Source organism: Pseudomonas sp. EA_65y_Pfl1_P113 (assembly GCF_963970525.1).
GTDB lineage: Bacteria > Pseudomonadota > Gammaproteobacteria > Pseudomonadales > Pseudomonadaceae > Aquipseudomonas > Aquipseudomonas tritici.
Map to the genome: position 1 here is coordinate 169475 of NZ_CAXAQM010000001.1, position 57671 is coordinate 227145.

Genomic DNA, 57671 nt, shown 5'->3' on the forward strand with positions numbered 1-57671 from the left:
TGAACTGGGGCCGGCCCTGGTGACACGTTACCTGGGCTGGAAGAAAGCGGGTGCGCTCTGAAAAGAGCACGCGCACACGGCAGCCCCCCCCAAAAAAACCGGCTAGAAAATGCACTGTGTCTAGGCCGAAGCCTGCAAGGGATCAAAACTGAAGTAGTGCAGCAACACGTTGATCAGCTGCCCATATTCCTCGGGAGCGTGGCGCACGCTGAAACCTGAATCGTACTGCTGCGGGTTGATATCCTCGTGGCTCCACAGGCAGGTTGCCGTCAGATCGATTGGATGGAAGGTGCCGTCAGCACTGGGAATCTTCAAGCGCAGCTCGAAGTCCACGTCGACCATCATGGGCAATTGGCTGATTAACATCAGCCCATCTTCCGAGACATTGCCCAAGAAGCCGATGGGCTTATCGGTGAGACGGTTAAACACTTGCAGAAAGTAAGGTAGCTGATGCCGCTCAATCCGTCGGTCGGTAAACATGGTGAGATCGCCATCCAATGGCCATAACTGCGGCCGTGCCAGTGATTCGGTACGAGAAAACCGCTCGCTCTCCCTGGATCTCGGTGCGACAACAGGCAATAGTTGCCGATGGACGGCCGCCGAGTCCGGGCCCTTGATTCGTTCGAATGGAAACTTGTACAAACGAACATTCAAAGAATAGCTCAAGACTTGCAGCAGGCCAGTTATGAAATGACGAATATCATCAAAGGGAGGCTGGACGCGGCTGAGCGACGCGGGCTCCGGGGTAATGCCCAAGTTGTTGCAAGGTGTCGAGCCTCGCGCGAGCACGGTAGGCGTACTCACTCGACGGGTACTGATTAATGATGAATTGATAAGTCTGTGCCGCGTCGACAAACAGCTTTTGCCGTTCCAGGCATTGGCCGCGCAACATCGAGACCTCCGGCTGTACATAACGCCGGGTACGACTTTCACGGTCGACCTGGGACAATTCCAGGGTGACACGCTCACAATCACCGACCTTGTAGGCGCGGTAGGCATTGTTCAAATGGTGGTCCATCGACCAACGGGTGCAGCCGACAACACTGACGGCCAGGGCAGCAATGAGCAAAATTCGCATGAGGGTTCTCCTGTCTTGTGCAGTGTATCGACCCATCGTCGAAAATCTTCAAGGATGTTCGTATTCAGCCGCAACGAAAACAAGTCAATCGTCGATAAGTAGTGCAAACGAACAATGACTACAACGAAAGAGCATAGTAGCCTTCCTCAGCGCTTGAACTCAGGAGTCTGTGCATGTCCGTCCGTCGCACCAAAATCGTCGCCACCCTTGGCCCGGCCAGCAACTCGCCGGAAGTCCTCGAACAGCTGATTCTGGCTGGCTTGGACGTTGCCCGTCTGAACTTTTCCCACGGCACCCCAGACGAGCACAAGGCTCGCGCCAAGCTGGTGCGTGACCTGGCCGCCAAGCACGGCCGCTTCGTGGCACTGCTGGGTGACCTGCAAGGCCCGAAAATCCGTATCGCCAAATTCGCCAACAAGCGGATCGAGCTGAAGATCGGTGACAACTTCACATTCTCCACCAGCCATCCGCTGACCGAAGGCAACCAGCAAGTCGTGGGTATCGACTACCCGGACCTGGTCAAGGACTGCGGCGTCGGTGACGAACTGCTGCTGGACGACGGTCGTGTGGTGATGCGCGTCGAAACCGCGACCCCGACTGAGCTGCATTGCGTCGTGTTGATCGGTGGTCCGCTGTCTGACCACAAAGGCATCAACCGTCGCGGTGGTGGCCTGACGGCGCCGGCCCTGACGGAAAAAGACAAGGCCGACATCAAGCTCGCCGCCGAAATGGAAGTGGACTACCTCGCGGTGTCCTTCCCGCGCGACGCCGCCGACATGGAATACGCCCGTAAACTGCGCGACGAAGCCGGCGGTACTGCCTGGCTGGTGGCGAAGATCGAACGCGCCGAAGCCGTGGCCAACGACGAAACCCTCGACGGCCTGATCAAGGCTTCCGACGCGGTGATGGTTGCGCGTGGCGACCTGGGCGTGGAAATCGGTGACGCTGAGCTGATCGGTATCCAGAAGAAGATCATCCTGCACGCGCGCCGCCACAACAAAGCGGTGATCGTAGCGACCCAGATGATGGAGTCGATGATCCAGAACCCGATGCCGACCCGCGCCGAAGTGTCCGACGTAGCCAACGCCGTGCTCGACTACACCGATGCGGTGATGCTCTCAGCTGAAAGTGCCGCTGGCCCGTATCCGCTGGAAGCGGTGCAAGCCATGGCGCGTATCTGCCTGGGCGCCGAAAAGCACCCGACCAGCAAGACCTCCAGCCACCGCATTGGCAAAGAGTTCGAAAGCTGCGACCAGAGTATCGCCCTGGCGGCCATGTACACCGCCAACCACTTCCCGGGAGTGAAGGCGATCATCGCCTTGACCGAAAGTGGCTATACGCCGCTGATCATGTCGCGCATCCGTTCCTCGGTACCGATCTATGCGTTCTCCCCGCACCGCGAAACCCAGGCCCGCGCGGCCATGTTCCGTGGCGTGTACACCGTCCCGTTCGACCCGGCTTCGTTGCCACCGCATGAAGTCAGCCAGGCGGCCATCGACGAGCTGATCAAGCGCGGCGTCGTGGAGAAAGGCGACTGGGTCATCCTGACCAAGGGCGACAGCTACCACACCATCGGTGGCACCAACGGCATGAAGATTCTGCACGTTGGCGACCCAATGGTCTGAGTGACGCGCTGAAAAACAAAAGCCCCGCCATGTGAATGGCGGGGCTTTTGTTTTTCAGATTGGTTTTTGTATTGGCTTCAATGGCCTAGCAATACAACATCAGCGCCGAGAAATGAAAACCGACAACGCAGCAATCGCCTCCGGCGACCTCAACCGCTGGGTAAACAACGCGCCCTCCTCCTCAATCACCTGCCGCAATTGCTCGCGATCCACACTCTTCATGAGTTGCTTGGTCACCTGCACCGCTCCCGGCGCCAATGTCTCAAAGCGCTCGGCCATTTCCCGCGCCCTGGCCAACGCCGCCTCGCCGCTACCCAACGCCTCGGTGGCAATCCCCCACGCCGCCGCCTGTTCGCCGCTGAAGCCCTCGCCCAGCAGCAATAACTCAGCCGCCTTGGCGTGACCCAACAACCTCGGCAGGATCAGGCTCGAACCAAACTCCGGACACAGCCCCAGGTTGACGAACGGCATGCGCAATCGTGCATCACGGCTGACATACACAAGGTCGCAATGCAGCAGCAGGGTTGTACCGATACCCACCGCTGCACCTGCTACCGCGGCGAGCACCGGCTTGCGGCAGTTGAGCAGGCTCTTCATGAAATGAAACGGTGGGCTGTCGAGGTCGCTGGGCGGCTGTTCGAGAAAGTCGCCGATGTCGTTGCCCGCAGTGAAACACTCACTGCTGCCCTGGATAAGCACGCAGCGGATATCCACATCCGCATCGGCCTGCTCGAGCGCCTCGGCCAATTGGGTATACATGGCCCGAGTCAGCGCATTTTTCTTCTCGGGACGATTGAGCTGCAGGATCATCAGCCCGCGTTCGCGGTGCTGCAGGAGGGCGTCAGTCATGGCAGATCTCGCGGCGGTGGAGTTCAACGCTCAACCACGGGGCAGGAACACATCGGCCAGCAGTTGATTACGCGGCAGTCCCGCCAGGAACAGGCGCTTGGAAAAGGCCTCGACGCTGACGGGGTGACCGCAGAGTAGAGCCAGCGTTTGCCGCGAAACAAGCCGCAGTTGCGCCAATGCCTGTGCCGACCCGGCCGCCGTCCACAGCTCCACCGTGAGGTTGGGATGCTGCGCAGCCAACGCCGCCAAGGGTTCGGCGAGATAATGGCCTTGAGCATCATGGGCCAGGTGAATCACGCGAATAGCGCCCTGGTGATCCTGGCGCAGCGCCTCGCGCAACACGCCCCACAACGGCCCTAACCCTGTGCCGGAGGCCAGCAGCCACAGCGGTCGGGATTGCCAGTCGGGGTCGTATTGCAGCGCACCGCCACGCAGTTCGCCCAGGCGCAGGTGATCGCCAACCTGCAACTGCCGGGCAAGATCGCTGAATTCGCCGGGGTGGCGGCAGTCAAGGTGAAACTCCAGAAAGGGATCTTCCTGTGGCAGGCTCGCCAGGGAATACGGACGTGCCACCTGCCCCACCCACAACACCAGATGCTGCCCGGCCCGGTAACGCAGGCCACGCTCCGACTGCAGGCGCAGGCGCAGCACGCTCGGATTCAGCCAATCAGCACCCACTACCTGCGCCGGCAAACCCTCACGCGTCGGGTCAAACGCCTCGACCCGCACATCCCCGCTGACCTGGCACTGACAGGCCAACCGCCAGCCATCCTGGCGTCGCGCCGGGCTCAAGGCCTCGGGCTGCTTGTCCTCGACATCACCTTGGCAACGCACCAGGCAGGCATGGCAACTCCCAGCGCGGCAACTGTAAGGCACAGCCACACCTGCCTGGTTCAGGGCATCCAGCAGGTTGCTGCCGGTGGATACCGACCAATGGCGTTCGCCGACGTACAGTTCAGGCATATAAGGACTCCATCATAAGAGGCGCGCACAGGGAATCATGCCTGCGACAGTTTGACCATAGTCGGGTGTATCGGCCACCGTGTCGGGTTATACTGCCGCGCCTTTTTAGCGTCGCGCCTGCACCAGTGGCGTGCCTTGGAAAGGTGGTTTCAGCCGACCGATGCACCCCACTGAAGCCACCTTATTGAATGTTCCCTTATAGAGGAGCGCGACTCATGACCGTGATCAAGCAAGACGACCTGATTCAGAGCGTTGCTGACGCCCTGCAATTCATTTCCTACTACCATCCGGTTGATTTCATCCAGGCCATGCACGAAGCCTACCTGCGCGAAGAATCGCCAGCGGCCCGTGACTCCATCGCCCAGATCCTGATCAACTCGCGCATGTGCGCCACCGGCCATCGCCCGATCTGCCAGGACACCGGTATCGTTACCGTGTTCGTGCGCGTGGGCATGGACGTACGTTGGGATGGCGCCACCATGGGCCTGGACGACATGATCAACGAGGGCGTGCGTCGCGCCTACAACCTGCCGGAAAACGTCCTGCGTGCATCCATCCTGGCCGACCCGGCAGGCGCGCGTAAGAACACCAAGGACAACACCCCGGCGGTCATCCACTACTCCATCGTCCCGGGTAACACCGTGGAAGTGGACGTAGCGGCCAAGGGTGGCGGTTCCGAGAACAAGTCGAAAATGGCCATGCTCAACCCGTCCGACTCGATCGTCGACTGGGTCTTGAAGACCGTTCCGACCATGGGTGCCGGCTGGTGCCCACCGGGCATGCTCGGCATTGGCATCGGCGGTACCGCCGAAAAAGCCGCCGTGATGGCCAAGGAAGTGTTGATGGAATCCATCGACATCCACGAGCTGAAAAAGCGCGGCCCGCAGAACCGTATCGAAGAGATGCGCCTGGAGCTGTTCGAGAAGGTCAACCAACTGGGCATCGGCGCCCAGGGCCTGGGTGGCCTGACCACGGTGCTCGACGTCAAGATCATGGACTACCCGACCCACGCCGCCTCGCTGCCGGTGTGCATGATCCCCAACTGCGCCGCCACCCGTCACGCACACTTTGTGCTCGACGGTTCGGGCCCGGCGGCGCTGGAAGCGCCACCGCTGGACGCCTACCCGGAAATCGTCTGGGAAGCCGGCCCATCGGCCCGTCGCGTCAACCTCGACACCCTGACCCCAGAAGAAGTGCAGAGCTGGAAGCCGGGCGAGACCGTGTTGCTCAACGGTAAGATGCTCACCGGTCGCGATGCGGCGCACAAGCGCATGGTCGAGATGCTGAACAAGGGCGAAACCCTGCCAGTGGACCTCAAGGGTCGCTTCATCTACTACGTTGGCCCGGTTGATCCGGTGCGCGAAGAAGTGGTTGGCCCGGCTGGCCCGACCACCGCGACGCGGATGGACAAGTTCACGCGTCAAATCCTCGAGCAAACCGGCCTGCTGGGCATGATCGGCAAATCCGAGCGCGGCCCGACCGCCATCGAAGCGATCAAGGACCACAAAGCCGTGTACCTGATGGCCGTTGGCGGTGCTGCTTACCTGGTGGCGCAAGCCATCAAGAAGTCGCGCGTTGTCGCCTTCGCCGAACTGGGCATGGAAGCGATCTACGAGTTCGACGTGAAAGACATGCCGGTCACCGTTGCGGTGGACAGCAAGGGCGAATCCGTGCACATCACCGGTCCTGCCATCTGGCAGAAAAAGATCAGTGAAAGCCTGGCGGTAGAAGTGCAGTAAGCGCTTCTTTCGCGGGGACAAAGGCGACTGCGGCTCATGGCCCAGTCGCCTTTTTATTGCCTGCTGATTTCTCTGCCGTGAGCCGGCCCCGCTCGCCACAACATTAACGTCGCGCATGCTATGGTGCACTTCCCTTTCTGCGCCTGCTCATCACCGTATGATCGTGACCCCTCGCCCCCTGCGCCTGACCTTCTATTCCTTGCTGATCATCGCCGGTGCGGTGCTGGCCGCGGCCTTGGCCACGCGCCATGCCGAACACCAGGCTCTGGGGGAGGATGCGGCCCGTGCCAACCAGCAACTCGCGCTGTATGCCAACTCACTGCATACCCTGATCGATCGCTACCGAGCGCTGCCGGCTGTGCTGGCGCTGGATTCGGAGATGATCAATGCCTTGAAAAGGCCGGTGGATGCTCAAACTCAGGACGTACTGAACCGCAAGCTCGAACGCATAAACGGTGCCGCGCAATCGTCCACCCTGGAATTGATGGACCGCACCGGCCTCGCCGTTGCCGCCAGCAACTGGAGCCTGCCGAGCAGCTATGTCGGCCATAACTACGCCTTCCGGCCGTATTTCAGCCAGACCCTGAGCCAGGGCACCGGGCGTTTTTACGCGGTCGGCGTGACCACTGGCATACCGGGTTACTTTCTCTCCAGCGCCGTGGTGGACGAGCACGAACAGTTTCTCGGCGCCATGGTGGTCAAGCTTGAGTTCCCCGAACTTGAGCGCGAGTGGGCCCAGGGCAATGACCTGCTGCTGGTCAGCGACGCGCGTGGCATCGTGTTTATCGCCAATCAACCGGGCTGGCGTTATCGCAACCTGCGGCCGCTGTCGGCCAGCGATCTCGCCGAACTCAAGGCCACCCGCCAATACGACAAAAAACACCTGCAGCCGCTGGACACCCAGACGCTGCAACGCTTTGACGAAAACAGCCATTTGATGCGCGTCAATGGTCCGGACGGTAACGCCAATTACATCTGGGAATCCCTGCCGCTGAAGGCCGAAGGCTGGACCCTGCACCTGCTGCGTAAACCGCAGTTCGCTTTTGAGGACCAGCGCAACGCCGGCCTCGCCGCCGCCGGTTCCTGGCTGGCGCTGGTGTTCCTGGTGCTGTTCCTGACCCAGCGCTGGCGCCTGGCCCGCCTGCGCCAGCGCAGCCGCGAAGAGCTTGAGCAACTGGTGGAAGAACGCACCCAGGCGCTACGCACTGCCCAGGATGGCCTGGTGCAGTCGGCCAAATTGGCGGCACTGGGGCAAATGTCCGCCGCCCTCGCCCATGAAATCAATCAGCCGCTGACCGCCCAGCGCATGCAGTTGGCCACCTTGCGCCTGCTGCTGGATCACGGCCGCGTCGACGACGCCTACAAGGCGCTTACGCCGCTGGACGACATGCTCACGCGCATGGCCGCGCTCACCGGCCACCTCAAGACCTTCGCGCGCAAAAGCCCGAGCGGCCTGCGTGAACGCCTGGACTTGGCCAGCGTGGTCGATCAGTCCTTGCACCTGCTCGACGCACGCTTGCGCGATGAAGCCATCGGCGTCGTGCTGGACCTGACACGCCCCGCCTGGGTCCGTGGCGATGCAATCCGCCTGGAACAGGTACTGATCAACCTGCTGCGCAACGCGCTCGACGCCATGGCCGACAAGCCACGTAAACGCCTGGAAATCCGCCTGCACGCCGATGAACAACTGTGGCAACTCACCGTCAGCGACAGCGGCGGCGGGATTGCCGAAGAACACCTGAACAACGTGTTCGACCCGTTCTTCACCACCAAGCCAGTGGGTGACGGGCTCGGCCTGGGGCTGGCAGTGTCCTACGCTATCGTGCACGAACTGGGCGGCCGCCTGATCGCCGCCAACCGTGGCGACGGCGCGGCTTTCACCCTGACCCTGCCTATCGCGCTGGAGACGCCCGACCTATGTTGAACGCGGTGATTGTGGTCGACGACGAAGCCAGTATCCGTAAGGCGGTCGAGCAGTGGTTGAGCCTGTCTGGGTTTGAGGTGCAGTTGTTCAGCCGCGCCGAGGAATGCCTGGCGAAACTGCCCAAGGACTTTCCCGGGGTGATCCTGAGCGACGTACGTATGCCGGGGCTCAGCGGCCTGGAACTGTTGGCCGAAGTGCAGCGCCGTGATGCGGATTTGCCGGTGATATTGCTGACCGGCCACGGCGATGTGCCGATGGCCGTCGACGCCATGCGCGACGGTGCCTACGACTTCCTGGAAAAACCCTTCAGCCCCGACGCCCTGCTCAACAGCCTGCGCCGCGCCTTGGACAAGCGTGGATTGATCCTGGAAAACCGTCGCCTGCATCAACAGGCCGATCATCGCGCACAGTTGGAGTCGACCCTTTTAGGCGTGTCTAGAGGTTTGCAAACCCTACGCCGCCAGGTGCTGGATTTGGCGAGCCTGCCGGTCAATGTGCTGATCCGTGGCGAGACCGGCAGTGGCAAGGAGCGGGTTGCCCGTTGCCTGCATGACTTCGGCCCCCGGGCGAAAAAACCCTTTGTGGCACTCAACTGCGCGGCGATCCCCGAGCAGTTGTTCGAGGCCGAGCTGTTCGGCCACGAAAGCGGCGCATTCACCGGCGCCCAGGGCAAGCGCATCGGCAAACTGGAATACGCCCACGGCGGCACGCTGTTCCTCGATGAAATCGAAAGCATGCCGCTGGCCCAGCAGGTGAAACTGCTGCGCGTATTGCAGGAACAGAAGCTCGAGCGACTGGGCTCCAACCAAAGTATCCACGTGGATCTGCGCATCATCGCCGCCACCAAGCCGGACCTGCTGGAAGAGGCCCGCGCCGGGCGCTTTCGCGAAGACTTGGCCTACCGATTGAACGTCGCGCAATTGCGCCTGCCGCCCTTGCGTGAGCGCCGTGAAGATATCCCGTTGCTGTTCGACCACTTTGCACAGAGTGCCGCCGAACGCCTGGGCCGCCGCGTTGAACCGCTGAGCGGTGCGCAACTGGGGCGCCTGCTCAGCCATGACTGGCCGGGCAATGTGCGTGAATTGGCCAACGTTGCCGAGCGCCAGGTACTGGGCCTTGGCGAGCCGGAGCCGGAAGGCGTCGAGGCCGGACAATCGTTGGCGGCGCAGCAGGAGGCGTTTGAAGCGCATTGCCTGAAGGCTGCGCTGACGCGGCACAAGGGCGATATCAAGGCCGTGCTGGCCGAGCTGCAACTGCCCCGGCGAACCTTGAATGAGAAGATGCAGCGGCATGGGTTGGTGCGAGAGATGTTTCTCTAGCGACCTTCTGATCGCCATCGCTGGCAGGCCAGCGCCCACAGTTGACGGTGTTCACCATTCAAAATAGGGGAGCTGGCCTGCGACGACGCCGGTGTCCATAAGCGGATTTCCGCTCATCACCTGCAAATTATCAGCGACTTTCCGCTCAAAAAAAACCTGTAACCCTTCTATTCCGGGCCTTCATCTACCTGGCACAGCTCCTGCTATAGCCCAAGCCAGGCAGTGCTCAAGCACGCTCCACAAAAACAATTAGATGAAGGATCCTTCAATGGATAACTCCAACTCCCTGCCTCTGGGCTCGGCGGCTGCGCTGGCAAAAGCACGCACCACTTCCAGCCGGATCAAATCGATTTTCAGCGGATCGGTCGGCAACATGGTCGAGTGGTACGACTGGTACGTCTACGCCGCTTTCTCGCTGTACTTCGCCAAAGCCTTCTTCCCGAAAGGCGACACCACCGCCCAACTGCTCAACACCGCCGCGATCTTCGCCGTCGGCTTCCTGATGCGCCCGATCGGTGGCTGGCTGATGGGCCTGTACGCCGACAAAGTCGGGCGTAAAAAGGCCCTGATGGCCTCGGTCTACTTGATGTGCTTCGGCTCGCTGCTGATTGCCCTGAGCCCGGGTTATGAAATGATTGGTATCGGTGCGCCGATCCTGCTGGTGTTTGCCCGCTTGCTGCAGGGGCTGTCGGTCGGGGGTGAATACGGTACCTCCGCCACTTACCTCAGCGAGATGGCGACCAAGGAACGTCGTGGTTTCTACTCCAGCTTCCAGTACGTAACCCTGATCTCGGGCCAGCTCATCGCCCTGGCGGTACTGATCGTGCTGCAACAAGTGCTGACCACCGAGCAGTTGTACGCGTGGGGCTGGCGTATCCCGTTCGCCATCGGCGCCCTGTGTGCAGTCGTCGCGCTGTACCTGCGTCGCGGCATGGAAGAAACCGAGTCGTTCACCAAGAAGGAAAAAGCCAAGGAAAGCGCGATGCGCACCTTGATGCGCCACCCCAAGGAACTGATGACCGTGGTCGGCCTGACCATGGGCGGCACCCTGGCCTTCTACACCTACACCACCTACATGCAGAAATACCTGGTGAACACCGTCGGCATGAGCATTTCCGACTCCACCACCATCTCGGCGGCGACGCTGTTTCTGTTCATGTGCCTGCAACCGATCGTCGGCGGGCTGTCGGATAAAGTCGGCCGTCGGCCAATCCTGATCGCCTTCGGTATTCTCGGCACCCTGTTCACCGTGCCGATCCTCACCACCCTGCACACCATCCAGAGCTGGTGGGGCGCGTTCTTCCTGATCATGGCAGCACTGATCATCGTCAGCGGTTACACCTCGATCAACGCCGTGGTGAAGGCCGAGCTGTTCCCGACTGAAATCCGCGCACTGGGTGTGGGCCTGCCTTATGCACTGACCGTGTCGATCTTCGGCGGTACCGCTGAATACATCGCACTGTGGTTCAAGAGCATCGGCATGGAAACCGGTTACTACTGGTATGTGACAGCGTGTATTGCAGTGTCGCTGGTGGTCTACTTGACCATGAGAGACACCCGCAAACACTCGCGCATCACCACGGATTAAGGGTCTGACTCGGTAAAGAATGTGTGCGGGCTTGCTCGCGAATGCGGAGTGTCAGTCACCGAATAGAGCGACTGATCCACTGCATTCGCGAGCAAGCCCGCACAATTGGTTATGATGCGTGCCCCAGAACTGAGCTTGGAACCGGCCATGTCCGACGATATCCATTTCTACGAACCCGCCAACGGCCACGGCCTGCCCCATGATCCGTTCAATGCCATCGTTGGTCCACGGCCAATCGGCTGGATCTCGTCGCACGACAGCGCAGGCCGCCTGAACCTGGCGCCCTACAGCTTCTTCAATGCGTTCAACTACATTCCGCCGATCATTGGGTTTTCCAGCGTCGGGCGCAAAGACAGCCTGAACAACATCGAGCAGACCGGCGAGTTTGTGTGGAACCTAGCGACCCGCCCGCTGGCCGAGCAGATGAACCAGAGTTGCGCCGCCGTATCGCCAGAGGTAAACGAATTCGAGTTGTCCGGCTTGACGCCGGTAGCTTCGAAGATCGTTGGCGTACCACGGGTGGGCGAGAGCCCGGTGTCGTTCGAGTGCAAGGTGACGCAAATCATCCAACTGCAACGTGCCGACAAGGCGCTGGTGCCGAGCTGGCTGGTGCTGGGCGAGGTGGTCGCGGTGCATATCGCCAAGTGGCTGCTCAAGGATGGCATCTATGACACCGCCGCCGCCGAGCCGATTTTGCGTGGCGGCGGGCCGGCAGATTACTTCCAGCTAGGGCCGGAGGCGCTGTTCAAGATGTATCGCCCTGGTGCCACAAAACCCTGATTGGACTGCGGTCTAAATGTGAGAGCGGCAGCGCGCTCTAGTTTTCGGCAGTTGCCCAACTCAGCTGACCGTCTTCATCGACATCGACCAATCGCTCCAATTGCACAGTGGCCGCATCATCAGCATCGGAAGCCGTCTTGAACGTCTGTCCATCAAGGATCTTGTGAAACCGAGGTGCGCCCATGCCATCGAGTGCCTTGACGGCAACGGCGGCGCTGTAGCCACCTTCTCCGGGTACGACGGCGGAAACGGCTTCGTGGTGAGCAAATTGTTTACGTGCCATGTTGCAGGTCCTGGCCAATGGAAAGTCGGCCATTCTAAACCCTAACCGGCGAGTTGCAGGTACTCGCCATAAGCATTGGCGGCTGAGGCATCGGTAAAGGTCTGGAAGTCCATGCTGCGAACCACCCTGTCGTTCAACAACTCGGTAAAAATCATCAGGGCCGGAGAATTGAAGTAGGCGCTCATCGCCTGCTCGCTGCTCCAGAAGCCCGAGACCAGCCAGATATCGGGGTCGACCTGGGAACGCTGCAACGAGAATTGCAGGCAACCCTGAGCCTGGCGGCCCGGTTCGATCAAACTGCTCAAGCGTGCACCGAGTTCGGTGCTGCACCCGGTGCGGGCGCGGATAAAGGCCATATGGCTCGCGGGAATGGGGGTGGACATGTTCGACTCTCCCGTTGAGAAGTGATGCTCGGCAAGCACTGTGGGGGCGTGTTGCCACAGGATCAACGATAACGGCGCAGGTGCGGGCGCGGTTAGTCGATTCCTGCTGGCTTATTGCACAATCCTGCGAGAAGCGCAGATAGGACGTTTGGCCCCGGCATTTATTCCAAGGGCAACCGCCTTGTTTCAGGGAGATGACAGTCCCCACGATTGCCTGATTCACGGTGTGTCGCAGGATCAGGCAAGGATTGTGCAGAATCGACGTAACACTGTTTGCACAGCCGCCGCTAAGCTGATCCCATCGAAGTAGCCTGTAGAGGACGCCCCATGCCGTCGCCCGAACCCCGATCCCTCCCCCTCGATGCCGAGATGGAAAAGCAGCGCGCCGAACTGGCGAGCATTGTGCAGCGGCATACCTGGGAAGACGGCTCATACGGTACGGCAATCACCTCGCTGTACCTGAACCGCCACAATGCACCGCGCGACTTCATGCCGGTACTGGTGGAGCCGGCCCTGTGCATTCTGGCCAGCGGCAGCAAGGAAGTACGCCTCGCGGATGAAGTGTTCGCCTACGACCCGCTCAATTACCTGGTGTTCTCGGTAGCGATGCCGGTGGCTGGCCGGATCATGGAGGCCACGCCGCAAGACCCCAACCTGTCGATCAGGATCAACATCGACCCGGCCCAACTCACTGCGCTGATCGCGCAAGCCGGCCCGATGGGTGTGCCGTCGCGCCCGACCTCCCGCGGCATGTACGTCGACCGCATCGACAACCAGTTACTCGACGCGGTGCTGCGCCTGGCGCGGTTGCTGGATACGCCCAAAGACATCGCCATGCTTGCGCCGCTGATCAATCGGGAAATTCTTTATCGCCTGTTACGGGGTCCGCAGGGCTATCGGTTGTATGAAATTGCCGTGGCCAACAGCCAGAGCCACCGAGTGAGCCAGGCGATCAAGTGGTTGAACAGCAACTACGAGCAACCGCTGCGCATCGATGACTTGGCCAGGGAAGTGAACCTGAGCGTCTCGACCTTGCACCACCGCTTCAAGGCAATTACAGCCATGAGCCCGTTGCAATACCAGAAACAGTTGCGCTTGCAGGAAGCGCGGCGGTTGATGATTGCCGAGGGGCTCGAGGCGTCGGCGGCGGGATATCGCGTGGGGTATGAGAGCGCGTCACAGTTCAGCCGCGAATACAGCCGGTTGTTTGGGGCGCCGCCGTTGAGGGATTTGGCTAGATTGCGCCAAAGCATCTGACCGGATGGAGATCAACGTGTGGGATCCGCGTTTATTCAGTCGAGGCCGCGAGGCAGTTGAAGAGTCACGCGCAACCCGCCCTCACGCAGGTTCTGCAAACTGACTTCACCGCCATGGCTGTGGGCAATATTGCGCGCAATCCCTAATCCCAAGCCATAACCCTGCTGGTGCCCGGCCAGACGAAAGTGCGGTTCAAACACTTGCTCCAGCCGCTGCTCCGGAACCCCTGGCCCCTCGTCATCCACGTGCAGGACGAACTCCGAGCCATCATCCTCGATGTGCAAATGCGCGTTCTGCCCGTATTTCAACGCGTTGTCGATCAGGTTGCCGATGCAACGTTTGAGCGCCAGCGGCTTGCCGGGATAAGGGGTGAGTGCGCGGCCATGCTGGGTGACGCGGCCATTGCCGTTCGGCGCCAGGTACGGTTCCACCAGGCAGTCGAGCACGTGGTTCAGGTCCACCGGCTCGATATTTTCGTGAATATCGGTGTCTTTCACGCATTGCAGCGCGCCTTTCACCAGCAACTCTAATTCATCAAGATCGCGGCCGAATTTGGTTTGCAGGTTTTCGTCCTCAAGCAGTTCCACGCGCAGGCGCAGACGGGTAATCGGTGTGCGCAAATCATGGGAAATGGCGCTGAACAACTGGCTGCGCTCGGTCAGGTAGCGGCTGATACGTTCGCGCATCGCGTTGAACGCACGGCCCACTTCCACCACTTCGCTGCCGCCGCCTTCGGCTACCGGCTCTACGTCAGCCCCCAAGGACATATCCCGCGCCGCCCTCGCCAGGCGTTTGAGGGGCCGACTCTGCCAGTGCACCAACAAGCCGATAAACAGCAGCAGGAAACCGCTGGTCAGCACGATAAACCACACTTGCTGGGACGGCAGGCCTTGTTCTTCAAGGCTGGTGTAGGGCTCGGGCAGCAGCGAAGCGATGTACAGCCATTCGCCCGGGGCGAGTTGGATCTGGGTCACCAACACGGGCGGATTCACCGGTTCCAGGGTCAACGCGTAATGCGCCCAGGAGCGCGGCAATTCGTCGAGTTTCAGGCCGGCGTTGAAGATGCGCAGGTCTTCGGTGCTGACGAACTCCACCGAGATGTGCACGTCGGCACCGAGGGTCTGGCGCAGCACTTCATCCACGGCCACCAGCACGGCCTCCTTGCGCGGGGTCTGCGGCAAGACCTCCATGTCCAGCGGTCGGTCGTTGAGGGTGACCACGAAACGGGTGCCGCCCATGCTGCGCAATTGATCCAGGACCAACGGGCGGTACGCCACCGGCAACGAACGGAAGTAGCTCACGCTGGCGGTCATCGAATGCGCCAGGCTGCGGGCACTGGTGACCAGGCCCTCGAGCTGGGTGGCACGCAACTGCGACACCCAGATAACGCTGGACAGCGCCTGGGCAAACAACACTGCCAGCAGCGTCAGTAGCAGCATGCGCCCCAGCAGCGAGCGCGGCACCGGGAAACGGCGGCGGCGCTCGGTCACATGTTCAGTGGGCATTGCCGGCAACCACGCTGGCTGCCAGTTGATAACCGCTGCCGCGCACGGTGCGGATCAGCCTCGGGGGTTTTTCGGTATCGCGCAGGCGTTGGCGCAGGCGGCTGACAGCCATGTCGACGATACGGTCCAGCGGCATCAAGTCGCGACCACGGGTGGCGTTGCCGATGGTGTCACGGTCGAGGATCTGTTGGGGGTGGTCGAGAAACAATTTGAGCAGGGCAAAGTCGGCACCGGAGAGGATCACTTCTTCGCCATCCACATGAAACAGCCGGTGGCTGATCATGTCCAGGCGCCACTCATCAAACACCAGCACATCGCCGCCTACGCTGCGTTCCTGGCCAAACTGGCAACGGCGCAATAGCGCTTTGATCCGCGCCTGCAGCTCACGGGGGCTGAAGGGTTTGCCGATGTAGTCATCGGCTCCCAGCTCCAGGCCGATCACGCGGTCGGCTTCGTCAGAGCTGGCAGTGAGCATGATGATCGGCACCTGCGCCTGGCGCGGGTGCTGGCGGATCCAGCGGCAGAGGCTGAAACCGTCTTCGTCCGGCAACATCACATCAAGGATGACCAGGTCGCACGGCGCCTCGTTCATCGCCTGGCGGAACCCCGCGCCATCCGGCACGCCACGCACCTGGAAACCGGCGCGACTGAGGTAGGTCTGCAGCAACTCGCGGATTTCCTGGTCGTCGTCGACGAGGAGAATGGATTTACTGATTACGCTCACGGGGTCCTCCTTGTTGTTATGGCCAAGCTTAAGTCATTTGTTGCTCTCAAGGGCCCCTTCGACTTGCTCGCAATGAGGCCATCACGGCCTACGCAAACGCCTGCTCCAAAGCCACGCCAGCCCCGGTCAATCCAGAATACGGGGCTGTCACCAACCACACCGGAATGCCCTTGAAGTAGTCGCTCATGCAGCCTTTGTCCGCGAAGCTCTTGGCGAAACCGCTGCTGATAAAGAAGTCGGCAAACCTCGGTATCACGCCGCCCACGATGTACACGCCACCGCGCCCGCCGGTGGTCAGCACGTTGTTGCCGGCTACTCGGCCCAGCCAGATGCTGAACTGGTCTAACACTTCCATCGCCACCGGGTCGCCGGCCAGGCCTGCCGCCGTGATGGCTTCGGGCGTGTCCAGCACCGGAGGGTGCCCGTCCACTGCACAAATCGCTCGATACAGGCGCGGCAAGCCGCCTCCGCTCAAGGCGGTTTCGGCGCTGACGTGGCCGATCTCGTTGTAGATGTGCTGCCACAACTGGGTTTCCCGCGGGCTGCTCAAAGGCAGGTCGACATGGCCGCCCTCGCCCGGCAATGCGGCGAAACGCCCGCCGCCCAAATCCAGCAATGTGCCAACACCCAGGCCGGTGCCAGGACCAATCACCACCGCCGGGCGCAACGGCTCCGGCGTGCCTTCGCAGACCACACGAAACTCGTCGGGCTGCAAGCGCGTCATGCCCAAGGCCATGGCCGAGAAGTCGTTGACCAGTAGCAGCTCATCCACCTGCAAGGCTTTACAGAAAGCGGTCTTGCTCAGGCGCCAGTGATTGTTGGTGAATTTAAATTCATCCCCACTCACCGGCCCGGCCACCGACAGGCACACCGCACCGATGTCACCGATTTCCAGGCCTTCTTCCTTGAGATAAACCTTGATCGCCTCTTCGGGGCTGGAATGATCCGCCGTGGCATGCACGCGGATCGAATGCAACGCCTGGTCCCGCCACAACGCGAAACGCGCGTTGGTTCCACCGATATCACCGACCAGCGCTAGCTTCACTTAAGCGTCTCCAGGGCAGAGGTAAAGGCGCTGGCGCCCTGCTCTGCGGAGCTTGCGGCCAAGCGCATAAATGCAAACAGCTCACGACCGGCCCCCACGTTATTGCCCAGAAGGCCCGTGGCAGGCGTGCGCGCTGCAAATGCTTCGGCGTCCACCTTAAGCTCCAAGGTGCCGGTAACGCCATCCACACGAATGATATCGCCATCGCGCACCCGCGCCAGTGGCCCGCCGCTCTGGGCTTCGGGGTTGACGTGAATCGCGGCGGGAATCTTACCCGACGCGCCGGACATACGCCCGTCTGTCACCAATGCCACCTTGAAACCACGGTCCTGCAGTACACCCAGGAACGGCGTCATCTTGTGCAGCTCGGGCATGCCGTTGGAGCGCGGGCCCTGGAAGCGCATTACCGCGACGAAATCTTTTTCCAACTGACCGGCCTTGAACGCATCGGCCAGGTCCTGCTGATCCTGGAACACCACCGCCGGCGCTTCGACGATCTGGTGCTCTGGGGCTACAGCAGAGACTTTCATCACACCGCGGCCGAGGTTGCCTTCCATCACACGCAAACCACCTTCCGGCGAGAATGCACGGGCCACGGGACGCAGGATGGTTTCGTCGAGGCTTTCGATCGGACCGTCGCGCCAGACCAGCTCGCCATCCACCAGGAACGGTTCCTGGATATAACGGCTCAGGCCCTTGCCAGCCACGGTGTTGACGTCTTCATGGAGCAGGCCGGCTTCAAGCAGTTCACGGATCAGGAACGACATGCCGCCCGCCGCCTGGAAGTGGTTGATGTCCGCCTTGCCGTTCGGATACACGTGAGACAGGGTCGGCACCACCTCGGAGAGGTCGGCCATGTCCTGCCAGGTGAGAATAATGCCCGCCGACATGGCGATAGCCGGCATGTGCAGCGTGTGGTTGGTGGAACCGCCGGTGGCGTTGAGGGCAACGATGGAGTTGACGATGGACTTCTCGTCGACGATCTCGCCGATCGGCGTGAAGCTGCCGTTGGCCTTGGTCAGGCGCGTGACCTGGTGCGCGGCTTCGCGGGTCAGGGCGTCACGCAGCGGCGTGTACGGGTTGACGAACGAGGCGCCCGGCAAGTGCAGGCCCATCACTTCCATCAGCAATTGGTTGGTGTTGGCAGTGCCGTAGAAGGTGCAGGTGCCAGGGCTGTGGTAGGACTTCATCTCCGACTCCAGCAGCTCTTCGCGGGTCGCCTTGCCTTCGGCATAGCGCTGGCGAACATCGGCTTTCTGTTTGTTGGAGATGCCCGACGGCATCGGGCCGCCCGGGACGAAGATCATCGGCAGGTGGCCGTAGCGCAGTGCGCCCATCATCAAGCCGGGGACGATCTTGTCGCAGATGCCGAGCATCAGCGCCGCGTCAAACATGTTGTGGGACAGCGCTACCGCCGTGGACATGGCAATCACTTCACGGCTGAGCAGGCTCAGCTCCATACCGGGCTCGCCTTGGGTCACGCCGTCGCACATGGCGGGGGTGCCACCGGCGAACTGGCCGACCGAACCGACTTCGCGCAGGGCTTTCTTGATCTGTTCCGGGAAGTGTTCGTACGGCTGATGCGCCGAGAGCATGTCGTTATATGCCGAAACAATTGCCACGTTGGCGGCATTCATCATACGCAGGCTATTTTTATCTTCAGTGCCGCAACCGGCCACGCCGTGGGCGAAGTTGGCGCATTGCAGCTTACCGCGCATCGGACCGTCGATGGCTGCACCGCGAATGAGCGCAAGGTAAGCCTCGCGAGTGGCGCGGCTGCGGGCGATAAGCCGTTCGGTGACCTCAAGAACGCGGGGATGCATGTGTAGAACTCCAGGCTAACGGATATGGCGACCCTCGTTCCTGGGTTGATCAAACGCCCGCAGCGCATGGGATGGCAGGTAGGCATTTGGATCATCGGACCAGTTGATTCAGGTCACTCGTTGTAGATTGAACAAAATATTGCCACTAAAAAGGCTTGTTTTCTATTTTTATGCGAATAATCTTGTAATTCTTACAACAAATCGACGACAGGCACTCTCCAATGACTCTTCGTATCGCAATCAATGGTTTTGGCCGTATCGGCCGTAATGTCCTGCGCGCACTGTATACCCAAGGCTACCGCCAGGATTTGCAGATCGTCGCCATCAACGATCTGGGCGACAGTTCGATCAACGCCCACCTGCTCAAATACGACACAGTGCATGGCACTTTCGAAGCAGAGGTCGCACACGATCAGGAAAGCCTGACCGTCAATGGTGACCGGATTGCCGTCAGTGCCATTCGCAACCCGGCCGACCTGCCATGGGCTGCACACAAGATCGACGTGGTGTTCGAATGCACCGGTCTATTCACTGACCGTGACAAGGCTGCCGCCCATATTACCGCTGGCGCGCGCAAGGTGATCATCTCTGCACCGGCCAAGGGCGCGGACGCCACTGTGGTCTACGGCGTGAACCATGACATTTTGCGTCAATCCCACCAGATCATCTCCAACGCCTCGTGCACCACCAACTGCCTGGCGCCTGTGGCCCAAGTACTGCACCGCGAGCTGGGTATCGAAAGCGGCCTGATGACCACGATTCACGCCTACACCAACGACCAGAACCTCACCGACGTCTACCACACCGACCCGTACCGCGCGCGGTCGGCCACTCAGAACATGATCCCGAGCAAGACCGGCGCGGCTGAAGCGGTCGGCCTGGTGCTGCCGGAACTGGCGGGCAAACTGACCGGCATGGCCGTGCGGGTGCCGGTGATCAACGTGTCGCTGGTGGACCTCACCGTACAGCTGAAGAAAGAAGCCACTGCCGAACAGGTCAACGCGCTGCTCAAAGAAGCCAGCCAGCACTCGAAGATCCTCGGCTACAACACCCTGCCGCTGGTTTCCAGTGACTTCAACCACAACCCGCTGTCGTCGATCTTCGATGCCAATCACACCAAGGTCAGTGGCAAGTTGCTGAAAGTGCTGGCGTGGTACGACAACGAGTGGGGCTTCTCCAACCGTATGCTGGATAACTGCCTGGCGCTGTGCAACGCCGAGTAATCCAGTGGGAGCGGGCTTGCTCGCTCCCACAACTTTCCTGTGCCAAACCGCTCAAAGTGCCCCTTGCCATTTAAGTTGATGATAAGCATTATCATTAACTGAATATCGGTCTGGTATCACTGTGAGCCAATCTCGCTTCAACCAAGTCTTTCTCACCCAACGGGTGATTCTGCTTCGCACCTTGCAGCGGATGGTGAATAACCACAGCACCGCCGAGGACCTGTTGCAGGAAACCTACCTGCGCGTCACCCGGGCCCTGAGCGAGCGGCCGATCGATCACCTTGAACCTTTTGTCTATCAGACGGCGCGCAACCTGGCGCTGGATCACCTGCGCGCGCGTCGGATCCAGGCACGCACGTTGCAGGAAGATGTCCCGCTGGACGTTCTGCAAAGCGTCGCCGCCCCTATCAGTACACCCGAGGACGCCACCCAGGCCGAGCAAATGCTTGAGGCCCTGAGCGTCAGCCTGGGCCAGTTGAGCGCCCGTCAGCAGCAGATTTTCATCCTCAGCCGCCTGCATGGTTGCAGCTACCAGCAGATTGCTGATCAGTTGCACGTGTCCTTGAGCACCGTGCAAAAGGAACTGAAATTGATCATGGCCATCTGTGTAGGTGTGGCTGAACGGCTGGATCGGCCTTAAGCTTCACCCGACAGAAGCGTCGGCACAGGCTGTACGAAAGTTGAATAGAACGTGGCGAAGACCCGAGGAACACCGTGACGGACCCGAATAAACTGCGGCCACATGAGCTGGCTCATGAGGTGTTGCAAGACACGGCTATGGACCAAGCCCTCGACTGGCTGATCGCCTTGCAGTGCCCGCAGCCCGGGCAGCAGGCCGAATTTGAAGCCTGGCTGACGCGTGACCCGGCTCACGTCCGCGCCTTCGGTAAGGCCCAGGCAGCCTGGGGTGGCGCGCCGGTACACAGCGCCGCCGTTGCCCTGGCCGTGCCACGCAAGCCCAGCGCCTGGCGCCGGGTCAAACCGCATTGGAAACCGTTGGCCACCGCCGCCGTGCTGTTGATCGGCCTGTTCAGCTTCAGCGACCTGCCGGTACGTCTGCAAGCTGACCACCTCACCGTGGTGGGCGAACGCCAGCGCCTGCAATTGGACGACGGTTCGAAGGTGTTGCTCAACACCAACTCGGCGTTTTCCAGCAGCATCAAGGGCCACCAGCGCATCGCCCGCCTGTATCAGGGCGAGGCGTTTTTCGACGTCGTGCCCAGTCATGGCCTGCCCCTGGAAATCGACGCCGGCCCCGTACGTGCCAGCGTACGCGACACCACTTTCGCCGTGCGCTACCTCAACGGTGAAGCCCAAGTGCAAGTGCAGCGCGGCGATGTCGACCTGAGCAATACCTTCGACGATGCCCGCGTGCGCCTGAGCGCCGGTGAAAGTATCCGCATCGGGCCCAACGGCTTCGGCCAGCCTGCCAAGCTGGACGCCAACAAAGACCTGGCCTGGGTACAAGGCCGGCTGATCTTCGAAAACTGTCCGATGAGCGAAGTGCTCGCCGAACTGCGCCGCTATTACCCCGGCTGGATCGTCAACACCAACGACCGGCTCGCCAGCGTCGCCGTCACCGGCAATTACCGCCTCGACCAGCCCCTGGACGTCGTGCGTTCACTGGCTCACATCACCTCGGCCAAGCTGTCGGAATACCCGGCGCTGGTGATCTTGAACTAAATGAGAATTATTTTTACTCGATAGCTGTCGGTGGTACGTCTCGTCTTAGCCAATGCAACTGATTCCTATTTGTCTCAGTTCGCAACTATAAGATTCGTATCCCGGAGCGCTCTCGATGTCCTCTTGTTTCAACCGCCGGTCCTCCTCGCCCGTCCTGTCCTTGCTGACAGCGGCTATCCTACTGGCCGCTGCGCCAGTGATGACGGCCGCTGCTGCCGAACCTGCGCCGCGCAGCCATGGCAACTACACCTTCAGCATCGAGCAGCAGCCGCTGGTCTCGGCACTCAACGCCTTTACCGCCGTAACCGGTTGGCAAGTCGGCCTGCCAGCGGAACTCGGCCAGGGCGTATCGTCCCCTGGCGCACGCGGCCCGTTGTCGCCGGAAAAAGCCCTGGATCGGCTGTTGGTGGGGACCAACTTGAGCTACCGCAAACTGGGCAACAACAACATCGTCCTGGAAAAGCGCGCAGCGGGGAGCACCCTCAACCTGCAGCAGGTGACTATCAGCGCCACCCGTAACGAGCAGGATGTAAATAGCGTGCCGAGCAGCGTCAGCGTGTATGAACGTGAGGAGCTGGACCGCCAGAACGTGAACACCCTTCGCGAGCTGGTGCGTTACGAGCCCAACGTCTCAGTGGGCGGCGCCGGCGGCCGGGCGAGCAACTCGGGCTACAACATTCGTGGCATTGACGGCGACCGCATCCTCACACAGGTGGATGGCGTGGAAGTGCCGGACAATTTCTTCAACGGCCCTTACGCCAAGACCCGCCGCAATTACGTGGACCCGGAAATCGTCAAGCGCGTGGAAATCCTGCGCGGCCCGGCCTCGGCCCTGTATGGCAGCAGCGCCATTGGTGGCGCCGTCAGCTATTTCACCCTCGACCCGGATGACATCATCAAGCCCGGCCAGGACGTCGGCGCCCGCCTGAAGACCGGCTACAGCTCCGCCGACGAGAGCTGGTTGACCTCCGCCACCGTCGCCGGGCGCGTACAGGACTTCGACGGCTTGCTGCACCTGAGCCAGCGTAATGGTCACGAAATGGAATCCTACGACGGCAACAACGCCACGGGCCTGGCGCGTACCGGTGCCAACCCCGAGGATGCGCGCACCACTAACGTGCTGGCCAAGCTGGGTTGGAATTATGGCGATGACAACCGACTGGACCTGACTTACGAGAAGTTCAAGGACGATCGCGACGTCAACCTCAAGAATGCCGTGGGCGGCCCGTTCACAGGCGGGCGCGGCTTCAACTTCTACCGGGCGCGGTCGGGCAACGACACCATCACCCGTGAACGTTTCGGTATCGAAAACCGCTTCGCCCTCGAATCGCCGATTGCCGATCACATCAAGACCAGCCTCAACTACCAGATCGCCAAGACCGACCAGACCACCGCCGAGATCTACCAGCCATCACGGCGTGTATTGCGCACCCGCGAAACCCTTTATGAAGAAAAACAGTGGGTGTTCGACGCACAGCTGGATAAGACCTTCAGCCTGGGTGAAACCGATCACCAACTCACCTATGGCACCACCCTCAAACAACAGAAAGTCACCGGCTCCCGCGAAGGCGCCGCCACCTGCCTGGCGGTCGGCAGCGGTTGCACGGCCATCGGCGCACCCAGCCCGATGGCCAGCGACAGCGTGAAAAAAGCCAGCGACTTCCCGGACCCGACTACCAACACTTACTCGCTGTTCGCGCAGGACCAGATCACTTGGGACAAGTGGACCTTCCTGCCCGCGGTGCGCTATGACTACACCCAACTCAAGCCCAAGTTAACTGAAGCGTTCCTCAACACCGTCGACCCGACGCGGATCTACGCCCACAGTGACAAGGAAAAAACCTGGCACCGTGTGACGCCCAAATTCGGCCTGACCTACGCGCTGACCGATCACTACACCTGGTTTGGTCAATACGCTGAAGGCTTCCGCACACCGTCTGCCAAAGCCTTGTACGGCCGCTTCGAAAACCTGCAGCAGGGCTACACCGTCGAGCCCAACCCGGACCTCAAGCCGGAAAGCAGCAAGGGCGTGGAAACCGGGATTCGTGGCAACTTCGATTCCGGTTCGTTTGATATCGCCGTGTTCTACAACAAATACCGCGATTTTATCGACGAGGACGCCTCCGTCGCCGGCAGCACCTCACAGCAATTCGAAGCCAACAACATCAAGCACGCCACCATCAAGGGGATCGAAGCCAAAGGGCGCCTGAACCTTGACGCGTTTGGCGCACCGCAAGGCATGTACACCCAGGGTTCGGTGGGCTACACCTATGGCCGCAACGACGATAATGGCGAGGCGCTCAACAGCGTCAACCCGCTCAAGGGCGTATTCGGCCTAGGCTACGACCAGGACAACTACGGTGGCCTGCTGAGCTGGACCCTGGTGAAAAAACAGAATCGCGTCGACAGCACCACCTTCCATGCGCCTGACGGCAGCACCACTGGCCCCTTCAAGACCCCAGGCTTCGGCATTGTCGACCTGACCGCCTTCTATAAGGTCACCCACGACGTGACCCTCAACGGTGGTCTTTACAACCTGACCGACAAGAAGTACTGGAACTGGGATGACGTGCGCAGCTACGACGGCGTCGGCGAGGCCGGTGTGACCTCGCCCGCCAACCTCGACCGCCTGACCCAGCCGGGTCGCAACGTTGCGATCAACGTGGTCTGGGACATCTGACCCGCACCACTCACCTCGTCGAAATTTCATCGCCGGGGTGAGGATTTTTTACTGTGCCGCGTCTTCTTGTTCGTCTAGTTGATAACCGCTCTCTTTAAGAGCAATAAGGCGCTCCCCTTCTCAAGGACTTATTCATGACCGCTTCTCCTACCGCAGAACGTCCAAGCCTGCGCTCCCAGCGCCTGAACCAGATCACGAACGAGCCGCACACCAAGCTCGACGCATTGGTCAAAGCCCACGCGCCGTTCGAGACCCAGGCCAACTTCGCGCGTTTCGTGGTGGCGCAGTATCTGTTCCAGTCGGAATTGGTGGCCCTTTACAACGATGCCGAACTGATCAAGATCGTGCCGGACCTGGCGGAGCGCTGCCGTGCCGACGCCGCCAAGCAGGACCTGGCCGACCTGGACACCGAAGTGCCTGCGCCGGTGGCTGGCGCCGTGAAGAACCCGAGCAAGGCCGAAGCCCTCGGCTGGCTGTTCGTTTCCGAGGGCTCCAAGCTGGGCGCTGCGTTCCTGATCAAGCGCGCCGTGGGCCTGGGCCTGAGCGAAACCTTCGGTGCCCGCCACTTGGGTGAACCGGCCGGCGGTCGTGCCGAAGGCTGGAAGCGCTTCACCCGCACCCTCGACGCCTTGGAGTTCAGCGCCGAAGAGGAAGCCGCAGTGGAAAAAGGCGCGGTCGACGCGTTTGTACGCTTCACCATCTTGCTGGAACAGGCGTACGCTAGCGCCCCTGAACTGGCCTGATTCCTGGATTGAGGGAGCGGGCTTACTCGCGAATACGGTGTATCAGCCACGTATCAGGTGACTGTCACTCTGCTTTCGCGAGCAAGCCCGCTCCCACATTTTGGCCCAGTTCAAATCTGATTTTTTTGCTGCCCTCACTTGCACGAATCCATGACCCGCAAACCCCAATCCACCTCGAAAATCGCGCAGATCCTCTTTGGCCTGCTGGCCTACGTCAGCCTGGGCATCGGATTGGTGGCGATCGTCATCCCGGGTTTGCCCACCACCGAGTTCATCCTGTTGGCCGCCTGGGCCGCCACCAAAAGTTCACCGCGCCTTAGCGCCTGGCTGGAAAACCACCGGCTGTTCGGGCCGATCCTGTCCAACTGGCGCAACGGCAAGATCATCACGCGGCGGGCCAAGGTCAGCGCCACCGTGAGCATGCTGCTCTGCGCGATTCTGATGCTGGCGATACTCGACCACGGCTGGCCGATCTACCTGGCGATTGCCGGCATGAGCCTGGGCAACCTGTGGATCTGGTCACGCCCGGAACGGCTTACCCCCCCCACATAACGCTGCCTGTAGGCATTCACCTACCGCGCATGAATTGATTTATGACGCCGATGTTTCGAACATAGCGCTGAGTGGCGCCCCTGCATTCGAGCCAAATTCAAAGACGCCCTCTGTGGGAGCGGGCTTGCCTGCGATGGCGGTGCATCAGCAACACATCATTGACTGACCCACCGCCATCGCAGGCAAGCCAGCTCCCACATAAAGCAGATTCGCAGCGACTTAACGACCGGGCCAGGCTTGAACAAACGCCGCCACATCCTCTTTCGGCGCAGTACGCGGCGGATTTTGCGGCGTACCCAGATACAGGAAACCAATCACTTCCTCATCCGCCGTCAGCCCCAGGCCTTTAGCAACGTGCGCCGAGTAGGACAATTCGCCAGTGCGCCACACCGCACCAATTCCCTGGGCGTAGGCCGCCAACAGGATCCCATGGGCAGCGCAGGCCGCAGCCAGCAGTTGCTCGGACTTCGGCACCTTGAAATGTTCCTGCAAGTGGGCAATCACCACCACCACCAACGGCGCACGCAGCGGGCCATTCTGGGCTTTGTCGATGGCGGCTTGCGGCGCTTCAGCGTCTTGCAGGCGCGCCGCCTCAGCCAGCAACGTGCCCATTTGCTCGCGGGCGGCGCCTTCCACCGTCAGGAAACGCCAAGGGCGCAACTGCCCGTGGTCGGGCGCCCGCATGGCGGCGGCGAACAGCACGTCGCGCTGCTCCTGGGTCGGGGCCGGTTCCAGCAAGCGCGGCACGGAAACACGGTTGAGCAAAGCGTCGAGAGCCTGCATTGGCCACCTCCAGAGAAAAATGTGCGGTCATTCTAGCGGGAATGAATCGGGATGCCACTAAACGATAATTGCTCTTATTCATTGCGCCCTGCCCTGTTAGACTTTGCGCCCATAATTTGCGCATTCGCTTAGGGCTTTCGATGTTCCGTCCGTTTTTTCGCCTGTCCGCAGTACTGCTGTCCTTGAGCCTGACGGCCTGCGATGACGCACCCAGGTTCACCAAGGCCGAGCCCGGTGAATCACGGGCGGGCGGCGCAGCGACGGTGAACAAGCGCGACCAGAACGCGTTTTCCCTGCCTTCGGCCAACTTGTCAGCCACACGGCGCCTGGATTTCAGCGTGGGCAACAGCTTCTTTCGCAGCCCATGGGTGATCGCGCCGTCCACCACCACGGCGCGTGATGGCCTGGGCCCGTTGTTCAATACGAATGCCTGCCAGAACTGCCATATAAAAGACGGCCGTGGGCACCCACCGTTGCCCGACGCACCGAATGCGGTGTCGATGCTGGTGCGCCTGTCCATTCCAAGTAGCCCTGCGTATGCCAAGCTGATCGAACAGATCGGCGTAGTGCCCGAACCGGTCTACGGCGGGCAACTGCAAGACATGGCCGTGCCCGGCGTTGCGCCCGAAGGCAAGGTGCGGGTCGACTACACGCCGGTCAACGTTACCTTCAAGGACGGCACGGTAGTCGAACTGCGCAAGCCGGCCCTGCAATTCACCCAGCTTGGCTACGGCCCGATGCATCCGGATACACGCTTCTCCGCGCGCATCGCCCCGCCGATGATCGGCCTGGGCCTGCTGGAAGCCATCAGCGACGCCGATATCCTGCGCAACACTGACCCCAAGACCGCCGACAAAGAAGCCATCGTCGGCCGCGCCAATTGGGTCTGGGACGACGCCCAGCAAAAAACCGTGCTGGGGCGTTTCGGCTGGAAAGCCGGGCAACCCAACCTCAATCAACAAAATATTCACGCGTTTTCTGGTGATATGGGCCTCACCACGTCCCTGAGACCGTTCGATGACTGCACCGAGGCTCAAGTCGCCTGCAAGCAGGCGCCCAACGGCAATGGCCCCGACGGCGAGCCTGAAGTCAGCGACAACATTCTGCGCCTGGTGCTGTTTTACACCCGCAACCTGGCGGTGCCAGTGCGCCGCGACGTCAACTCGCCGCAAGTGCTGGCCGGTAAAAACCTGTTCTATCAAGCCGGCTGCCAGGGTTGTCACACACCCGCGTTCACCACGGCTGCCAATGCCGCCGAACCTGAGCTGGCCAGCCAAGTGATCCGCCCTTACAGCGACCTGCTGTTGCACGATATGGGCGACGGATTGACCGACAACCGTAGCGAATTCAAGGCCGGTGGCCGCGACTGGCGCACGCCGCCGTTGTGGGGCATTGGCCTGACGGAGACCGTGAGTGGCCACACCCAGTTCTTGCATGACGGCCGCGCGCGCAACCTGCTCGAAGCCGTGCTGTGGCACGGCGGCGAAGCACAAGCGGCGCAGCAGCATGTGTTGTCTTTCAATGCCGAGCAGCGCGCTGCGTTGCTGGCGTTCCTGAATTCTCTATAAGCTTTGCCCCAATTACAGAAGGGAGCTCGACATGTTCCGTCCCAAGTTGTTGTTCACCAGCCTTGCCGCACTCGCCCTCGGCGCTTGCTCACCGCAAGACCCGCAAGCAGTGACCTCGGCGGCTATCGCCAAGCAAGTGATTTTGCCGACGTACAGCCGTTGGGTTGAAGCAGACCGCCAACTGGCCGTCAGCGCGCTGGCTTACTGCCAAGGCAAGGAAAGCCTGGACACCGCCCGCGCCGACTTCCTGCATGCGCAAAAGGCCTGGGCCGAGTTGCAACCGCTGCTGATCGGCCCGATGGCCGAGGGCAACCGTGCTTGGCAGGTGCAGTTCTGGCCGGACAAGAAGAACCTGGTCGGCCGCCAAGTCGAACAACTGGTCGCCAGCCAGCCACAGATCGACGTCGCGGCCCTGGCCAAGTCCAGCGTGGTCGTGCAAGGCCTGTCGGCCTACGAATACATCCTCTACGACGCCAAGACCGACATCGCCGACGACGCTCAGAAAGCCCGTTACTGCCCGCTGCTGGTGGCTATCGGCGACCGTCAGAAGGCCCTGGCCGAAGAAATCCTGGCCAGCTGGAACAGCACCGACGGCATGCTTGCGCAGATGACCAAGTTTCCTAACCAGCGCTACGCGGACTCCCACGAGGCCATCGCTGACCTGCTGCGCGTCCAGGTGACCGCACTGGACACCCTGAAGAAAAAACTCGGCACGCCGATGGGCCGCCAGACCAAGGGTATCCCGCAGCCATTCCAGGCCGATGCGTGGCGCAGCCAGTCGTCCCTGCAAAGCCTCGAGGCCAGCCTCGCGGCGGCCCAGACTGTGTGGGTCGGCGTCGACAACAAAGGCCTACGCGGCCTGTTGCCTGCCGAGCAGAAGCCGTTGGCCGACAAGATCGATGCCGCCTATGCCGCGTCGCTGAAGCTGTTCGACAGCAACCAGCGTACCTTCAACGAACTGCTGGCCGACGACGCCGGACGCCAGCAGCTCAACGACATTTATGACAGCCTCAACGTTGTCCACCGCCTGCACGAAGGCGAGCTGGCCAAAGCGCTGGGCATCCAACTGGGCTTCAATGCCAACGACGGTGACTGATGATGCTCAGGCGACAGGCTTTGGCGGTTGGCAGCATGCTGCTCAGTGCGCTCACCTTGGGTGGCTGGACGCTGTTCAAAAGCAAAGACAAAAGCCCGCTGCTGCTCTCGGCGCGCGATGATGCGGACGGCAAGCACTACGCTGTGGGCTATCGCCTGGACGGCAAGCAAGTGTTTGCCACCCAGGTCGGCCAGCGCTGTCACGACATCATCAACCACCCGACGCTGCCCATTGCGCTGTTTGTTGCCCGTCGCCCAGGCACTGAGAGTTATCTGATCGACCTGCGCAGTGGTGCGCTGCTGCAAACCATCACCTCCCATGCCAATCGCCACTTCTATGGCCATGCGGTCATTCACAAAAGCGGCGACTGGCTGTACGCCACCGAAAACGACACGTCCGACCCCGGCCGTGGCCTGCTCGGTGTGTACAGGTTCGAAGGCGAGCGGCTGGTGCACAGTGGCGAGATTTCCACCCATGGGATCGGCCCACATCAGGTGTCGTGGATGCCCGACGGCGAAACCCTGGTGGTGGCCAACGGCGGCATTCGCACCGAAGCCGAAAGCCGCGTGGAGATGAACCTCAACGCCATGGAACCGAGTCTCGTGCTGATGCACCGCGACGGTACGCTGATCAGTAAGGAAACCCTCGGCCAGCAGATGAACAGCGTGCGCCATATGGGGATCGCCAGCGATGGCACCATCCTTACCGGGCAGCAGTTCATGGGGCCGTCCCAGGAGCGTTCCGAATTGTTGGCGATCAAGCGACCGGGCCAGCCTTTCGTCGCGTTCCCGGTGGCCGATGAGCAGTTGCAGTCGATGGGGCACTACACCGCCAGCGTCGCGGTGCACAGCGAATTGCGCTTGGTGGCGTTGACCGCCCCACGGGGCAACCGCTTCTTTATCTGGGACATGGACAGTGGCGAACTGCGCCTGGATGGACCATTACCCGACTGTGCCGGTGTCGGTGCCGTCGAGGATGGTTTTGTCGTGACCTCGGGCCAAGGCCGTTGCCGGTTCTACGATTGCCGTCAGAAACAGTTGGCAGCAAAACCGTTGGAATTGCCGGCAGGGCTCTGGGATAACCATCTGCATCTGATCTGACGCGCCCCTCTGAACAGGGCCAGTCCTGGCCCTGTTCCCGGTGATAAACACCGTCTGGAATACCCACTACACTTCTACAAAAAATCGCCTGCCAATGTTTTCCAGGGAATCGGAATATGCTGCGCCGTCGCATGCTGATCATGTTGGGTATTGTCCTGTTAATCGTCCTGCTGCTGGGGGGCTACAAAGCCTTTTCCATCTACCAGCAGATCCAGGTCTTTTCCAAGCCAAAACCGGCGGTCAGCGTGGCGGTCGCGACGGTGGTCGAACAATCCTGGCAACAGCGCCTTCCATCCGTCGGCTCACTCAAAGCCTTACAAGGTGTGAACCTGAGCCTGGAGGTGGCTGGCACGGTCAAGGACGTGCACTTCGAGTCCGGGCAGAAGGTCAAGGCCGGACAACCGCTGGTGCAACTCGACAGCGCAGTGGAAAGGGCCCTGCTGGAAACCGCCCAGGCGGACCTCGGGCTGGCCCAGCTGGATTACGGTCGCGGCAGCCAACTGGTGGGCAGCCAGGCCATCTCCAAAGGCGAGTTCGACCGCCTCTTCGCGCAACGGCAAAAGAACAAGGCCACAGTCAATCAATTCAAGGCTTCGCTGGCGAAAAAACACATTGTCGCGCCCTTCAGCGGCACCATCGGCATTCGCCAGGTGGATGTGGGTGACTACCTGGCCAGTGGCACGGTGATCGCTACCTTGCAAGACATCAGCAGCCTCTACGTCGACTTCTATATCCCCGAACATGCCGTGCCCAAGGTCGCCCTCGGGCAAGCCGTGCAGGTGCAAGTGTCGGCTTACCCGGGCCAGCAATTCTCCGGCAAGGTCAGTGCAATCAACCCCAAGGTCGAGAACAGCACGCGCAACGTGTTGGTGCGCGCCACCTTGGCCAATCCTGACGGCAAGCTGCTGCCCGGCATGTTCACCCGCCTGGACGTGATGCTGCCCAATCCCGCCCTGCAAATCGTGGTACCGGAAGGCGCGATCACCTACACCCTCTACGGCAACTCGGTGTACGCCGTGGCCGAGAAAAAAACCGAGCGTGGTGAGGTCGAAAAAGACACCAATGGCAAGCCGCTGCTGATCGCCGAACGGCGGTTCGTCGAGACCGGTGAGCGGCGCGGCGGCCTGGTGCTGGTGAGCAAAGGCCTGAAAGCCGGTGAGCAGGTGGTCAGCGCCGGCCAGTTAAAACTGGACAACGGCACGCCCATCGCCATCAGCCCGGACAAAAACCTGCCGGCAGGGCACTAAGCCATGAAGTTCACAGACGCCTTTATCCGTCGTCCGGTGCTGGCCATGGTGGTCAGCCTGCTGATTGTGCTGCTGGGTTTGCAGGCCTACAGCAAGCTGCCGCTGCGCCAGTACCCGCGTATGGAAAACGCCCTGATCACGGTGACCACCGCCTACCCCGGTGCGAACGCCGAGACCATCCAGGGCTATATCACCCAACCGCTGCAGCAAAGCCTGGCCAGCGCCGAAGGCATCGACTACATGACCTCGGTGAGTCGCCAGAACTTTTCGGTGATCTCGATCTACGCGCGCATCGGCTCCAACAGCGACCGCCTGTTCACCGAATTGCTGGCCAAGGCCAACGAGGTGAAGAATAAACTGCCGCAAGACGCCGAAGACCCAGTGTTAAGCAAAGAGGCCGCTGACGCCTCGGCACTGATGTACATCAGCTTCTCCAGCCAGCAACTGAGCAACCCGCAGATCACCGATTACCTGTCACGGGTGATCCAGCCCAAGCTCGCCACCCTGCCGGGCATGGCCGAGGCGGAGATTCTGGGCAACCAGGTGTTCGCCATGCGCATCTGGCTCGACCCGGTGAAACTGGCAGGCTTTGGCCTAAGCGCCAGCGACATCACCGACGCCGTGCGCCGCTACAACTTCCTGTCCGCCGCCGGCGAGGTGAAGGGCGAGTTCGTGGTCACCAGCATCAACGCCAACACCGACCTCAAGTCCGCCGACGCCTTTGGTGCGATCACCGTCAAAACCGACGGCGACAGCCGCGTCCTGTTGCGCGACGTGGCCCGGGTGGAAATGGGCGCGGAGAACTACAACGCCATCAGCTCGTTTGGCGGAACGCCGTCGGTGTACATCGGCATCAAGGCCACGCCCAGCGCCAACCCGCTGGATGTGATCAAGGAAGTGCGCAAGATCATGCCGGAGTTGGAATCGCAGCTCCCACCCAACCTCAAGGCGGAAATTGCCTACGACGCCACGCTGTTTATCCAGGCGTCCATCAACGAGGTGGTCAAGACCCTGTTTGAAGCCATATTGATCGTGATCGTCGTGGTATTCCTGTTTCTGGGCGCCCTGCGTTCAGTGGTGATCCCGGTGATCACCATCCCGTTGTCGATGATCGGTGTGCTGTTTTTCATGCAATTGATGGGCTACTCGATCAACCTGCTAACCCTGTTGGCCATGGTGTTGGCCATCGGCCTGGTGGTGGACGATGCCATCGTGGTGGTAGAAAACATTCACCGGCATATCGAGGACGGCAAGACACCGCTGGATGCGGCACTGGAAGGCGCGCGGGAGATTGCCCTGCCGGTGGTGTCGATGACCGTCACCCTGGCGGCGGTGTATGCGCCCATTGGTTTTCTCGAAGGGCTCACCGGCGCACTGTTCAAGGAGTTCGCCCTGACCCTGGCGGGAGCGGTGATCATCTCCGGCATTGTTGCCCTGACCTTGTCGCCGATGATGTGCGCGCTGCTGTTGCGCCATGATGAAAACCCTTCGGGCCTGGCCCATCGCCTCGACCGGATTTTCGACAGCCTCAAGCGCCGCTACCAGAGCATGCTGCATGGCACCCTGAACACACGGCCGGTGGTGATCGTGTTTGCGTTGATCGTACTGTGCCTGATCCCGGTGTTCCTCAAGTTTACCCAGTCGCAACTGGCTCCCGACGAAGACCAGGGCATCATTTTCATGATAGCCAGCGCACCGCAGCCGACCAACCTGGAATACCTCAACACCTACACCGACGAATTCATCAAGATCTTCAAGGCGTTCCCGGAGTACTACTCGTCGTTCCAGATCAACGGCTTCAACGGTGTGCAATCGGGCATCGGTGGCTTCCTGCTCAAACCGTGGAACGAGCGCGACCGCACCCAGATGCAGATACTTCCCGAGGTGCAAAGCCGTCTGGAGCAGATTCCGGGCCTGCAAGTATTCGGCTTCAACCTGCCCTCCCTGCCGGGCACGGGCGAAGGATTGCCGTTTGGGTTTGTGATCAACACGGCCAACGATTATGCCTCGTTGCTCGAAGTGGCCAACCGCGTGAAGAAACGCGCGATGGAATCCGGCAAGTTTGCCTTCGTCGATATCGACTTGGCATTCGACAAACCCGAAGTGGTGGTGGATATCGACCGCGCCAAGGCGGCGCAGATGGGCGTGTCGATGCAAGACCTCGGCGGCACCCTGGCGACGCTATTGGCCGAAGCGGAAATCAACCGATTCACCCTTGATGGACGCAGCTACAAAGTGATCGCGCAAGTAGAACGCGCCTACCGCGACAACCCCGGCTGGCTGAACAACTACTACGTAAAGAATAACCAGGGCGAACTGCTGCCGTTGTCGACCCTGATCACCCTCACCGACCGCGCTCGTCCTCGGCAGTTGAACCAGTTCCAACAACTCAACTCGGCACTGATCTCGGGGTTTCCCATCGTGAGCATGGGCGAGGCCATTGACACCGTGCGCCAGATCGCCGTCGAGGAAGCCCCACCCGGCTATGCGTTCGACTACAGCGGCGCATCGCGGCAATTCATCCAGGAAGGCACGGCGCTGTGGGTCACGTTTGGCCTCGCCTTGGCAATCATCTTCCTGGTGCTGGCGGCGCAATTCGAGAGCTTTCGTGATCCTCTGGTGATCCTGGTGACAGTGCCGTTGTCGATCTGCGGAGCGCTGATTCCGCTATTCCTGGGCTGGTCGAGCATGAACATCTACACCCAGGTCGGCCTGGTGACGCTGATCGGTTTGATCAGCAAACACGGCATCCTGATCGTGGAATTTGCCAACCAACTGCGCAAAGACAAGGGCCTGACACCACGCCAGGCAGTGGAAGAAGCGGCGGCGATTCGCTTGCGACCGGTATTGATGACCACCGCGGCAATGGTATTCGGCATGGTGCCGTTGATTTTCGCGACAGGGGCAGGCGCGGTGAGCCGGTTTGATATCGGAATGGTGATTGCGACAGGAATGTCCATTGGCACTTTGTTTACGCTGTTTGTATTGCCCTGTGTCTATACGTTGCTTGCCAAACAGGATCGAACGATCTAAACGACGGCTAAGCCCTGCAACGCCTAAAGAATGCCGCTAACTCGACTTTTTACAGACTTCGGAACCAAGGTCCTATCGACCGCCACTACAGGCGCACGATCTAACCTCCAGGTAAAAAGAAGAAATGGAACTCAAACCATCAAACTATGCCGTCCCCCTGAACACTTGCGTAAAAAGCCAGACGCCATCAACCAGCCAGACAAGCGGTGTCTTGGCCACTGAAAAAGACAACGCCGCCCCCCCGTCCCACGCCACTGGCAGGCCGTACGGCGATAATCGAAGCGCTGAGGACATTCTCCAGGCCAATCCCTCATTGGATATCTTCGACAAGATCGACTACCCGAAAGGTTACAAAGAACGACTCTACAAGCAGGTGGGTGACTGGACGCCGAACAACCCCGATCCCAAGTGGAGGGCCGAGGCTGCGTACAACGCTGCCCGAGTGTTCAATTACATCGAATCCGGGAAAGACAGCAGAACGGCCAATAGCAGACCCAACAGTGAGGCGACTGATGGCCTTCAGTGCCCTGGTTACCCACCCCTTGAAGCCAGTAATGCGGAACTAATGGAGAACTTCCTGCAAAACGGCTACTCGGCATTGATAGATCCAGAGGCAGAATCACAAAAGGCGGAAAACGCAGCCATAGAAGCCGAAAAAGCCAGGATAAAAGACCAGCAGAACGCCTCGCAAACGGACACCACCAAGAGCGATGAAACCTCAAGGGCTGAAAACAATATTGACTACGCCCCTAACGGCGCCACCGGAAGACCAAAAGGGGACCGTCGCACAGCAGAACAGATCATCAAGGACAATCCCATCTTGAACAACTTGCCCTCGTCTATTACGAAAGAATCGCTGTTCAAGCATCTGGGTGACTGGACCGGCAGCAATCCGGATCCGGAAAAACGTGCAGATGCAGCCTTTAATGCTGCACGTCTGTTCAATTACATCGATGGCCTCGACGTAAAGGAGTCCGCTAGAAAACCGAGCAAGCAAGGTGACGGCGAGATCACGGGTGAACATCAGGGCCCACTCCCACCGCCCTTCGATGAAGTCACGATTGTGAAAGGCTCTGAGGCCGACCTCGTGAAAAAATTCAGCGAGGAAGGTTACGCAGCCTTGGGCAATCACGGCACTCCGCTTGCCTCAGACAATGAAAAACGCCCTCAGAAAATCCCCCCGTCCCCTTCCGGGCGGCCTGAAGGTGATAAGCGCACAGCTGATCAAATCCTCAACGCTAATCCAATCATTGGCAGGCTGGAAGAGTCCTTGGCTGAAATTCAAGGTGGTGCCAGGATTCTCGAGAAACTGAAGGCACTGACAGGCGACTGGAGCGAGAACAACACAAATGCCGAGTCGCGTGCCAACGCAGCGTACAACATCGCTAAAGTTGCAAACTACCTCGACGCAAACCCCACCTTTTATAGGCTTGACGAGGGGTTTGACGACATCGGTCCTGGCCATCTGACGGGCTTCACAAGTGATGGCGCTAACCCAGACACTGAGGCAAGCGCGCTTATCAACTTTAGCAATAGCGGCTACAACGCGTTAGCGGGTTAAACAGGTAGACACCGACCTACTTTGCAAAAAAAGACCTCGCACTGCGAGGTCTTTTAATGTTGGTTTGAATCGTTTCAACTCTGTGGCCTCATCCCTTGAGACATGCCGAACATAAAGAGCAGTAACTCATGATCAGGCTTGACCGCTGTGCTCGCCTTGGCCACGCGCGGCAACAGGCATTGCCCGCCACTCTGCGTTGCGCTGAGCACCTGTGTGCGAGGTTGCTCCCACGCCGCCAGCGCCAAGGCTGCAACGCCCAGCGCCCCGACCAAAAACAAACCTCGTGCTATTTCTAGCTTCATCTGGTTAAACCCTTGATAGCGCTGCCAAACGCCGTCTCGTAAAAGTAGCTGAGTTTTTTCCAATCGGTATCGTTCCACGACGAATGGCGGCGCAATTGCAGCATGTCATGGGAGGCCGCCCGATAAGCGGTCAAGCGCTGGCGGCATTTCTCGAAATCCAGCAGCGCCACTTCGACATTGGCCGAATCACCTTCGCCTGTCACCCGCACAAAAATATGCTTGATGTACAGACAGCCATGCTGCCAACGCCCCTTGTGCATGCGCGCCAGGGTGCCGGCCAATTCCTTGAGCACGCGTTCATGCACCTGCTCGCCGTATTGCTCGCGGCCACCGGCGGCGTACCAGTTTTCAATTTCGTCAAAGCCATCAAGGGCTGCGGTCACCAGCAGTGCCTGCCAACGGTGCTCGGGGTCGCGGCGTGCCTCGCAAAAGACCATTTCCGCAACGCGTACGTCCAACAGGCGCAGGCCTTTGATGGCATCGCGTTCACGCAGCACGGTGGGACGGCCGAAGGGGTGCAGCCAACTGCGGTAAATATGCCCGGTCTGGCGCTTGCAGTAGAGCAAACGTCCATTGGGACTTATCACGCGCTGCACGCCACTTTCACCGCCGCGCCGGCGGTTGGGCTCCTCGACCCACTCACCCTGCTGGCGCCAGAAATAATCGAATCGCTCTTCGGGCGCTACGTGACTGCCTGCTACGCACTCAACTGCCATCCTGTTACCTCTTGCGTAATACGTACACCCGCCACATGGCGTAGAGCGGTATGAAGTCCAGGGATTCCTGAACACGAAAGCCGGCTTCCTCGAATTCCGCTTCGACAGTAGCAGCCGGTAACACAAATCTGTTTTGGTAACCTTCCTGCTCACCGTTTTTGCGACGCTGCCCTTCGAGACGCTTGCGTTTCCAGGCTTTGAAGTTGCCATCGACCCACAGCGAAATGATCACGCTGTCACGGGTAACGCGCCGAAACTCCCGCAATACCGCCGCCCGATGCGCCGGATCACCAATGTGGTGCAACAGGCGCATACAAAAAATGCTATCCACAGCGTTATCCGGCAGATCGATATCAAACGCAGATGTCTGCAAGGGCCGTACCCGTTTCACCACATCGGCGGGTTGAGCAGCTGTCGCCACCGTCAACATCGAGGCAGAGTTGTCAGCGCCGATGATCACACGGTTGGGTTTTTCGGCCAGCAGCGGCCAGAAGCGCCCTGCACCGCAGGGCAAGTCCAGCACCAAACCAGGCTCACCGGCCATCGCCAACGCGCCACGGGCCAATTGCTCGTCGCGTTTATGGGACAGCCGGCGTGCCAGATTGTCCTGATGCTTGAGCAAATAGTCGTGGGCGTGCTCGTCGTCGTACTTTTTCGAAAATTCGAGCTTTATCGGGGTAGACATCTACGGATCTCCAGTTGCTGATGCCTACAACCTTAAGCAGCAGTCTGTGATCAACAGGTCAACCCGTTGTGAAAAACTTGTCCTGCCCGATCTCATACATTTCAAGACTTTACAGACACAAGCAATAGCATGGGGCCATGTTCGCCGAATTACGGGAAACTCTGGCAGGATAGCGGCAGGAGGTGGAGCCAGGCTTAGACCTGACTCAGTTGCACATGAAAACGGCAGCCATTCGGCTCCATGGTGCTGAGCCTCACGCTCCAGCCCTGGTTCTCACAGATACGCTGGACCAGTGACAAACCAAGGCCCAGGCCGTCACCGCGTTTTTCGCTGCCGCGCACGAAAGGCTCGAACATCGCTTCGCGCTTGTCTTCGGGAATCCCCACGCCGGAGTCTTCCACCACAAAGCCACTCGGCTCGAGGGTCAAGCGGATAAAGCCCTGCTCGGTGTAGTGCAAGGCATTGCGCAACAGATTGCCCATCACCGCTTGCAGAAAGGTGGCGTTGTAGCGGGTGTCCAGCGGGTTACCCGGCTGGTAGATCAGCTCCAGGCCCTTGCGCTCAATGGGCTCGCGCCAGATGCCGAGCAGATCATCGGCCACCTGCTCCAGGCTGACCTGCGGTGACATGCTGCCATCGTCATGCTGGGCACGGGCCAGCATGAGAAAGGTCTGCACCAGCTCACGCATTTCTTCGCAAGCACGGGCGATCCGCTCGACCTGGTTACGCCCTCGCTGATCGATGGCCGGGTTTTCCAGCAACAGTTCGCAAGAACTCGCCAATACCATCAAGGGGGTGCGCAATTCGTGGCTCACGTCACTGGTAAACAACTGCTCACGAGACAGCGCCTGGCGCAACCGCCCCAGCGTGGCATCGAAGGCCACGGCCAGCTCACCCACTTCATCCGCCGCGTAATCCGGCGCCAGCGGTGGTGCCAGGCCCAGCAATTGGTCACGGTGACGCACCTGGCGGGCCAGGCGTACGACCGGCGCCATCACTTTGCGGGCGAGCACCCAGCCGAGGAATACCGCCAGTGCCAGGCTGAGTACAAAACCCACCAGCACCACGGCAAACAGCACGCGCTCGCGCTCTTCAAAATCGCTTTGATCTTGCAGCAGCACATAGCGCCGGCCGTCGACCACTTCCACCATGGCGTGGTAAGACAGCGACTCTCGGAACACTTCGTGGAAACCGGGTTCGAGGTGACGCAGATCCTTGGGCAATTCAAAATCGCCGGGGCCACCGCTGAAGTAAAACAGCTGGTCCGGCTCGGGCCGGTGGCGCCAGTCCTCGACGGTGTCCATCAGCAACAGGCGCTGCAGGTCACCGCCCAGGCCCGCCGAGATCAGTTTTTCTTCCACCAGGTGCACGGTGGCGACGATGCCCATGGCGAAGGCGCCCGCCACCAATGCACTCATCAACGCAAAGGCGATGATGATGCGTTGGGCAAGGCTTTGCTTAAACTCCATCACGCCCCTCGGCCAAGCGATAACCGACGCCGTGCACCGTTTGCAGCAATGGCTTGGCGAACGGTTTATCGATCACTTGGCGCAATTGGTGGACGTGGCTGCGCAGACTGTCGCTGTCCGGGCAGTCATCGCCCCACAGGGCTTCTTCGAGAATTTCGCGGCGTAGCACGTGCGGGCTCTTCTGCATCAGCACCGCCAGCAGCTTCAGGCCGACCGGGTTGAGCTTGAGCAGACGACCTTCGCGAGTGACTTCCAGGGTGTCGAGGTCGTAGCTCAGGTCAGCCACCTGCAGTGTGCGGCGACCGCCACCCTGTGCACGGCGCAGCACGGCTTCAATCCGCGCCGCCAATTCCGACAAGGCAAAAGGTTTGAGCAGGTAATCGTCGGCACCAGACTTGAAGCCTTGCAGCCGGTCATCCAGTTGATCGCGGGCGGTGAGCATGATCACCGGCGTGTCACGGCGCGCGTCTTCGCGCAGGCGCTTGCACAGGGTGTAGCCATCGATGCCGGGCAGCATGATATCGAGCACGATCAAATCGTAATGTTCAGTGGCAGCCAGGTGCAGGCCCGACAAACCGTCCTGCGCACAGTCCACGGTATAACCCTTTAACCCCAGGTAATCCGCCAGGTTGGCGAGGATATCGCGGTTGTCTTCAACCAATAAAATTCGCATGGGAGTGTCTCCGTACGCGGTAGCGGCCGTGTTGGCTCGCGCAGCTTAAGGCCAAGTGTGGCACAGGGATAGGCCTTGAGGGCACGCTGATAAAGGTTTTCAACCAACATTCATATTGAACGAGATTTTCACTATGGCTTCACACAATGGAGACAGTGCCAGGGCGAAAATTTGCGGTTAATTCAACGCCTCATCGGTTCGCAGGGCACTATCGCAAGCACGCCAGCGCCCACAGTTGGCTGCATTTCAAATTCAAACAATAAAAAAGCCCCGCCTGCATCACTGCAGGCGGGGCTTTTTCAGTACGGGGGTAAGGCTGGCTTACATCATGCCGCCCATGCCACCCATGCCGCCCATGTCTGGCATACCGCCACCGCCAGCGCCTTCAGCCTTAGGCTTGTCAGCAATGGCAGCTTCGGTGGTCAGGATCAGGCCACCGATGGAGGCTGCAGCTTGCAATGCCGAACGAGTCACCTTGGTAGGGTCCAGGATGCCCATTTCGATCATGTCGCCGTAGACGCCAGTCGCAGCGTTGTAACCGTAGTTACCTTTGCCGTTCTTGACTTCGTTGACCACAACGCTTGGCTCGTCGCCGGAGTTGGCAGCGATCTGGCGCAGTGGTGCTTCAACAGCACGACGCAGTACAGCGATACCGACGTTCTGGTCAGCGTTGTCGCCGGTCAGGTTAGTCAGGGCTTCCAGCGCACGGATCAGCGCAACGCCACCGCCAGGTACCACGCCTTCTTCGACGGCTGCGCGGGTTGCGTGCAGGGCGTCTTCAACGCGGGCTTTCTTCTCTTTCATTTCAACTTCGGAACCCGCGCCAACCTTGATCACGGCAACGCCGCCGGACAGCTTGGCCAGACGTTCTTGCAGTTTTTCACGGTCGTAGTCGGACGAAGTCTCGGCAACCTGGGCGCGGATCTGAGTGATGCGCGATTGGATGTCGCCTTCAACGCCAGCACCGTCAACGATGATGGTGTTTTCTTTGGAGATGGTCACGCGCTTGGCACTGCCCAGGTTTTCCAGGGTGGCGCTTTCCAGGCTCAGGCCGATCTCTTCGGAGATGACGGTACCGCCGGTCAGAACGGCGATGTCCTGCAGCATTGCCTTGCGACGGTCGCCGAAGCCTGGAGCCTTGACGGCTGCGACTTTAACGATGCCACGCATGTTGTTCACTACCAGCGTCGCCAGGGCTTCGCCTTCAACGTCTTCGGAAACGATCAGCAGTGGGCGGCCGGCTTTGGCAACGGCTTCCAGTACTGGCAGCATTTCGCGGATGTTAGAAATCTTTTTGTCGACCAGCAGGATCAGCGGGCTGTCCAGCTCGGCAACCATGGTTTCAGGCTTGTTGACGAAGTACGGGGACAGGTAGCCACGGTCGAACTGCATACCTTCTACAACCGACAGTTCGTTTTCCAGGCCAGAGCCTTCTTCAACGGTGATCACGCCTTCTTTGCCGACTTTTTCCATGGCTTCGGCAATGATGTCGCCGATGGAGCTGTCGGAGTTGGCGGAGATGGTACCTACCTGGGCAATAGCCTTGGTGTCAGCGCATGGCTTGGACAGGTTTTTCAGCTCAGCAACGATGGCGATGGTCGCCTTGTCGATGCCGCGCTTGAGGTCCATCGGGTTCATGCCGGCAGCGACGGCTTTGTAGCCTTCGTTGACAATTGCCTGAGCCAGAACGGTAGCGGTGGTGGTGCCGTCGCCTGCGTCATCGTTGGCACGGGAGGCAACGTCTTTGACCAGCTGCGCGCCCATGTTTTCGAAACGGTCTTCGAGTTCGATTTCTTTTGCTACCGAAACGCCGTCCTTGGTGATGGTCGGAGCGCCGAAGCTCTTCTCGATGATCACGTTACGGCCTTTAGGGCCCAAGGTCGCTTTTACTGCGTCAGCCAGGATGTTGACACCGGTGAGCATTTTTTTGCGGGCGGAATCGCCGAATTTAACTTCTTTAGCAGCCATGATCGATATTCCTTAAATACTTTGGAGTAACGGGAAAATGAGCGGGGAAATCAGTCTTCCAGAACAGCGAGAATCTCGTTCTCAGCCATAACCAGCAGGTCTTCGCCGTCGACTTTCACAGTGTTGCTGCCGGAGTAAGGACCAAATACAACCTTGTCACCGACTTTAACGGCCAGCGCACGCACGTCACCGTTTTCCAGGGTTTTGCCTGGGCCTGCAGCGACGATCACACCGTGGTTGGCTTTTTCAGCAGCCGAACCTGGCAGAACGATACCGCCAGCGGTTTTCTTTTCTTCTTCGCTGCGACGGATTACGACGCGGTCGTGCAGAGGACGAAGCTTGCTCATTGTCGATCTCTCCTAATTGTGTTTTTCATCGGCCGGTATCAGTACCGGCAGGTTGTATTCCGGCAGTGCCGGTCGCGCCTCGCCAAGCAAGACGCAGAAGTCTGTCTGGTGTCACCACCAGAAACCTTGCGGTGACCGTTACATAAGGGCGCATAAGCTTATTACAAGGGGCCGCGACGGAAATTTTTTGTGTATGTCGACGGCTCAAAGCAACACGGCACCCTGAGGTGCCGTGCCAGTGAAGCGGTTATTTGCTGTCGCGCTGTTCGAATTCGCCTTCGATCACATCACCTTCACGCCCCAGTGGCTGGCGCGGAGCCGGACCGCCACGGGGTTGCAGGTCATCGGCGAACGCACGCTGGCGAATCGCCGCCTCTTCGGCACGCTGGCGCATCTTGCCGGCCAGCAGCTTGCGAGTGACTGGCAGCAACATCACCAGGCCGACCACATCGCTGATAAAGCCCGGCAGGATCAACAGGCCACCGGCCAGGGCCATCATCAGGCCTTCAAGCATGGTCTGTGCGGGCAGCTCGCCACGATTCAGGCTTTCACGGGCACGCAGTGCCGTGGCCAGGCCGGCGACGCGCAGCACCAATACGCCGAGCATCGAGCCGAGAATGATCAACAGCAGGGCCGGGAAAAACCCGATCGCACTGCTGACTTGAACGAATACGAACAGCTCCAACACCGGGAACAGCAGAAAGAGCAATAAAAAAGGGCGCATCAAATGGTTCCTCAACGCAAGAATGCCTTGCCAGTCCACCTTAAATGACGTCGCCATTTCGTGAATTCAAGCGTCAGCGGCTTCTTTTTTCGGCCAGTCGTCAGCGTGAGCCAGTGAAACCAGGGCTTCGCGCACTTGTGTCGGAGTGTTGCAAGGCTCCGCGAACGGTAACCAATATAAGGACTGGCCGATACGCAGGTGCATGCCTTCGCTGTCGATACCGGCCAACTGCGCAGGCTCGGAGGTCGGCAAACCGGCCAAGTCGACGTAGTGGGCAATGGCGTTGGTGTGATCGCTGTTCATGTGTTCGATCATGCTGCGCTCAGCCGTGCCCGAGAACGGGTTGGCCAGTGTCAACTGGTCGACCCAGTGAATCGCCCCAAAGCCGCCGATGTAACGGTGGCGCACCGGCTTGAGCACCCAGAAGTCGAAGTCGTGGGCTTTGTGGTAGTTGGCCGAATCGGGGAAGTAGCGGTAATAACGCTCGGCCGCTGCCTCTATGGCAGCGCCCTCCCCGAGTTTTACGGCCTCAGCCAGGTAGGTCAGGCGCCCGACGGACTGCACGTCATCCGCCTCACGCTCACCCACCAGCAACGAACACTTAGGGTCTTTTTGCAGGTTGTGGGTGTGCTGGGCAATACGGCTGATGAGGATCAGCGGACGGCCCTGCTCGTCCAGGCAATACGGCACGACCGAACCGAAAGGGAAACCCGGCATGGCTTTGGACTGTGTGGCGAGAGCCCCACGGTATTCCTTGAGCAACAGCTCTCGGGCGTTCTTGGCAACCTGTGCGCTCAACGTTGACTCCTCGGGTATTCAGCCGCCCATGACTCATGGGAATGGATCTCAACACAAGGTAATCAATCTACGCGCCGGTTGCCATAGGCGCCCCTGCCGGGATTTGTCGAAGGGGGTTACCAGGCCACGCCGAACCCTGCGGTATAGCGGGTTTTGCTCAGGCTGCTTTCCGAGTCGCCACTGATGACGTCGCGTTCAGCCTTGAGGTTAAGCGAAGCCCACTCGGTGACTTTGTAGCGCAGGCCCATTTCCGCATCCAGGGAGTATTCCGCTGGGCCATCGATAGGTTTGCCCACTTCGCCATTGGTAAAGAATTCAACGGTCTTGCCCACCAGGTAGCGGTTGTAGTTCCACTTCATGGCCAGGGAATAGAAGTTGTCCTTGCCGCCTTCGGCGTATTCGTAATCGGTGCGGTTGACGAGCGACCCCAGGGAGAATGCGCCCAGCTCATCATCCCAGAACTGGTAGCCCGGGCCGGTACCGACGGTACGCTGGCGAGCCAAGTCTTCAACCTTGTCACGCTTGTAAGTCAAGCGTCCCTGCCAGAACCAATGCTCGGTCAGGAAGCGGTCCAGGTCATATTCCAACGCCCAGTTGTCGGTGGTGGTCACGTCGTCCTGGAACTCGCGGTTGTACTCGCCCTGCCCGGTGTGGCGCCATTGGCCATGCCGCGCGGTGGTCTTGAAGTCGATGTCGTAGTCGTTGGTATCTTTTTCGGCGCGCTTGTAGTCCAGCGCCATGTCGACATTGCCCTTCCACACCAAGTCTTCGATCACAGGCTTGGGCTTGAGGATCTGCTGGATGCTTGCCAGCTCGACGGTCTTTGGCGCCTCGCCATTGGCCAGCACCACCTTGCCTTCATCCGCCGGCTTCAGGGACTTGGCCTTTTCGCCGGTGTAGGCATCTTGCTTGACCAGCAGTTCCTGGTCGCTTTCCAGGGTTTTCACCTGTTTCCAGTCCACAGGAATGGCGCCCGCGTAATCGGTCTGGATCAGCAACTTGCCGCCGTCGAAGACCTTGATCTTGCCCGTCAGACGGTCACCGTTCTTCAACCAGACGGTATCGGCCATTAGGGGCGTGGAGGCGCTGAAAACAGCGAGGCACAGCAGAGTTCTGGACAACATAAGCGGATTCAGGGCTCGAGGTTGGCGAAAAGAGGGCATTATCGTGTTAGATACGACTGACTCAAGGATTTATATTCAGTTCAATCCTCGATGCCATGCTTACAGACGTTTCTTACAATAAGTCAGCCGATCTCAACGGATATGCCCACAGTGAATCCACCCGCCGAGCCCCCGCAAAGCCCTGCCCAAATGCGCCGCACTGCGCTGTACCTGACCCTGGCGCAAGTGCCCGCAGGGTGCGTGGTCAGCTACGGCGAGTTGGCCCACCTGGCTGGGCTGGGGCGTGCGGCGCGCTGGGTAGGCCGCACCCTGAGTCAACTGCCTGCAGACACCAAACTTCCCTGGCATCGCGTGCTGGGTGCCGGTGGTCGGATAAGTCTGCCAGTGGGCAGTGCCTCGGGTGACGAGCAACGCGCGCGTTTGCGCGAAGAAGGCGTCACGGTCCGCAATAATCGCGTGGATATTCAGCGCCATGGCTGGCGCCCGGTAGAGCACAGCGGTTAGAGTGCGCGCTTTGTTTCCGCAAACCTGAGGCAGACTCCAGCCCATGCCCCGTAAAACCTGGCGCGCCGCGCTCGCTGCCTATGCCAGCCCCTCGACGTTAGTGCTGTTGTTGCTCGGCTTTGCCGCCGGCTTGCCTTACATGTTGGTGTTCTCGACGCTTTCGGTGTGGTTGCGGGAGGCCGGTGTGGCCCGCGAGACCATCGGCTATGCAAGCCTGATTGGTTTGGCGTATGCCTTTAAGTGGGTCTGGTCGCCGCTGCTCGACCAATGGCGCCTGCCGTTGCTCGGTAAACTCGGGCGACGCCGTTCCTGGCTGGTCCTTGCCCAGTCGCTGGTGATCCTCGGATTGATCGGCATGGGCTTTTGCGACCCGCAGAAACATTTGTCCTGGCTGATCGCTATCGCCGTCGTCGTTGCCTTCGCGTCCGCCACCCAGGATATCGCGGTAGACGCCTACCGCCTGGAAATCGCCGATGACAGCCGCCAGGCCGCGTTGGCCGCCAGCTATATGTCCGGCTATCGCATCGCCGCCCTGCTGGCCACGGCAGGTGCACTCTTTTTTGCTGAAGGTTTCGGCTCCACCGGTTTCAACTATAAACACTCGGCCTGGACCGGCACCTATGTGCTGTTCGGCGTATTGATGGTTCCTGCGTTGCTGACCACGCTGTTCATGCGCGAACCAAATGTGCCACTGCGCACCCAGTTGCAGGCCGGGCGCTACAGTTTCGTGCATCAACTGGTCTCGGTATTTGTGCTGATCGTATTGCTGGTGTCGGTGCCCGCGATGTTCACCCAGCTGTTCAATACTGATTTCGCAAGCGTGCTGTTCCACGGTATGAGCCTGTGGGACCTGCTGATGGACGACCGTGCCTTCCTGCGCGCCATTCTCTATATCACGCTCACCGCACTGTGCCTCTCGGCCATGGGTCGCCGGGGCCTGGCGCCGGTGCTGACGCCGGTCAACGACTTCATCCTGCGCTACCGCTGGCAAGCTTTACTGCTGCTGGGGCTGATCGCCACCTATCGGATGTCTGACACCGTGATGGGCGTGATGGCCAACGTGTTCTACATCGACCAAGGCTTTACCAAGGACCAGATCGCCGGGGTCAGCAAGATCTTCGGCCTGATCATGACCCTGGTCGGCGCCGGCATGGGCGGCCTGCTGATTGTGCGCTTCGGCATCCTGCCGATCCTGTTTATCGGCGGCGTGTTCTCTGCCGGCACCAACCTGCTGTTCGTGGCGCTCGCCGACAGGGGCCCGGACCTGCAGATGCTGATTTTCACGATTTCCCTGGATAACTTCAGCTCGGGCATGGCCACATCGGCATTTGTGGCCTACTTGTCGAGCCTGACCAACCTCAAGTTCTCCGCCACCCAATACGCGCTGCTCAGCTCAATCATGCTGTTGCTGCCGCGCCTGATCGGCGGGTATTCGGGGGTGATGGTGGAGAAGTTCGGCTACCATAATTTCTTCCTGATCACCTGCATGCTGGGTGTACCGACATTGCTGCTGATTGCACTGCATTGGTACCAGGAGAATCGGCGGATTCGGTTGAATCCACCCGCTGACGACTGACACACCTCAGTCAATATGGGCGCTGGCTTGCCTGCAATAGCATCACCAGGGTGCAACAGATACACCGCGCCGCTCCCATCGCAGGCAAGCCAGCGCCCACACAAGCACGCTTCCGACAGAAACACCCCGCAACCTGATGCCTGTACTCCGGCGGCAACCGCCCGTACAATCCAGCGTCATTTCAAGTCCAAGCAACCGACAACGGCCTACCATGCGCACCAGTCAATATTTGCTCGCCACACAGAAAGAAACGCCTTCCGATGCGGTCGTGATCAGCCATCAGCTGATGCTGCGCGCCGGCATGATCCGCAAACTGGCCTCGGGCCTGTACACCTGGCTGCCCATGGGCTTGAAGGTGATGCGCAAGGTCGAAGCCATCGTTCGTGAAGAAATGAACGCTGCCGGCTCTCTGGAAGTGTTGATGCCGAGCACCCAACCGGCTGAACTGTGGCAGGAATCCGGGCGCTGGGAAGAGTACGGCCCTGAGTTGCTGCGCTTCAAGGACCGTCATGGCCGCGACTTCTGCGCCGGCCCGACCCATGAAGAAGTGATCACCGACCTGATGCGCAACGAGCTGAGCAGCTATAAACAGCTGCCGCTGAACCTGTATCAGATCCAGACCAAATTCCGTGATGAAATCCGCCCACGCTTCGGCTTGATGCGCGGTCGTGAATTCATCATGAAAGACGCGTATTCGTTCCACGCCGACCAGGCGTCGCTGCAGGTCACTTACGACCGCATGCACCAGGCCTACTGCAACGTGTTCACCCGCCTGGGCCTGAAGTTCCGAGCGGTTGAAGCGGACAACGGTTCCATCGGCGGTGCCGGCTCCCACGAATTCCATGTACTGGCCGAATCCGGCGAAGACGATATCGTGTTCAGCAACGGTTCGGACTACGCAGCAAACATCGAGAAAGCTGAAGCCGTGCCACGGGAAACGTCCCGCCCTGCACCGGCTGAAGAGCTGCGCTTGGTGGATACACCAGAGACCAAGACCATCGCGGCCCTGGTGGAAAAATTCAATCTGCCGATTGAAAAGACCATCAAGACCCTGATCGTGCACGCCGAAGAAGAAGGCAAGCTGATCGCCCTGGTGATCCGTGGCGACCACGAACTCAACGAAATCAAAGCCGCCCAGCAACCTGGCGTCGCCAACCCACTGGTCATGGCCAGTGATGCCGAACTGCGCGACGCCATTGGCGCCGGTGCGGGTTCCCTGGGCCCACTGAACCTGCCGCTGCCAATTATCATCGACCGTTCGGTCGAGCTGATGAGCGACTTCGGTATTGGCGCGAACATCGACGACAAGCATTACTTCGGCGTGAACTGGGAGCGTGACCTGCCGGTTCCGACCGTGGCCGACCTGCGTAACGTGGTCGCTGGTGACCCGAGCCCGGATGGCAAAGGTACCCTGGAGATCAAGCGCGGCATCGAAGTCGGGCACATCTTCCAGCTGGGCAATAAGTACAGCAAGGCGATGAAGTGCGAAGTGCTGGGCGAGAACGGCAAGCCGATCACCCTGGAAATGGGCTGCTACGGCATTGGCGTTTCGCGCGTGGTTGCAGCTGCCATCGAGCAGAACAACGACGAGAAAGGCATCATCTGGAGTGACGCCCTGGCGCCGTTCCAGGTCGCCCTGGTACCGCTGCGCTATGAAACCGAGCAAGTACGCGAAGCCACCGACAAACTGTATGCCGAACTGACGGCCGCTGGTTTTGAAGTGTTGCTGGATGACCGCGACAAGAAAACCAGCCCGGGCATCAAGTTCGCCGACATGGAACTGATTGGCATCCCGCACCGGATCGTGGTCAGCGACCGCGGCCTGGCGGATGGCAATCTGGAATACAAGAGCCGGACCGAAGCCCAAGCACAACCGTTGCCGGTGGCTGACGTGCTGTCTTTCCTTCAGGCGCGTATTCGTCGCTGAAAACCAGATCAAGAGAAGTCATGTTCAAGCGAAACACCAGAGCCCTGGGGGGCGCCGCCTTGTGCGGCGCCCTGCTGGTCAGCGGCTGCGCCAACCAGATGTCGCAACGCAGTGAGCACGAGGAGCGGGTCGAGCGTAAGTTGCTCGACCACAGCCTGCAGATCGATGTAGGCGACCCCAAAGTGCTGGAGCTGCCTCAACGCCGAGTGCGCATTCACGAGCAAAAGACCTTCGAGGTCACCGAGTTCGAAGTCACCCGTCGTTACGACCGCTACACCCCCTACCAACCCTGGCGCGAACTCTATGAAGTGCCTTTGGGTACGGTCGCCCTGGTCGCGGGTGCGGGGGCTAACGTGGCGAATATCTTCGCCCTCGGCAACCTGCCTACCAGCATGACCCACGACTGGCTGACCTACGGCGTGGACGGCCTCAACCCGTTCATGAACGTGCAATCCCATGGCCGTGCGCAACAGAACCTGGCAGGTATCGATGAAGTCCAGCGCGACAAGCGTGTGGAGTATTCGAGCCTGCCCTGGAGCGAACGCCCGGTGCAGGTTACTGCGGGCAAGCACGTGCATGAGTTGACCACCGACCGCAACGGCGTCTTGCGCCTGAACCTGTTGGACAGCCCGTTTGCCGAGCAGGACCTTAACCGCATCACGACCTTGAAGATCAGCGTGGAAGATGGCCAGGACGACGTGCATTCGGACTCGACACTGGCGATCAGCAACACGCTGCGCGGCAAGTTGCTGGAAGCCCACGGCCTGATCTACGACGACCTGGAAGACGACGAAGTCAGCCAGTGGGTGCACCGGGTCAAGCGTCTCTCAGAGCTGGGCCTGGAAGAAGAAGCCAGCGAACTGGAACAAAGCCTGATCGAACTGACCCGCAATGATCCCGAGTTGCAGCAGGAATTCCTGCAGGCGCTGACCAAGGATGCGGGGCGGTTGGTGGCGGATCCTGGCGCGCGCTAAGACTTCAAGAATATCGTAGATCTAAATGTGTGCGGTCTTGCTCGCGAATAAGGAGTGTCAGCCACCAGATGCATTGACTGATCTACCGCATTCGCGAGCAAGCCCGCCCCCACATAGGGCTCTCGGTTTCTACCAGGAGAACTCGAGCTGCTCGTTGCCGCTGCTTAAATCCAGCAACCGCACCCCAATCCCCAACAACCGAACCGGCTTCGCACCCCGTTTAAACGCCTGGGTCAGCAGCTGTTGATAACTCTCCAAATCCCTCCCCGCCCCCGCCTGCTCCAGTGTCGTCTGGGTAAAGTCATGAAACTTCACTTTAACGAACGGCTTGCCCGCCCGGTAACTGCTGTCTATACGCGCCATACGCCCGGCCAGGGTTTCCATCAGTTCGGGAAGCTTTGCCAGACAGCTTGAAAGATCCGGCAGGTCCACATCGTAGGTATTTTCCACACTGATGGATTGCCGACGGCTATCGTTGTGCACTGCGCGGTCATCAATCCCACGCGCCAGGCTCCACAGTCGCTCGCCAAAGCTGCCAAATTCCCGCACCAGCGCCAGCTTGTTCCACTCACGCAGTTGCAGGCAGTCTTCAATTCCCAGGCGCGCCAGCTTTTCTGCCGTGACTTTGCCCACACCGTGCAATTTGCTCACACGCAACTGCGAGACAAAGTCTTCGACCTGGTCCGGGGTAATCACAAACAATCCATTGGGTTTCTTCCAGTCGCTGGCGATCTTGGCCAGGAATTTATTCGGCGCGACACCAGCGGACACGGTGATGTGCAACTGGTTGGAGACGCGGCGGCGAATGTCCTGGGCGATGCGCGTGGCACTGCCACCAAAATGCGTACAGTCAGACACGTCCAGATAGGCTTCATCCAGCGACAGCGGTTCGATCAGGTCGGTGTAGTCGCGAAAGATGGTCTGGATTTCCTTCGACGCTTCCTTATAGGCGTCCATGCGCGGCTTGACGATGGTCAGGTCCGGACACAGCTTCAAGGCGTGGCGTGACGACATGGCCGAGCGCACGCCATAGGCCCGCGCCTCATAGTTGCAGGTAGCGATCACCCCGCGCCGGTCCGCCGAGCCACCCACCGCCAGCGGCTTTTGCGCCAGGCTCGGGTCATCGCGCATCTCGATGGCGGCGTAGAAGCAATCACAGTCAACGTGGATGATTTTGCGCTGCGTCATATAAACAGGATGTGAAACTACGGGTGGCCAGTATCGCACTCGCACCTGTACATAGCACCAGTAGTTTGATTCTTCCGTTTGAACGGTAGGAAAATTCGTACATGAATTTATTTTCTCAATCGAATCTGGCATTCCGATAGAGCTGAAACCCTTGGCCGGACTGGCTTGCAGCGCTTCCACGTACAGCGGTGGAGAGCTAACCAATTGAACCACAAGCGCTTTTCTTCAGAACACGGGTTGACACACTCGCGATCCTCTGTAGAATGCCGACACACAGACGCGGGATGGAGCAGTCTGGTAGCTCGTCGGGCTCATAACCCGAAGGTCGTCGGTTCAAATCCGGCTCCCGCAACCAAACATCAAAAAAGGCTACTCGAAAGAGTGGCCTTTTTTGTGCCTGTCAGTTTTTTGATTGTCTGACAAAAATCCAAGCCTATCGCGCACTTACCGTTATCGGTGACCACTCAGTGGGTTAATTCACACTTATTTGACCGATACATCCATTAACGGTTGACACCCCGCCGTTGGGCTGTAGAATGCCGCCCACAGACGCGGGATGGAGCAGTCTGGTAGCTCGTCGGGCTCATAACCCGAAGGTCGTCGGTTCAAATCCGGCTCCCGCAACCAAACATCAAAAAGGCTACTCGAAAGAGTGGCCTTTTTTGTATCCGGTAAAAAAGTTCTTCTGAAACAATGGCATGGCATCTTTCATGAAACCGTACACGGTTTGCAGAGTCCATCTCATTGCAAGCTATGCTCAATGCTCAGCGCTTCCCTCTACGACCAATGGCCGCTGTCGCCGCCCCCGGTGATACGCGTTAATATTTGTAATAATTTTGCCCATAGGGATTGGTAACTTGGCTGGATACCTCCATCCTGTCGCGCACAATCCACGAGGTGATTGATGCGCGCCAACTCGTCTGAACCACAAGACACCGTTACAGCAGAACAACCGATCCCTCCCGCTCGTTTGCGTTGGCTGGATCGGGTGAGCAAATACCGGCAACCCATCGGGCTGGCCGTCACACTATTGCTGTTCGCCATCGCGTTGATCGCCTGCCGACACCTGCTGCTGGAGCTGGATCTCTACGCCCTCCACGATTCGATTCTGGAAGTACCCAGGCCCGCCCTACTCGGTGCGTTTGCCGCAGGTGTCGCCGGCTTCGTCATTCTATTAGGCTACGAATTTTCCGGCGCGCGCTACGCGGGGGTACAACTGCCCGCCAAGACCCTGGCCATGGGTGGCTTTACCGCGTTTGCCATCGGCAATGCGATTGGCTTGTCGATGCTCTCGGGCGGTTCGGTGCGTTACCGTTTATATGCACGCCATGGCATCGGGGCTTCAGAAGTGGCGCACATGACCGTGTTCGCCAGCCTGGCCCTGGGCTGCGCCCTGCCGCCGCTGGCGGCATTGGCCACCTTGAGTAACTTGCCGGCGGCGTCCACTTATCTGCATCTGTCGCAAGGTTTGCTGGGCGGCATTGCCTGCGCCGTGCTGCTGTTGTCGGCCGCGCTGTGCATCGGCATTTATCGTCGTCGCCTGCCGGAGCAACCCTACCCGGATAACCTGCTGGTAAAAGCTGGCCGCCGTACCCTGCGTCTGCCGGGCCGGCGTTTGACCTTCCTGCAACTGATCATCACCGCGCTGGACGTCGCCGCCGCTGCGACCGTCCTTTATCTGTTGCTGCCAGAAGCGCCGCCCTTCGGCCCCTTCCTGTTGGTGTACCTGCTGGCGCTGGCCGCTGGCGTGCTCAGCCATGTACCGGGCGGGGTTGGCGTATTCGAAGCAATTCTGCTCGCAGCCTTCGCCGACAAACTGGGCGCCGCGCCACTGGCCGCTGCCCTGCTGCTGTACCGCATGATCTACGTGGTGCTGCCCCTATTGATCGCCTGTGTGTTCCTGCTGATCAACGAAGCGCAGCGTCTGTTCCAGACCCAGCAAAGCCTGCGGGTCGCCTCGGGGCTGGCAGCGCCAGTACTGGCCGTACTGGTTTTTTTGTCCGGCGTGGTCCTGCTGTTTTCTGGCGCCACGCCCGAAATCGACTCACGCCTGGAAAACATCGGCTTCTTGATTCCCCACCGCCTGATTGACGCCTCGCACTTTGGCGCCAGCCTGATCGGCGTGCTGTGCTTGTTGCTGGCCCAGGGCCTGCGTCGACGCTTGTCGGCCGCCTGGATGCTGACCATGGTGCTGCTGCTGACCGGTGCGTTGCTCTCGCTGCTCAAGGGTTTCGACTGGGAAGAAGCCTGCTTGATGACCATGACCGCGATCCTGCTGGCGATCTTCCGACGCTCGTTCTACCGCGCCAGCCGCCTCACCGAGCTGCCCTTCTCACCGCTGTACCTGGTGGCAAGCGTGTGCGTGCTGGGGGCTTCGATCTGGCTGCTGCTGTTCGCTTATCAAGACGTGCCTTACAGCCACCAGCTGTGGTGGCAGTTCACCCTGGACGCCAACGCGCCCCGTGGTTTGCGCTCGCTGCTGGGCGCCGCCGTCCTGCTGGTGATCGTCTCCCTGACCTGGCTGTTGCGCACCGCGCGCCCAGTGATCCACCTGCCGACGCCCGACGAACTCGAGCGTGCCAGCAAGATCCTGATGGCCTCGTCCCAACCCGACGGCGGCCTGGCGCTCACCGGCGACAAGGCGCTGCTGTTTCACCCCAATGATGAAGCTTTCCTCATGTACGCCCGTCGCGGGCGCAGCCTGGTAGCCTTGTACGACCCGATTGGCCCGACCCAGCCACGCGCCGAGATGATCTGGCAGTTCCGCGACTTGTGCGACATTCACCACGCGCGCCCGGTGTTCTATCAAGTGCGCGCAGAGAACCTGCCGTACTACATGGACATCGGCCTCACCGCGATCAAACTGGGTGAAGAAGCCCGCGTCGACCTGAAACGCTTTGACCTGGAAGCCAAGGGCAAAGAGATGAAGGACCTGCGCTATACCTGGAACCGTGGCACCCGCGATGGCTTGTCCCTGGAGATCTTTGAACCGGGCACGGCACCGATGGACGCGCTCAAAGTGATCTCGGATGCCTGGCTGACCGGCAAAAACGTGAGGGAAAAAGGCTTTTCCCTGGGACGCTTCAGCGACGACTACCTCAAGCACTTTCGCATTGCGATCATTCGCTTCGAAGGGAACCCGGTGGCCTTCGCCAACTTGCTCGAGACCTACAGCCACGACTTGGCCAGTCTCGACCTGATGCGCGCCCACCCTGACGCGCCCAAGCTGACCATGGAATTCATGATGGTCGGCCTGATTCAACATTATAAGAGTCACGGCTACGCCCGCTTCAGCCTCGGCATGGTGCCGTTGTCGGGCCTGCAACCACGCCGCGGCGCGCCGTTGACCCAACGTCTGGGTTCGATGGTGTTCCGCCGTGGCGAACAACTGTATAACTTCCAAGGTTTGCGCCGCTTCAAAGACAAGTTCCAGCCTGACTGGGAACCCCGTTACATGGCCGTGCCTGCGGGACTTGATCCGCTGGTGGCACTGGCCGATACCGCCGCCCTGATCGCGGGCGGCTTGACTGGATTGGTGAAACGCTGATGATTCGACGTTCCTGGCGGTATGTATTGGCCTCTGTAGTGCTGCTCGCCTTGATCGCAGGCGGCGGCTTTTGGTACTGGAACCGCCCTGCCCCACAGCCGACCCTGGAGCAATTGCCCCAGGCCGATGGCTCGGTGATGACCCGCGTGACGCCCAATGGCACGCCGAAAGCCCTTGTGGCCGTGGCCGTAATGGCCGACGAAATCCTGACCGACAGCCAACTGATCGCTCTGAGCCAAGGCGGCAAGGCGCAGATTGTCCAAGTGATCCTGCCCAAGGACGATTGCAAGCTGCAGGAACAAGCGCTGCAAAGCGCCTTGGTCCAGCTCAAGGGCCCGGCCACCCTGGTCAGCGGCATCGGCCCAGGCGCAGCGCTCGCCTGGCGCTGGCTGGCAACACAGGATGACGACAAGGCCAATGCCATCTCCGTCGGCTTCGCCCTGGTGCAGGAAGGCTGCAAGGACCCACTGCCGAAAACCGCCGCGCACGGCAATTGGCTGGTGGCCTGGAACGACAACCCTGACGATGAAAGCGCCAGTTTCGTGCGCGATACACCACGCGCCACCACCAGCATCAGCGACTACGACATTCACTACCCGCAAGTGCTGAACAACGAGCTGCGCAAGCAACTGGTAGGTTCGGACAACGGCGGCCTGGCGATTCCAGTGGTTGAAGTGCCGGCCGGCCAGGCCAAGGACACCGTCACCCTGTTCCTCTCTGGTGATGGCGGCTGGCGTGACCTGGACCGCGACGTGGCCGGCGAAATGGCCAAGATCGGCTACCCCGTCGTCGGCATCGACACCCTGCGCTACTACTGGCAGCACAAGACCCCGGAACAAAGCGCCAAGGACCTCACCGAGCTGATGCAACACTACCGTCAGAAGTGGGGCACCAAGCGCTTCGTGCTGACCGGTTACTCGTTCGGTGCCGATGTATTGCCGGCCATTTACAACCGCTTGCCGGCAAACGAGCAGCAACGCGTGGACGCAATCATCCTGCTGGCGTTCGCGCGCACTGGCAGCTTTGAAATCGAAGTGGAAGGCTGGCTGGGTAACGCCGGCAAAGAAGCCGCCACGGGCCCGGAAATGGCCAAGCTGCCGCCTGAGAAAGTGGTGTGCATCTACGGTGCAGAAGAAGTCGACGAGAGCGGCTGCACGGACAAGACTGCCGTGGGTGAAGCGCTGAAGTTGCCAGGTGGGCATCACTTCGATGAGAACTACCCGGCGCTGGCCAAGCGGTTGGTGGATATCATTGTGAAGCATCAGGCCAAGGATAAAGCCGAGTAACTTCAGGCTGTACACGGATTAAAAATGTGGGAGCGGGCTTGCTCGCGAAAGCGGTGGATCAGTCACAGCAACATTGACTGACACTCCGTATTCGCGAGCAAGTCGAAGCGTCGAACCGCCGCTCCCACATTTGCTTTAGGGTGTGACCGATATTTAGCGCGGTTCGATGTGCGCAATCATCAGCTGCACGGTTTCATTCCCACGAAACTCGTTCACATCCAGCTTATAGGCCAGCTCGACCCAACGCACGGTAGGGTTAGGCCAAACGTCACGGTCCACCCCAAACGCAATGCCATCGAGTTTCACCGAGCCGCATTCGCTCTTGAGCACCACTTTCAGGTGCCGCTCCCCCACGACACGCTGCTCCACCAACTGAAACACGCCGTGGAACAACGGCTCGGGAAAGTGTTGCCCCCACGGGCCGGCATGCCGCAAGGCCCGCGCCAGCTCCAGGTGAAACTCTTCCACTGCCAGAGTACCGTCGGTCAACAACCTGCCGGTCAGGTCCTCCTCACACAGTTGCCGACGCACTTCAGCATCAAATGCTTCGGCAAACAGTGGGAAATTCGACTCGGGCAATGTGAGCCCCGCCGCCATGGCGTGGCCGCCGTATTTGGCGATCAGATTGGGATGCTGGCTTGCGACCACTGCCAGGGCATCACGGATGTGAAAACCCGGCACGGAGCGCCCTGAGCCCTTGAGCAGGCCGTCACCGGCGTCGGCAAAGGCGATGGTCGGGCGGAAATAGCGCTCTTTCATGCGTGACGCCAGAATGCCGATCACGCCCTGGTGCCATTCCGGGTCGAACAGGCAGAGCCCGTAGGGCATCGACTCCACCGGCAAGTCCTTGAGCTGGGCCAGGGCTTCGCGCTGCATGCCCTGCTCGATGGATTTACGGTCCTGGTTCATGCCGTCCAACTGCGCAGCCATCTCCCGCGCGGCGGCGACGTCGGTGGTGAGCAGGCATTCAATCCCCAGGCTCATGTCATCCAGGCGCCCAGCGGCATTCAGGCGCGGCCCGAGGATAAAGCCCAGGTCGGTCGAGGTGATGCGTGCAGCGTCGCGCTTGGCCACCTCCAGGATCGCCTTGATCCCCGGCCGTGCGCGACCTGCACGGATACGCTCCAGGCCCTGATGCACCAGGATGCGGTTGTTGGCATCCAGGGGCACCACATCGGCAACGCTGCCCAGAGCGACCAGGTCGAGCAGTTCACCGATGTTCGGCTGAGGTATGTTCGCGTACCAGCCCAAGCTGCGCAGGCGCGCACGCAAGGCCATCAGCACGTAGAAAATCACGCCGACGCCGGCCAGGGCCTTGCTCGGGAACTCACAGCCCGGCTGGTTCGGGTTGACGATGGCATCCGCCGCCGGCAACTCATCGCCGGGCAAATGGTGGTCGGTCACCAGCACCTTCAACCCCGCGGCTTTGGCGGCCGCCACGCCTTCGACGCTGGAAATGCCGTTGTCCACGGTAATCAACAACTGCGGCTCACGCTGCAGGGCCACGGCGACAATTTCCGGGGTCAGGCCGTAGCCGTATTCGAAGCGATTGGGCACCAGATAGTCGACATGCGCCGCTCCGAGCAAACGCAGGCCCAAGGTACCCACGGTGCTGGCAGTGGCGCCATCGGCGTCGAAGTCACCGACGATCAGGATGCGCTGGCGTTGCTCCAGCGCCGTCACCAGCAAGTCCACCGCCGCGTCGATTC

Annotated in this window: 49 protein-coding genes and 2 tRNA genes (2 of these 51 running past the window's edge); 28 read left to right on the forward strand and 23 right to left on the reverse strand. The window is 60.2% G+C overall.

The genetic code is table 11. The annotated features are described in order from the left end of the window. Positions 1–61, forward strand: partial view of a DUF58 domain-containing protein gene (locus AACY52_RS00840; protein WP_339417235.1) — the end only. 1271 nt of this gene lie to the left of the window's left edge; only the last 61 of its 1332 coding nucleotides appear in the window; its start codon lies off the left edge, out of view; its stop codon occupies positions 59–61. Between the two features lie 59 nt (positions 62–120). On the opposite strand, the gene AACY52_RS00845 is transcribed toward AACY52_RS00840, so the two are convergent. Both AACY52_RS00845 and AACY52_RS00850 read right to left on the reverse strand, forming a co-directional pair. Next, positions 121–480 (reverse strand): PilZ domain-containing protein, encoded by a 360-nt coding sequence (locus AACY52_RS00845; RefSeq protein WP_339427504.1) that lies wholly within the window; start codon positions 478–480, stop codon positions 121–123. Between the two features lie 223 nt (positions 481–703). After that, on the reverse strand, positions 704–1078 hold the full coding sequence (locus AACY52_RS00850; protein WP_339417237.1) for a tetratricopeptide repeat protein: 375 nt from the start codon (positions 1076–1078) through the stop codon (positions 704–706). Positions 1079–1251: 173 nt separating this feature from the next. On the opposite strand from AACY52_RS00850, the gene pyk reads away from it, so the two are divergent. After that, positions 1252–2703: a pyruvate kinase gene (pyk, locus tag AACY52_RS00855; protein WP_339417239.1), complete on the forward strand. Its 1452-nt coding sequence runs from the start codon at positions 1252–1254 to the stop codon at positions 2701–2703. 99 nt (positions 2704–2802) lie between these two features. Here the strand turns inward: pyk and AACY52_RS00860 are convergent, their stop codons facing one another. Continuing rightward, the gene (locus tag AACY52_RS00860) at positions 2803–3552 is read right to left on the reverse strand and encodes an enoyl-CoA hydratase-related protein (RefSeq protein WP_339438113.1); all 750 of its coding nucleotides are present in this window, start codon (positions 3550–3552) and stop codon (positions 2803–2805) included. A gap of 30 nt (positions 3553–3582) precedes the next feature. Then, complete coding sequence (locus AACY52_RS00865; RefSeq protein WP_339417241.1) at positions 3583–4515, reverse strand: iron-sulfur-binding ferredoxin reductase; 933 nt, start codon at positions 4513–4515, stop codon at positions 3583–3585. A 215-nt stretch (positions 4516–4730) separates the two neighbouring features. On the opposite strand from AACY52_RS00865, the gene AACY52_RS00870 reads away from it, so the two are divergent. The 5 genes from AACY52_RS00870 to AACY52_RS00890 all read left to right on the forward strand — a co-directional run bounded on the left by AACY52_RS00870 (position 4731) and on the right by AACY52_RS00890 (position 11865). Next, on the forward strand, positions 4731–6254 hold the full coding sequence (locus AACY52_RS00870; RefSeq protein ID WP_339455881.1) for a fumarate hydratase: 1524 nt from the start codon (positions 4731–4733) through the stop codon (positions 6252–6254). 157 nt (positions 6255–6411) lie between these two features. Next, a complete protein-coding gene (locus tag AACY52_RS00875) occupies positions 6412–8178 on the forward strand; it encodes an ATP-binding protein (RefSeq protein WP_339417243.1) in 1767 nt (588 codons plus the stop codon). Then, a complete protein-coding gene (locus AACY52_RS00880) occupies positions 8172–9497 on the forward strand; it encodes a sigma-54 dependent transcriptional regulator (protein ID WP_339436020.1) in 1326 nt (441 codons plus the stop codon). Before AACY52_RS00875 ends, AACY52_RS00880 begins: the two co-directional genes overlap by 7 nt. A 268-nt stretch (positions 9498–9765) precedes the next feature. Then, positions 9766–11085, forward strand: a complete 1320-nt coding sequence (locus tag AACY52_RS00885; protein ID WP_339560166.1) for an MFS transporter — start codon at positions 9766–9768, stop codon at positions 11083–11085. 147 nt (positions 11086–11232) lie between these two features. Continuing rightward, positions 11233–11865 carry a flavin reductase family protein gene (locus tag AACY52_RS00890; protein WP_339417248.1) on the forward strand — a complete coding sequence of 211 codons (633 nt, stop codon included), beginning with the start codon at positions 11233–11235 and terminating at the stop codon, positions 11863–11865. A 37-nt stretch (positions 11866–11902) separates the two neighbouring features. On the opposite strand, the gene AACY52_RS00895 is transcribed toward AACY52_RS00890, so the two are convergent. Both AACY52_RS00895 and AACY52_RS00900 read right to left on the reverse strand, forming a co-directional pair. Next, positions 11903–12148 carry a hypothetical protein gene (locus AACY52_RS00895; RefSeq protein WP_339417249.1) on the reverse strand — a complete coding sequence of 82 codons (246 nt, stop codon included), beginning with the start codon at positions 12146–12148 and terminating at the stop codon, positions 11903–11905. A 41-nt stretch (positions 12149–12189) separates the two neighbouring features. After that, complete coding sequence (locus AACY52_RS00900; protein WP_339560167.1) at positions 12190–12531, reverse strand: antibiotic biosynthesis monooxygenase family protein; 342 nt, start codon at positions 12529–12531, stop codon at positions 12190–12192. Positions 12532–12858: 327 nt separating this feature from the next. Here AACY52_RS00900 and AACY52_RS00905 point away from each other — a divergent pair, with 327 nt between their 5' ends. Then, on the forward strand, positions 12859–13788 hold the full coding sequence (locus AACY52_RS00905) for an AraC family transcriptional regulator (protein ID WP_339417251.1): 930 nt from the start codon (positions 12859–12861) through the stop codon (positions 13786–13788). Positions 13789–13823: 35 nt separating this feature from the next. Here AACY52_RS00905 and AACY52_RS00910 read toward each other — a convergent pair whose 3' ends face one another. From AACY52_RS00910 to edd, 4 genes are all read right to left on the reverse strand, one after another. Then, a complete protein-coding gene (locus AACY52_RS00910; RefSeq protein WP_370467840.1) occupies positions 13824–15251 on the reverse strand; it encodes an ATP-binding protein in 1428 nt (475 codons plus the stop codon). 31 nt (positions 15252–15282) lie between these two features. Next, positions 15283–16017, reverse strand: a complete 735-nt coding sequence (locus AACY52_RS00915; RefSeq protein ID WP_025854798.1) for a response regulator — start codon at positions 16015–16017, stop codon at positions 15283–15285. Positions 16018–16105: 88 nt separating this feature from the next. After that, positions 16106–17062: a glucokinase gene (locus tag AACY52_RS00920; protein ID WP_339417253.1), complete on the reverse strand. Its 957-nt coding sequence runs from the start codon at positions 17060–17062 to the stop codon at positions 16106–16108. Beyond that, positions 17059–18885 (reverse strand): phosphogluconate dehydratase, encoded by a 1827-nt coding sequence (gene edd, locus AACY52_RS00925; protein ID WP_339417254.1) that lies wholly within the window; start codon positions 18883–18885, stop codon positions 17059–17061. The genes AACY52_RS00920 and edd overlap by 4 nt, the downstream gene beginning before the upstream one ends. A 221-nt stretch (positions 18886–19106) precedes the next feature. Here edd and gap point away from each other — a divergent pair, with 221 nt between their 5' ends. The 6 genes from gap to AACY52_RS00955 all read left to right on the forward strand — a co-directional run bounded on the left by gap (position 19107) and on the right by AACY52_RS00955 (position 25766). Next, entirely contained in the window at positions 19107–20108 is a 1002-nt protein-coding gene (gene gap, locus AACY52_RS00930) for a type I glyceraldehyde-3-phosphate dehydrogenase (RefSeq protein WP_049711713.1), read from the forward strand. Between the two features lie 121 nt (positions 20109–20229). Then, positions 20230–20748: a sigma-70 family RNA polymerase sigma factor gene (locus AACY52_RS00935; protein WP_339417256.1), complete on the forward strand. Its 519-nt coding sequence runs from the start codon at positions 20230–20232 to the stop codon at positions 20746–20748. A gap of 74 nt (positions 20749–20822) precedes the next feature. Then, positions 20823–21791 carry a FecR domain-containing protein gene (locus tag AACY52_RS00940; protein WP_339417258.1) on the forward strand — a complete coding sequence of 323 codons (969 nt, stop codon included), beginning with the start codon at positions 20823–20825 and terminating at the stop codon, positions 21789–21791. 115 nt (positions 21792–21906) lie between these two features. Beyond that, positions 21907–24471: a TonB-dependent receptor gene (locus tag AACY52_RS00945; RefSeq protein ID WP_339560168.1), complete on the forward strand. Its 2565-nt coding sequence runs from the start codon at positions 21907–21909 to the stop codon at positions 24469–24471. A gap of 134 nt (positions 24472–24605) precedes the next feature. Then, positions 24606–25214, forward strand: coding sequence for a biliverdin-producing heme oxygenase (locus AACY52_RS00950; protein WP_339436017.1), 609 nt, complete (start codon positions 24606–24608; stop codon positions 25212–25214). A 150-nt stretch (positions 25215–25364) separates the two neighbouring features. Continuing rightward, positions 25365–25766, forward strand: coding sequence for a YbaN family protein (locus AACY52_RS00955; RefSeq protein ID WP_339417263.1), 402 nt, complete (start codon positions 25365–25367; stop codon positions 25764–25766). Between the two features lie 219 nt (positions 25767–25985). Here AACY52_RS00955 and AACY52_RS00960 read toward each other — a convergent pair whose 3' ends face one another. Beyond that, positions 25986–26549, reverse strand: coding sequence for an NAD(P)H nitroreductase (locus AACY52_RS00960; protein WP_339417265.1), 564 nt, complete (start codon positions 26547–26549; stop codon positions 25986–25988). 140 nt (positions 26550–26689) lie between these two features. On the opposite strand from AACY52_RS00960, the gene AACY52_RS00965 reads away from it, so the two are divergent. The 6 genes from AACY52_RS00965 to AACY52_RS00990 all read left to right on the forward strand — a co-directional run bounded on the left by AACY52_RS00965 (position 26690) and on the right by AACY52_RS00990 (position 36154). Beyond that, positions 26690–28117: a di-heme oxidoredictase family protein gene (locus AACY52_RS00965; RefSeq protein ID WP_339417267.1), complete on the forward strand. Its 1428-nt coding sequence runs from the start codon at positions 26690–26692 to the stop codon at positions 28115–28117. Between the two features lie 31 nt (positions 28118–28148). After that, positions 28149–29213, forward strand: a complete 1065-nt coding sequence (locus AACY52_RS00970; RefSeq protein WP_339417268.1) for an imelysin family protein — start codon at positions 28149–28151, stop codon at positions 29211–29213. 2 nt (positions 29214–29215) lie between these two features. After that, on the forward strand, positions 29216–30313 hold the full coding sequence (locus AACY52_RS00975; protein ID WP_339417333.1) for a DUF1513 domain-containing protein: 1098 nt from the start codon (positions 29216–29218) through the stop codon (positions 30311–30313). A gap of 116 nt (positions 30314–30429) precedes the next feature. Then, on the forward strand, positions 30430–31560 hold the full coding sequence (locus tag AACY52_RS00980) for an efflux RND transporter periplasmic adaptor subunit (RefSeq protein ID WP_339560169.1): 1131 nt from the start codon (positions 30430–30432) through the stop codon (positions 31558–31560). A gap of 3 nt (positions 31561–31563) precedes the next feature. Next, positions 31564–34593 carry a multidrug efflux RND transporter permease subunit gene (locus AACY52_RS00985; RefSeq protein WP_339455888.1) on the forward strand — a complete coding sequence of 1010 codons (3030 nt, stop codon included), beginning with the start codon at positions 31564–31566 and terminating at the stop codon, positions 34591–34593. A 124-nt stretch (positions 34594–34717) separates the two neighbouring features. Next, complete coding sequence (locus AACY52_RS00990; protein WP_339560170.1) at positions 34718–36154, forward strand: hypothetical protein; 1437 nt, start codon at positions 34718–34720, stop codon at positions 36152–36154. A 74-nt stretch (positions 36155–36228) separates the two neighbouring features. On the opposite strand, the gene AACY52_RS00995 is transcribed toward AACY52_RS00990, so the two are convergent. The 10 genes from AACY52_RS00995 to AACY52_RS01040 all read right to left on the reverse strand — a co-directional run bounded on the left by AACY52_RS00995 (position 36229) and on the right by AACY52_RS01040 (position 44960). Next, the gene (locus AACY52_RS00995; RefSeq protein WP_339417275.1) at positions 36229–36456 is read right to left on the reverse strand and encodes a hypothetical protein; all 228 of its coding nucleotides are present in this window, start codon (positions 36454–36456) and stop codon (positions 36229–36231) included. Continuing rightward, complete coding sequence (locus AACY52_RS01000; RefSeq protein ID WP_339560171.1) at positions 36453–37172, reverse strand: lipopolysaccharide kinase InaA family protein; 720 nt, start codon at positions 37170–37172, stop codon at positions 36453–36455. Before AACY52_RS01000 ends, AACY52_RS00995 begins: the two co-directional genes overlap by 4 nt. A 4-nt stretch (positions 37173–37176) precedes the next feature. Next, positions 37177–37857: a class I SAM-dependent methyltransferase gene (locus AACY52_RS01005; protein WP_339560172.1), complete on the reverse strand. Its 681-nt coding sequence runs from the start codon at positions 37855–37857 to the stop codon at positions 37177–37179. Between the two features lie 194 nt (positions 37858–38051). After that, positions 38052–39326 (reverse strand): HAMP domain-containing sensor histidine kinase, encoded by a 1275-nt coding sequence (locus AACY52_RS01010; protein WP_339417279.1) that lies wholly within the window; start codon positions 39324–39326, stop codon positions 38052–38054. Further along, positions 39316–39999, reverse strand: a complete 684-nt coding sequence (gene colR, locus AACY52_RS01015; RefSeq protein WP_049711697.1) for a two-component system response regulator ColR — start codon at positions 39997–39999, stop codon at positions 39316–39318. Before colR ends, AACY52_RS01010 begins: the two co-directional genes overlap by 11 nt. Positions 40000–40320: 321 nt before the next feature. Continuing rightward, positions 40321–41967: a chaperonin GroEL gene (groL, locus tag AACY52_RS01020; RefSeq protein WP_339417281.1), complete on the reverse strand. Its 1647-nt coding sequence runs from the start codon at positions 41965–41967 to the stop codon at positions 40321–40323. A 50-nt stretch (positions 41968–42017) separates the two neighbouring features. Further along, positions 42018–42314, reverse strand: coding sequence for a co-chaperone GroES (gene groES / locus AACY52_RS01025; protein ID WP_003175874.1), 297 nt, complete (start codon positions 42312–42314; stop codon positions 42018–42020). A gap of 247 nt (positions 42315–42561) precedes the next feature. Continuing rightward, a complete protein-coding gene (locus AACY52_RS01030) occupies positions 42562–43038 on the reverse strand; it encodes an FxsA family protein (RefSeq protein WP_339417283.1) in 477 nt (158 codons plus the stop codon). A gap of 66 nt (positions 43039–43104) precedes the next feature. Continuing rightward, positions 43105–43836: a HugZ family protein gene (locus tag AACY52_RS01035; RefSeq protein ID WP_339417285.1), complete on the reverse strand. Its 732-nt coding sequence runs from the start codon at positions 43834–43836 to the stop codon at positions 43105–43107. A gap of 116 nt (positions 43837–43952) precedes the next feature. Further along, a complete protein-coding gene (locus tag AACY52_RS01040) occupies positions 43953–44960 on the reverse strand; it encodes a DUF481 domain-containing protein (RefSeq protein ID WP_339436014.1) in 1008 nt (335 codons plus the stop codon). Positions 44961–45101: 141 nt separating this feature from the next. On the opposite strand from AACY52_RS01040, the gene AACY52_RS01045 reads away from it, so the two are divergent. The 4 genes from AACY52_RS01045 to AACY52_RS01060 all read left to right on the forward strand — a co-directional run bounded on the left by AACY52_RS01045 (position 45102) and on the right by AACY52_RS01060 (position 49941). Then, positions 45102–45464, forward strand: a complete 363-nt coding sequence (locus tag AACY52_RS01045) for an MGMT family protein (protein ID WP_339427480.1) — start codon at positions 45102–45104, stop codon at positions 45462–45464. 43 nt (positions 45465–45507) lie between these two features. Then, positions 45508–47040, forward strand: coding sequence for an AmpG family muropeptide MFS transporter (locus tag AACY52_RS01050; RefSeq protein ID WP_339417289.1), 1533 nt, complete (start codon positions 45508–45510; stop codon positions 47038–47040). A gap of 211 nt (positions 47041–47251) precedes the next feature. Beyond that, positions 47252–48967, forward strand: coding sequence for a proline--tRNA ligase (locus AACY52_RS01055; protein WP_339417291.1), 1716 nt, complete (start codon positions 47252–47254; stop codon positions 48965–48967). A 20-nt stretch (positions 48968–48987) separates the two neighbouring features. Then, complete coding sequence (locus AACY52_RS01060; protein WP_339417292.1) at positions 48988–49941, forward strand: hypothetical protein; 954 nt, start codon at positions 48988–48990, stop codon at positions 49939–49941. A 129-nt stretch (positions 49942–50070) separates the two neighbouring features. Here the strand turns inward: AACY52_RS01060 and dinB are convergent, their stop codons facing one another. Then, on the reverse strand, positions 50071–51129 hold the full coding sequence (dinB, locus tag AACY52_RS01065) for a DNA polymerase IV (RefSeq protein WP_339417293.1): 1059 nt from the start codon (positions 51127–51129) through the stop codon (positions 50071–50073). A gap of 278 nt (positions 51130–51407) precedes the next feature. On the opposite strand from dinB, the gene AACY52_RS01070 reads away from it, so the two are divergent. The 4 genes from AACY52_RS01070 (at position 51408) to AACY52_RS01085 (ending at position 55962) form a co-directional block, all read left to right on the forward strand. After that, positions 51408–51484 (forward strand) — tRNA-Met (locus AACY52_RS01070). A 195-nt stretch (positions 51485–51679) separates the two neighbouring features. Next, positions 51680–51756 (forward strand) — tRNA-Met (locus tag AACY52_RS01075). Positions 51757–52033: 277 nt separating this feature from the next. Then, positions 52034–54676: a bifunctional lysylphosphatidylglycerol flippase/synthetase MprF gene (gene mprF / locus AACY52_RS01080; RefSeq protein ID WP_339417294.1), complete on the forward strand. Its 2643-nt coding sequence runs from the start codon at positions 52034–52036 to the stop codon at positions 54674–54676. Then, positions 54676–55962 carry an AcvB/VirJ family lysyl-phosphatidylglycerol hydrolase gene (locus tag AACY52_RS01085; protein ID WP_339417295.1) on the forward strand — a complete coding sequence of 429 codons (1287 nt, stop codon included), beginning with the start codon at positions 54676–54678 and terminating at the stop codon, positions 55960–55962. The genes mprF and AACY52_RS01085 overlap by 1 nt, the downstream gene beginning before the upstream one ends. Before the next feature lie 153 nt (positions 55963–56115). Here AACY52_RS01085 and recJ read toward each other — a convergent pair whose 3' ends face one another. Then, on the reverse strand, positions 56116–57671 hold the 3' portion of the coding sequence (recJ, locus tag AACY52_RS01090; RefSeq protein ID WP_339417297.1) for a single-stranded-DNA-specific exonuclease RecJ. Its footprint extends 154 nt past the window's final position; only the last 1556 of its 1710 coding nucleotides appear in the window; the start codon falls outside the window, past its right edge; it ends in the stop codon at positions 56116–56118.

Excerpts from the sequence above, each read along its gene's own strand:
- AACY52_RS01085 (WP_339417295.1), top strand. The coding sequence starts at position 54,676 with ATGATTCGACGTTCCTGGCGGTATGTATTGGCCTCTGTAGTGCTGCTC.
- AACY52_RS00875 (WP_339417243.1), top strand. The coding sequence starts at position 6,412 with ATGATCGTGACCCCTCGCCCCCTGCGCCTGACCTTCTATTCCTTGCTG.
- AACY52_RS00895 (WP_339417249.1), bottom strand. The coding sequence starts at position 12,148 with ATGGCACGTAAACAATTTGCTCACCACGAAGCCGTTTCCGCCGTCGTA.
- colR (WP_049711697.1), bottom strand. The coding sequence starts at position 39,999 with ATGCGAATTTTATTGGTTGAAGACAACCGCGATATCCTCGCCAACCTG.
- pyk (WP_339417239.1), top strand. The coding sequence starts at position 1,252 with ATGTCCGTCCGTCGCACCAAAATCGTCGCCACCCTTGGCCCGGCCAGC.
- AACY52_RS01040 (WP_339436014.1), bottom strand. The coding sequence starts at position 44,960 with ATGTTGTCCAGAACTCTGCTGTGCCTCGCTGTTTTCAGCGCCTCCACG.
- AACY52_RS00985 (WP_339455888.1), top strand. The coding sequence starts at position 31,564 with ATGAAGTTCACAGACGCCTTTATCCGTCGTCCGGTGCTGGCCATGGTG.
- AACY52_RS01045 (WP_339427480.1), top strand. The coding sequence starts at position 45,102 with ATGCCCACAGTGAATCCACCCGCCGAGCCCCCGCAAAGCCCTGCCCAA.
- AACY52_RS00890 (WP_339417248.1), top strand. The coding sequence starts at position 11,233 with ATGTCCGACGATATCCATTTCTACGAACCCGCCAACGGCCACGGCCTG.
- AACY52_RS00870 (WP_339455881.1), top strand. The coding sequence starts at position 4,731 with ATGACCGTGATCAAGCAAGACGACCTGATTCAGAGCGTTGCTGACGCC.
- AACY52_RS00865 (WP_339417241.1), bottom strand. The coding sequence starts at position 4,515 with ATGCCTGAACTGTACGTCGGCGAACGCCATTGGTCGGTATCCACCGGC.
- AACY52_RS00995 (WP_339417275.1), bottom strand. The coding sequence starts at position 36,456 with ATGAAGCTAGAAATAGCACGAGGTTTGTTTTTGGTCGGGGCGCTGGGC.
- AACY52_RS00965 (WP_339417267.1), top strand. The coding sequence starts at position 26,690 with ATGTTCCGTCCGTTTTTTCGCCTGTCCGCAGTACTGCTGTCCTTGAGC.
- AACY52_RS01060 (WP_339417292.1), top strand. The coding sequence starts at position 48,988 with ATGTTCAAGCGAAACACCAGAGCCCTGGGGGGCGCCGCCTTGTGCGGC.
- edd (WP_339417254.1), bottom strand. The coding sequence starts at position 18,885 with ATGCATCCCCGCGTTCTTGAGGTCACCGAACGGCTTATCGCCCGCAGC.
- AACY52_RS00960 (WP_339417265.1), bottom strand. The coding sequence starts at position 26,549 with ATGCAGGCTCTCGACGCTTTGCTCAACCGTGTTTCCGTGCCGCGCTTG.
- gap (WP_049711713.1), top strand. The coding sequence starts at position 19,107 with ATGACTCTTCGTATCGCAATCAATGGTTTTGGCCGTATCGGCCGTAAT.
- AACY52_RS01050 (WP_339417289.1), top strand. The coding sequence starts at position 45,508 with ATGCCCCGTAAAACCTGGCGCGCCGCGCTCGCTGCCTATGCCAGCCCC.
- AACY52_RS00885 (WP_339560166.1), top strand. The coding sequence starts at position 9,766 with ATGGATAACTCCAACTCCCTGCCTCTGGGCTCGGCGGCTGCGCTGGCA.
- AACY52_RS01010 (WP_339417279.1), bottom strand. The coding sequence starts at position 39,326 with ATGGAGTTTAAGCAAAGCCTTGCCCAACGCATCATCATCGCCTTTGCG.
- AACY52_RS00860 (WP_339438113.1), bottom strand. The coding sequence starts at position 3,552 with ATGACTGACGCCCTCCTGCAGCACCGCGAACGCGGGCTGATGATCCTG.
- AACY52_RS00905 (WP_339417251.1), top strand. The coding sequence starts at position 12,859 with ATGCCGTCGCCCGAACCCCGATCCCTCCCCCTCGATGCCGAGATGGAA.
- AACY52_RS01000 (WP_339560171.1), bottom strand. The coding sequence starts at position 37,172 with ATGGCAGTTGAGTGCGTAGCAGGCAGTCACGTAGCGCCCGAAGAGCGA.
- groL (WP_339417281.1), bottom strand. The coding sequence starts at position 41,967 with ATGGCTGCTAAAGAAGTTAAATTCGGCGATTCCGCCCGCAAAAAAATG.
- AACY52_RS00950 (WP_339436017.1), top strand. The coding sequence starts at position 24,606 with ATGACCGCTTCTCCTACCGCAGAACGTCCAAGCCTGCGCTCCCAGCGC.
- AACY52_RS00980 (WP_339560169.1), top strand. The coding sequence starts at position 30,430 with ATGCTGCGCCGTCGCATGCTGATCATGTTGGGTATTGTCCTGTTAATC.
- AACY52_RS00850 (WP_339417237.1), bottom strand. The coding sequence starts at position 1,078 with ATGCGAATTTTGCTCATTGCTGCCCTGGCCGTCAGTGTTGTCGGCTGC.
- AACY52_RS01030 (WP_339417283.1), bottom strand. The coding sequence starts at position 43,038 with ATGCGCCCTTTTTTATTGCTCTTTCTGCTGTTCCCGGTGTTGGAGCTG.
- AACY52_RS00990 (WP_339560170.1), top strand. The coding sequence starts at position 34,718 with ATGGAACTCAAACCATCAAACTATGCCGTCCCCCTGAACACTTGCGTA.
- AACY52_RS00900 (WP_339560167.1), bottom strand. The coding sequence starts at position 12,531 with ATGTCCACCCCCATTCCCGCGAGCCATATGGCCTTTATCCGCGCCCGC.
- AACY52_RS00880 (WP_339436020.1), top strand. The coding sequence starts at position 8,172 with ATGTTGAACGCGGTGATTGTGGTCGACGACGAAGCCAGTATCCGTAAG.
- AACY52_RS00945 (WP_339560168.1), top strand. The coding sequence starts at position 21,907 with ATGTCCTCTTGTTTCAACCGCCGGTCCTCCTCGCCCGTCCTGTCCTTG.
- AACY52_RS00975 (WP_339417333.1), top strand. The coding sequence starts at position 29,216 with ATGCTCAGGCGACAGGCTTTGGCGGTTGGCAGCATGCTGCTCAGTGCG.
- mprF (WP_339417294.1), top strand. The coding sequence starts at position 52,034 with ATGCGCGCCAACTCGTCTGAACCACAAGACACCGTTACAGCAGAACAA.
- AACY52_RS01055 (WP_339417291.1), top strand. The coding sequence starts at position 47,252 with ATGCGCACCAGTCAATATTTGCTCGCCACACAGAAAGAAACGCCTTCC.
- groES (WP_003175874.1), bottom strand. The coding sequence starts at position 42,314 with ATGAGCAAGCTTCGTCCTCTGCACGACCGCGTCGTAATCCGTCGCAGC.
- AACY52_RS00970 (WP_339417268.1), top strand. The coding sequence starts at position 28,149 with ATGTTCCGTCCCAAGTTGTTGTTCACCAGCCTTGCCGCACTCGCCCTC.
- AACY52_RS01005 (WP_339560172.1), bottom strand. The coding sequence starts at position 37,857 with ATGTCTACCCCGATAAAGCTCGAATTTTCGAAAAAGTACGACGACGAG.
- AACY52_RS00955 (WP_339417263.1), top strand. The coding sequence starts at position 25,365 with ATGACCCGCAAACCCCAATCCACCTCGAAAATCGCGCAGATCCTCTTT.
- AACY52_RS00845 (WP_339427504.1), bottom strand. The coding sequence starts at position 480 with ATGTTTACCGACCGACGGATTGAGCGGCATCAGCTACCTTACTTTCTG.
- dinB (WP_339417293.1), bottom strand. The coding sequence starts at position 51,129 with ATGACGCAGCGCAAAATCATCCACGTTGACTGTGATTGCTTCTACGCC.